At 65.8% G+C, this 55,847-nt stretch carries 55 protein-coding genes and 3 pseudogenes (1 of these 58 running past the window's edge); 33 read left to right on the top strand and 25 right to left on the bottom strand.

Translation table 11 applies throughout. From position 1 onward, the window contains the following. The 11 genes from AB4Z37_RS11305 to qatD form a co-directional block, all read left to right on the top strand. On the top strand, positions 1 to 544 hold the 3' portion of the coding sequence (locus AB4Z37_RS11305; RefSeq protein ID WP_441516830.1) for a type IV toxin-antitoxin system AbiEi family antitoxin domain-containing protein. Its footprint begins 269 nt before the window's first position; only the last 544 of its 813 coding nucleotides appear in the window; the start codon falls outside the window, past its left edge; it ends in the stop codon at positions 542 to 544. Then, positions 544 to 1,572 carry a nucleotidyl transferase AbiEii/AbiGii toxin family protein gene (locus AB4Z37_RS11300; protein ID WP_441516829.1) on the top strand — a complete coding sequence of 343 codons (1,029 nt, stop codon included), beginning with the start codon at positions 544 to 546 and terminating at the stop codon, positions 1,570 to 1,572. Before AB4Z37_RS11305 ends, AB4Z37_RS11300 begins: the two co-directional genes overlap by 1 nt. Further along, a complete protein-coding gene (hsdR, locus tag AB4Z37_RS11295; RefSeq protein ID WP_441516828.1) occupies positions 1,569 to 3,941 on the top strand; it encodes an EcoAI/FtnUII family type I restriction enzme subunit R in 2,373 nt (790 codons plus the stop codon). The genes AB4Z37_RS11300 and hsdR overlap by 4 nt, the downstream gene beginning before the upstream one ends. A 13-nt stretch (positions 3,942 to 3,954) precedes the next feature. Next, on the top strand, positions 3,955 to 5,511 hold the full coding sequence (locus tag AB4Z37_RS11290; RefSeq protein ID WP_441516827.1) for an N-6 DNA methylase: 1,557 nt from the start codon (positions 3,955 to 3,957) through the stop codon (positions 5,509 to 5,511). 3 nt (positions 5,512 to 5,514) lie between these two features. Further along, positions 5,515 to 6,657, top strand: coding sequence for a hypothetical protein (locus AB4Z37_RS11285; RefSeq protein ID WP_441516826.1), 1,143 nt, complete (start codon positions 5,515 to 5,517; stop codon positions 6,655 to 6,657). A gap of 343 nt (positions 6,658 to 7,000) precedes the next feature. Then, positions 7,001 to 8,617, top strand: a complete 1,617-nt coding sequence (locus AB4Z37_RS11280) for a DUF2130 domain-containing protein (RefSeq protein WP_441516825.1) — start codon at positions 7,001 to 7,003, stop codon at positions 8,615 to 8,617. Next, positions 8,614 to 9,561 carry a ParB/RepB/Spo0J family partition protein gene (locus AB4Z37_RS11275; protein ID WP_441516824.1) on the top strand — a complete coding sequence of 316 codons (948 nt, stop codon included), beginning with the start codon at positions 8,614 to 8,616 and terminating at the stop codon, positions 9,559 to 9,561. The genes AB4Z37_RS11280 and AB4Z37_RS11275 overlap by 4 nt, the downstream gene beginning before the upstream one ends. Positions 9,562 to 9,729: 168 nt before the next feature. Further along, complete coding sequence (gene qatA, locus AB4Z37_RS11270) at positions 9,730 to 11,682, top strand: Qat anti-phage system ATPase QatA (RefSeq protein ID WP_441516823.1); 1,953 nt, start codon at positions 9,730 to 9,732, stop codon at positions 11,680 to 11,682. Beyond that, entirely contained in the window at positions 11,682 to 12,569 is an 888-nt protein-coding gene (qatB, locus tag AB4Z37_RS11265; RefSeq protein ID WP_441516822.1) for a Qat anti-phage system associated protein QatB, read from the top strand. The genes qatA and qatB overlap by 1 nt, the downstream gene beginning before the upstream one ends. Further along, entirely contained in the window at positions 12,566 to 13,915 is a 1,350-nt protein-coding gene (gene qatC / locus AB4Z37_RS11260; RefSeq protein WP_441516821.1) for a Qat anti-phage system QueC-like protein QatC, read from the top strand. Before qatB ends, qatC begins: the two co-directional genes overlap by 4 nt. After that, complete coding sequence (gene qatD, locus AB4Z37_RS11255) at positions 13,912 to 14,676, top strand: Qat anti-phage system TatD family nuclease QatD (protein ID WP_441516820.1); 765 nt, start codon at positions 13,912 to 13,914, stop codon at positions 14,674 to 14,676. The genes qatC and qatD overlap by 4 nt, the downstream gene beginning before the upstream one ends. 673 nt (positions 14,677 to 15,349) lie before the next feature. On the opposite strand, the pseudogene AB4Z37_RS11250 reads toward qatD, so the two are convergent. Both AB4Z37_RS11250 and AB4Z37_RS11245 read right to left on the bottom strand, forming a co-directional pair. Next, positions 15,350 to 15,553 (bottom strand): annotated as a pseudogene (locus tag AB4Z37_RS11250) (cupin domain-containing protein); the annotation flags it as partial. A 25-nt stretch (positions 15,554 to 15,578) separates the two neighbouring features. After that, positions 15,579 to 16,529 (bottom strand): LysR family transcriptional regulator, encoded by a 951-nt coding sequence (locus tag AB4Z37_RS11245; RefSeq protein WP_441516819.1) that lies wholly within the window; start codon positions 16,527 to 16,529, stop codon positions 15,579 to 15,581. A gap of 260 nt (positions 16,530 to 16,789) precedes the next feature. Between AB4Z37_RS11245 and AB4Z37_RS11240 the strand changes: the two genes are divergently transcribed. The 7 genes and pseudogenes from AB4Z37_RS11240 (at position 16,790) to AB4Z37_RS11210 (ending at position 22,776) form a co-directional block, all read left to right on the top strand. Beyond that, positions 16,790 to 17,998 (top strand): ABC transporter substrate-binding protein, encoded by a 1,209-nt coding sequence (locus AB4Z37_RS11240; RefSeq protein ID WP_441517042.1) that lies wholly within the window; start codon positions 16,790 to 16,792, stop codon positions 17,996 to 17,998. After that, complete coding sequence (locus tag AB4Z37_RS11235) at positions 17,974 to 18,699, top strand: nitroreductase (RefSeq protein ID WP_441516818.1); 726 nt, start codon at positions 17,974 to 17,976, stop codon at positions 18,697 to 18,699. Before AB4Z37_RS11240 ends, AB4Z37_RS11235 begins: the two co-directional genes overlap by 25 nt. Positions 18,700 to 18,726: 27 nt before the next feature. Further along, on the top strand, positions 18,727 to 19,266 hold the full coding sequence (locus AB4Z37_RS11230; RefSeq protein WP_441516817.1) for a 4-hydroxylaminobenzoate lyase: 540 nt from the start codon (positions 18,727 to 18,729) through the stop codon (positions 19,264 to 19,266). Positions 19,267 to 19,492: 226 nt separating this feature from the next. Continuing rightward, on the top strand, positions 19,493 to 19,648 hold the full coding sequence (locus tag AB4Z37_RS11225) for a hypothetical protein (protein WP_441516816.1): 156 nt from the start codon (positions 19,493 to 19,495) through the stop codon (positions 19,646 to 19,648). Between the two features lie 451 nt (positions 19,649 to 20,099). Beyond that, positions 20,100 to 20,609, top strand: a complete 510-nt coding sequence (locus tag AB4Z37_RS11220) for a YdeI/OmpD-associated family protein (protein ID WP_441516815.1) — start codon at positions 20,100 to 20,102, stop codon at positions 20,607 to 20,609. Positions 20,610 to 20,613: 4 nt separating this feature from the next. Further along, positions 20,614 to 21,002, top strand: a pseudogene (locus AB4Z37_RS11215) (HNH endonuclease); the annotation flags it as partial. A gap of 265 nt (positions 21,003 to 21,267) precedes the next feature. Further along, positions 21,268 to 22,776, top strand: a complete 1,509-nt coding sequence (locus AB4Z37_RS11210) for an FAD-dependent monooxygenase (RefSeq protein ID WP_441516814.1) — start codon at positions 21,268 to 21,270, stop codon at positions 22,774 to 22,776. A gap of 27 nt (positions 22,777 to 22,803) precedes the next feature. Here the strand turns inward: AB4Z37_RS11210 and AB4Z37_RS11205 are convergent, their stop codons facing one another. The 4 genes from AB4Z37_RS11205 to AB4Z37_RS11190 all read right to left on the bottom strand — a co-directional run bounded on the left by AB4Z37_RS11205 (position 22,804) and on the right by AB4Z37_RS11190 (position 25,155). Further along, a complete protein-coding gene (locus AB4Z37_RS11205) occupies positions 22,804 to 23,151 on the bottom strand; it encodes a hypothetical protein (protein ID WP_441516813.1) in 348 nt (115 codons plus the stop codon). Further along, positions 23,148 to 23,750, bottom strand: a complete 603-nt coding sequence (locus AB4Z37_RS11200) for a TetR/AcrR family transcriptional regulator (RefSeq protein ID WP_441516812.1) — start codon at positions 23,748 to 23,750, stop codon at positions 23,148 to 23,150. The genes AB4Z37_RS11205 and AB4Z37_RS11200 overlap by 4 nt, the downstream gene beginning before the upstream one ends. Before the next feature lie 158 nt (positions 23,751 to 23,908). Next, positions 23,909 to 24,289: a nuclear transport factor 2 family protein gene (locus AB4Z37_RS11195; protein WP_441516811.1), complete on the bottom strand. Its 381-nt coding sequence runs from the start codon at positions 24,287 to 24,289 to the stop codon at positions 23,909 to 23,911. 128 nt (positions 24,290 to 24,417) lie between these two features. Then, a complete protein-coding gene (locus AB4Z37_RS11190) occupies positions 24,418 to 25,155 on the bottom strand; it encodes a TetR/AcrR family transcriptional regulator (RefSeq protein ID WP_441516810.1) in 738 nt (245 codons plus the stop codon). Here AB4Z37_RS11190 and AB4Z37_RS11185 point away from each other — a divergent pair. Then, a complete protein-coding gene (locus tag AB4Z37_RS11185) occupies positions 25,155 to 26,540 on the top strand; it encodes an MFS transporter (protein ID WP_441516809.1) in 1,386 nt (461 codons plus the stop codon). The two genes, AB4Z37_RS11190 and AB4Z37_RS11185, sit on opposite strands and share 1 nt — an antisense overlap. Before the next feature lie 112 nt (positions 26,541 to 26,652). Here AB4Z37_RS11185 and AB4Z37_RS11180 read toward each other — a convergent pair whose 3' ends face one another. The 6 genes from AB4Z37_RS11180 to AB4Z37_RS11155 form a co-directional block, all read right to left on the bottom strand. Then, on the bottom strand, positions 26,653 to 27,219 hold the full coding sequence (locus AB4Z37_RS11180) for a BBE domain-containing protein (RefSeq protein ID WP_441516808.1): 567 nt from the start codon (positions 27,217 to 27,219) through the stop codon (positions 26,653 to 26,655). A gap of 75 nt (positions 27,220 to 27,294) precedes the next feature. After that, positions 27,295 to 28,467: an FAD-binding protein gene (locus tag AB4Z37_RS11175; RefSeq protein WP_441516807.1), complete on the bottom strand. Its 1,173-nt coding sequence runs from the start codon at positions 28,465 to 28,467 to the stop codon at positions 27,295 to 27,297. Between the two features lie 170 nt (positions 28,468 to 28,637). Then, the gene (locus tag AB4Z37_RS11170) at positions 28,638 to 29,699 is read right to left on the bottom strand and encodes a helix-turn-helix domain-containing protein (protein ID WP_441516806.1); all 1,062 of its coding nucleotides are present in this window, start codon (positions 29,697 to 29,699) and stop codon (positions 28,638 to 28,640) included. A gap of 130 nt (positions 29,700 to 29,829) precedes the next feature. Continuing rightward, entirely contained in the window at positions 29,830 to 30,252 is a 423-nt protein-coding gene (locus AB4Z37_RS11165; protein WP_441516805.1) for a cupin domain-containing protein, read from the bottom strand. A 104-nt stretch (positions 30,253 to 30,356) separates the two neighbouring features. Further along, positions 30,357 to 30,758, bottom strand: a complete 402-nt coding sequence (locus AB4Z37_RS11160; protein WP_441516804.1) for an Ohr family peroxiredoxin — start codon at positions 30,756 to 30,758, stop codon at positions 30,357 to 30,359. Positions 30,759 to 31,075: 317 nt separating this feature from the next. Further along, entirely contained in the window at positions 31,076 to 32,500 is a 1,425-nt protein-coding gene (locus AB4Z37_RS11155; protein WP_441516803.1) for an MFS transporter, read from the bottom strand. A 238-nt stretch (positions 32,501 to 32,738) separates the two neighbouring features. Here AB4Z37_RS11155 and AB4Z37_RS11150 point away from each other — a divergent pair, with 238 nt between their 5' ends. Then, the gene (locus AB4Z37_RS11150) at positions 32,739 to 33,668 is read left to right on the top strand and encodes a LysR family transcriptional regulator (RefSeq protein ID WP_441516802.1); all 930 of its coding nucleotides are present in this window, start codon (positions 32,739 to 32,741) and stop codon (positions 33,666 to 33,668) included. Between the two features lie 37 nt (positions 33,669 to 33,705). On the opposite strand, the gene AB4Z37_RS11145 is transcribed toward AB4Z37_RS11150, so the two are convergent. Further along, positions 33,706 to 34,371: a DapH/DapD/GlmU-related protein gene (locus AB4Z37_RS11145; protein WP_441516801.1), complete on the bottom strand. Its 666-nt coding sequence runs from the start codon at positions 34,369 to 34,371 to the stop codon at positions 33,706 to 33,708. A gap of 222 nt (positions 34,372 to 34,593) precedes the next feature. Between AB4Z37_RS11145 and AB4Z37_RS11140 the strand changes: the two genes are divergently transcribed. Continuing rightward, the gene (locus AB4Z37_RS11140; protein ID WP_441516800.1) at positions 34,594 to 35,394 is read left to right on the top strand and encodes a DUF899 domain-containing protein; all 801 of its coding nucleotides are present in this window, start codon (positions 34,594 to 34,596) and stop codon (positions 35,392 to 35,394) included. Between the two features lie 146 nt (positions 35,395 to 35,540). Here AB4Z37_RS11140 and AB4Z37_RS11135 read toward each other — a convergent pair whose 3' ends face one another. Both AB4Z37_RS11135 and AB4Z37_RS11130 read right to left on the bottom strand, forming a co-directional pair. Continuing rightward, a complete protein-coding gene (locus tag AB4Z37_RS11135; protein WP_441516799.1) occupies positions 35,541 to 36,179 on the bottom strand; it encodes a Vgb family protein in 639 nt (212 codons plus the stop codon). Between the two features lie 29 nt (positions 36,180 to 36,208). After that, complete coding sequence (locus tag AB4Z37_RS11130) at positions 36,209 to 37,429, bottom strand: helix-turn-helix domain-containing protein (RefSeq protein WP_441516798.1); 1,221 nt, start codon at positions 37,427 to 37,429, stop codon at positions 36,209 to 36,211. A gap of 132 nt (positions 37,430 to 37,561) precedes the next feature. Between AB4Z37_RS11130 and AB4Z37_RS11125 the strand changes: the two genes are divergently transcribed. Then, on the top strand, positions 37,562 to 38,344 hold the full coding sequence (locus AB4Z37_RS11125; protein ID WP_441516797.1) for a copper chaperone: 783 nt from the start codon (positions 37,562 to 37,564) through the stop codon (positions 38,342 to 38,344). A gap of 25 nt (positions 38,345 to 38,369) precedes the next feature. Here AB4Z37_RS11125 and AB4Z37_RS11120 read toward each other — a convergent pair whose 3' ends face one another. Together AB4Z37_RS11120 and AB4Z37_RS11115 are read right to left on the bottom strand one after the other, a co-directional pair. Then, positions 38,370 to 38,870 carry a peptide deformylase gene (locus AB4Z37_RS11120; RefSeq protein ID WP_441516796.1) on the bottom strand — a complete coding sequence of 167 codons (501 nt, stop codon included), beginning with the start codon at positions 38,868 to 38,870 and terminating at the stop codon, positions 38,370 to 38,372. Positions 38,871 to 38,983: 113 nt separating this feature from the next. After that, a complete protein-coding gene (locus tag AB4Z37_RS11115) occupies positions 38,984 to 39,874 on the bottom strand; it encodes a LysR family transcriptional regulator (RefSeq protein WP_441516795.1) in 891 nt (296 codons plus the stop codon). Between the two features lie 134 nt (positions 39,875 to 40,008). On the opposite strand from AB4Z37_RS11115, the gene AB4Z37_RS11110 reads away from it, so the two are divergent. Next, positions 40,009 to 40,440, top strand: coding sequence for a YybH family protein (locus AB4Z37_RS11110; RefSeq protein WP_441516794.1), 432 nt, complete (start codon positions 40,009 to 40,011; stop codon positions 40,438 to 40,440). Between the two features lie 36 nt (positions 40,441 to 40,476). Next, positions 40,477 to 41,466: a Bug family tripartite tricarboxylate transporter substrate binding protein gene (locus AB4Z37_RS11105; protein WP_441516793.1), complete on the top strand. Its 990-nt coding sequence runs from the start codon at positions 40,477 to 40,479 to the stop codon at positions 41,464 to 41,466. 15 nt (positions 41,467 to 41,481) lie between these two features. Here AB4Z37_RS11105 and AB4Z37_RS11100 read toward each other — a convergent pair whose 3' ends face one another. Then, entirely contained in the window at positions 41,482 to 41,961 is a 480-nt protein-coding gene (locus tag AB4Z37_RS11100) for a PaaI family thioesterase (protein ID WP_441516792.1), read from the bottom strand. Between the two features lie 691 nt (positions 41,962 to 42,652). Between AB4Z37_RS11100 and AB4Z37_RS11095 the strand changes: the two genes are divergently transcribed. From AB4Z37_RS11095 to AB4Z37_RS11085, 3 genes are all read left to right on the top strand, one after another. Further along, positions 42,653 to 43,870, top strand: a complete 1,218-nt coding sequence (locus AB4Z37_RS11095) for an MFS transporter (RefSeq protein WP_441516791.1) — start codon at positions 42,653 to 42,655, stop codon at positions 43,868 to 43,870. A gap of 265 nt (positions 43,871 to 44,135) precedes the next feature. Beyond that, on the top strand, positions 44,136 to 45,089 hold the full coding sequence (locus AB4Z37_RS11090) for an MFS transporter (RefSeq protein WP_441516790.1): 954 nt from the start codon (positions 44,136 to 44,138) through the stop codon (positions 45,087 to 45,089). After that, positions 45,053 to 45,343 (top strand): MFS transporter, encoded by a 291-nt coding sequence (locus tag AB4Z37_RS11085; protein WP_441516789.1) that lies wholly within the window; start codon positions 45,053 to 45,055, stop codon positions 45,341 to 45,343. Before AB4Z37_RS11090 ends, AB4Z37_RS11085 begins: the two co-directional genes overlap by 37 nt. A gap of 31 nt (positions 45,344 to 45,374) precedes the next feature. Here the strand turns inward: AB4Z37_RS11085 and AB4Z37_RS11080 are convergent, their stop codons facing one another. From AB4Z37_RS11080 to AB4Z37_RS11055, 6 genes are read right to left on the bottom strand one after another with little or no spacing between them, the layout of a single operon-like run. Beyond that, a complete protein-coding gene (locus tag AB4Z37_RS11080) occupies positions 45,375 to 46,106 on the bottom strand; it encodes an ABC transporter ATP-binding protein (RefSeq protein WP_441516788.1) in 732 nt (243 codons plus the stop codon). After that, positions 46,099 to 46,875 carry an ABC transporter ATP-binding protein gene (locus AB4Z37_RS11075; protein ID WP_441516787.1) on the bottom strand — a complete coding sequence of 259 codons (777 nt, stop codon included), beginning with the start codon at positions 46,873 to 46,875 and terminating at the stop codon, positions 46,099 to 46,101. Before AB4Z37_RS11075 ends, AB4Z37_RS11080 begins: the two co-directional genes overlap by 8 nt. Continuing rightward, entirely contained in the window at positions 46,868 to 47,794 is a 927-nt protein-coding gene (locus tag AB4Z37_RS11070; protein ID WP_441516786.1) for a branched-chain amino acid ABC transporter permease, read from the bottom strand. Before AB4Z37_RS11070 ends, AB4Z37_RS11075 begins: the two co-directional genes overlap by 8 nt. A 1-nt stretch (position 47,795) precedes the next feature. Continuing rightward, positions 47,796 to 48,698: a branched-chain amino acid ABC transporter permease gene (locus AB4Z37_RS11065; protein ID WP_441516785.1), complete on the bottom strand. Its 903-nt coding sequence runs from the start codon at positions 48,696 to 48,698 to the stop codon at positions 47,796 to 47,798. A 56-nt stretch (positions 48,699 to 48,754) separates the two neighbouring features. Next, positions 48,755 to 49,978, bottom strand: a complete 1,224-nt coding sequence (locus tag AB4Z37_RS11060; protein WP_441516784.1) for an ABC transporter substrate-binding protein — start codon at positions 49,976 to 49,978, stop codon at positions 48,755 to 48,757. Positions 49,979 to 50,024: 46 nt separating this feature from the next. Then, positions 50,025 to 50,792 (bottom strand): SDR family NAD(P)-dependent oxidoreductase, encoded by a 768-nt coding sequence (locus AB4Z37_RS11055; protein ID WP_441516783.1) that lies wholly within the window; start codon positions 50,790 to 50,792, stop codon positions 50,025 to 50,027. A 129-nt stretch (positions 50,793 to 50,921) separates the two neighbouring features. Here AB4Z37_RS11055 and AB4Z37_RS11050 point away from each other — a divergent pair, with 129 nt between their 5' ends. Then, positions 50,922 to 51,620 (top strand): GntR family transcriptional regulator, encoded by a 699-nt coding sequence (locus tag AB4Z37_RS11050; RefSeq protein WP_441516782.1) that lies wholly within the window; start codon positions 50,922 to 50,924, stop codon positions 51,618 to 51,620. On the opposite strand, the gene AB4Z37_RS11045 is transcribed toward AB4Z37_RS11050, so the two are convergent. Beyond that, positions 51,617 to 51,796, bottom strand: a complete 180-nt coding sequence (locus AB4Z37_RS11045; protein ID WP_441516781.1) for a hypothetical protein — start codon at positions 51,794 to 51,796, stop codon at positions 51,617 to 51,619. The two genes, AB4Z37_RS11050 and AB4Z37_RS11045, sit on opposite strands and share 4 nt — an antisense overlap. A 152-nt stretch (positions 51,797 to 51,948) precedes the next feature. Between AB4Z37_RS11045 and AB4Z37_RS11040 the strand changes: the two genes are divergently transcribed. From AB4Z37_RS11040 to AB4Z37_RS11020, 5 genes and pseudogenes are all read left to right on the top strand, one after another. Then, on the top strand, positions 51,949 to 53,016 hold the full coding sequence (locus AB4Z37_RS11040) for a hypothetical protein (protein ID WP_441516780.1): 1,068 nt from the start codon (positions 51,949 to 51,951) through the stop codon (positions 53,014 to 53,016). Positions 53,017 to 53,189: 173 nt separating this feature from the next. Continuing rightward, positions 53,190 to 53,867, top strand: coding sequence for a hypothetical protein (locus AB4Z37_RS11035; RefSeq protein WP_441516779.1), 678 nt, complete (start codon positions 53,190 to 53,192; stop codon positions 53,865 to 53,867). Then, on the top strand, positions 53,864 to 54,466 hold the full coding sequence (locus AB4Z37_RS11030; protein WP_441516778.1) for an RNA polymerase sigma factor: 603 nt from the start codon (positions 53,864 to 53,866) through the stop codon (positions 54,464 to 54,466). The genes AB4Z37_RS11035 and AB4Z37_RS11030 overlap by 4 nt, the downstream gene beginning before the upstream one ends. Continuing rightward, the gene (locus tag AB4Z37_RS11025; protein ID WP_441516777.1) at positions 54,466 to 55,440 is read left to right on the top strand and encodes a FecR family protein; all 975 of its coding nucleotides are present in this window, start codon (positions 54,466 to 54,468) and stop codon (positions 55,438 to 55,440) included. Before AB4Z37_RS11030 ends, AB4Z37_RS11025 begins: the two co-directional genes overlap by 1 nt. Before the next feature lie 137 nt (positions 55,441 to 55,577). Continuing rightward, positions 55,578 to 55,847: pseudogene (locus AB4Z37_RS11020) on the top strand (hypothetical protein); the annotation flags it as partial.

Below are 55,847 nucleotides of genomic sequence, written 5' to 3'. Positions count from 1 at the left end.
AGCCCTTGAGCTGCATGGCATAGCCTATTCCGAGTTCAACGAGGTTCAGCTCATCAGCGCCGGGCGAACCGAACGCGTGGATTTGCCATTTGGCGCTTGCCGTTTCGTCACGCCGCCGAAGGCTTTGGTTGCGGCCGGCAAGGCCGACTACCTGACCATGACTATGGATCGGCAGGGCGTGGCAGTCCGTGTGACGGCTGTTGAACGCACGGTTGTTGATGCCTTGCACCGGCCGGAACTCGCTGGCGGCGTCGAGGAGGTTCTGCAGTCGCTAGACCTGGTGCGCTATCTCGATCCGGTGAAAGTCGCTGACTATGTCGAACTGCTGGACAACCGGTCGCTCGCTTCCGTTTCCGGTTGGTGGCTTGAGAGGCGACGTTCGGCGCTCGGTGTCACCGACGACGTCCTGACGCGCTTGCAGCGCCGTCTTCCACGATCAAAGCATTACGCGCTGGGCGCCGAACCTGGTCACGCAGTGCTCGTCGAGGCGTGGCGTGTGCTTCTGCCGCGGCAGGCTGTCGACGCTGCTTTTGAGGGCGTGTGATGGTCGCGTCGCGGGAAACGCTTCACGATCTTGCGGCCGAGCGGCAGCTTCAACCCGCGACGCTCGAACGGGTGATCCGGCTGATTGACATTCTCGATGCGTTCGGTGCCGACACGCTGATCGGGCCGCGGATCGCTTTGAAGGGTGGCACGGCGCTCAACGTCTTCCACTCCGATCTGGACCGCCTCTCGGTCGATATCGACGTCAACTATGTCGGGGCGCTCAAGAAGGAGCAGATGGATGCGGATCGGCCGGGATTGGAAGACCGGATCGAGCGCTTGATGGAATCGAAAGGCTATGCCGCGCGGCGTGAGCCGTCCGAACATGCCGGCGGCAAATGGATCTACCGTTATGCCTCCGCGCTAGGTGGGGCGGGGACCATCGAGATCGATATCAACTATCTCTACCGCGGCCCTCTCTACGGTGTGGACCGCATGTCCTCGGCGACAATCGGATCCTACCGAGCCACGAACGTGCCGGTTCTCGACATCCATGAAATCGTCGCCGGCAAGATGGTCGCGCTGGTCACGCGACGCACGGCGCGTGATCTGTTCGATGCGCACCGGATCGTCGCCATGCCGGGTCTCGACTGGGTGAAGATCAAGGCGGGCACCTTGATGATCGGCGCGAGCGCCAAGAGCTTCGACTGGCGCACGGCCTCGCCAAACGAGATCGGATGCGAGGTCGGCGACATCACCGGCAAGCTGACCATGTGCCTGCACGACCGGTATTTCGACGCCTTCGGTGGTCCCGCAGCCTGGATCGAGAGCGTCACGGCCGAGTGCCGGGACAAGCTCGCGTCGCTGTTTCGGTTCACGGCGGGGGAGAGGGCATTTCTCGATGCCGTGCTGGACCGGGGCGAGATCGACGCGTCGGCTCTGGAGGCGCCGGAGAACGTGCGCGCCTCGATAGAAGCCAGTCCGGCTCTGCGGTGGAAAGCACAGAACGTCAAAGCATGGAAATCTGGCGACAAGTCGCTGGCCCCACGCACGCGACGAGCAAGGCGGCCACGTGGAGAGACCATGTGAATACTGAAGCGGATACCTGTCGGAAATCCGTTGTTCCGCGCCTGCAGACGGCAGGTTGGGAAGGCGCGCCTCACTCTATCAACGAACAACGGACCTTCACCGATGGCCGGGTGATCTTCATCGGTGGTAAGGCGAAGCGCGGCCGGCAAAAACGTGCCGACTACATCCTGCGCTACCGCGCCGACTACCCGATCGCGGTCGTCGAGGCGAAGGCTGCCTACAAATCTGCCGCCGACGGTCTGCAGCAAGCCAAGGACTACGCCGAGATTCTTGGATTGAAATTCGCGTACGCGACCAACGGCGCGGAGATTCTCGAATTCGACTTTCTCACCGGACGCGAAGCCCTACGGCACGATTTTCCGACACCCGCTGAGCTGTGGGGGCGCCAACGGGTCGGTGTCGGTCTGACTGATGACACGGCCGCCGAGCGCCTGCTCGCGCCCGGGTTTCCCGATCCCGCCAAGCCGCTGCGCTACTATCAAGAGATCGCCGTCAATCGCGCGCTTCAGGCGGTTCTCACCGGCCAGCGGCGCGCGCTGCTCACGCTGTGCACCGGCGCCGGCAAGACCGCGGTGGCATTCCAGATCGCCTGGCGGCTGTGGACCGCCGGTTGGAACAAGCGCGGGGACTTCCGCAAACCCAAAATCCTGTTCCTCGCCGATCGCAACATTCTCGTCGACGACCCGATGGCCAAGACCTTTGCGCCCTTCGGCGACGCGCGTTTCAAGATCGAGAATGGCGAGATCAGCCATGGTCGCGACATCTATTTCGCGATCTACCAAGCCATCGCCAGCGACGAACGACGGCCGGGTCTGTATCGGGAATATGCGCCGGATTTCTTCGACCTGATCATCATCGATGAGTGCCATCGCGGCAGCGCGCGCGACGACAGCAGCTGGCGCGAAATCCTGGAGTATTTCGAACCGGCCTATCAACTCGGCATGACGGCGACACCACTAAGGGAAGACAACCGGGACACCTACGCCTATTTCGGTGCGCCGCTTTATACCTACTCTCTGGCGCAAGGTATCGCGGACGGCTTCCTGGCACCCTATCGCGTACATCGTGTCGTCACGGACTATGATGCCGCGGGATGGAGACCAACCAAGGGCGAACTGGACCGCTTCGGGCGCGAGATTCCCGACGATGAGTACCACACGAGGGATTTCGAGCGCGTCGTCGCGCTGCGCGCTCGCACCGAGGCGATCGCGCGCCACCTCACGCATTTCCTCGCGCAGACCGATCGTTTCGCGAAGACGATCGTTTTCTGCGTGGACCAAGAGCATGCAAGCGAGATGCGTCGCGCCCTTGCCAATCTCAGTGCCGATCTCGTTGCGGATTATCCGGACTATGCCTGCCGCGTGACGGCCGATGAGGGTGATATCGGCAAGGGCAAACTCAGCCGTTTCCAGGACGTCGAGACGAAGGTTCCGGTGATCCTGACGACATCTCAGCTTCTCACCACGGGTGTCGACGCGCCGACCTGCAAGAACGTCGTGCTGGCGCGCGTGGTCGGCTCAATGACGGAGTTCAAGCAGATTATCGGCCGCGGGACCCGGCTGCGTGAAGACTACGGCAAGCTGTTCTTCAACATCCTCGACTACACCGGCACCGCGACTGAAAAATTCGCTGATCCGGACTTCGATGGTGAGCCGACCGTAGAGACGATCACGGAAATCGACGCCGAGGGCGAGATCGTCACCACCCAAGAAGAGGAAAATCCAGCGCCGGAGGCGCCGGACGAGATCGAGACGGAAACCGAGGGTGGTCTTCCCCCCGACGAGGAGCCCGGAGAACCGCGTAAACTCTACGTCGATGGCGGCACGGTCGAAGTGGTGGCGCATCTGGTCTACGAACTTGATACGGACGGCAAACGACTGACCTGCAAGAAGCTGACGGACTGGACCGGTGAGAAGGTCCGCACGCTCTATCCGACCGCTGCAAGCTTCCGCGCCGACTGGGTGCGAGCGGACAAGCGCCACGCGATCGTCGAGGCGCTCGCTGAACGGGGCATCGACCTGGAGAGCCTGGCCGAAGAAGCCGGGCGGCCGGAGGACGATCCGTTCGATCTCCTTTGCCATCTCGCCTGGAACGCGCCGCTCCGCACGCGACGTGAACGCGCCGAACGTCTCAAGCGAGATCGAACGGATTTCTTCGACCGGTATGGCGGCGATGCCCGGACCGTGCTGGAGGCGCTACTCGAGAAATACGCCGAGCACGGCGCCGCACAGTTCGTCCTGCCGGGTATCTTGAAGGTGCCGCCGCTGGCCGGGTTCGGCAATCCGAGCGAGATCGCTCGCCGCTTCGGCGGCCCGGACAAGCTTCGCGACGCCGTCAACGAAATGTCCGGCCTGTTGTACGCCGCTTAGGAAAGACCTGTGAATGCCCCGTGAGAAGAAGATCAATACGCCGAAAACCACGGCGCAGAGGCTCGACAGCCTCATCAAGTCCGCACGCAACAAGATGCGCAAGGACCGGGAGCTAAAGACGGACCTCACGCGGCTGCCCACCCTTACCTGGCTGATGTTCCTGAAATTCGTCGACGACATGGAGCGCGTCCACGAGGACGAGGCTGTGCTCGCCGTCGAACCGTATCGTCTTCTGATCGATGCGCCTTACCGCTGGCGAGACTGGGCGGCCGATCCGGCGGGCATCACCGGGCCGGACCTGCTTTCGTTCATCAACGGCGAGCAGTCCGTTCGTGCGGACGGCACGCAGGGTCCGGGCCTGTTCGCTTTCCTACGAGGTCTGCGCGGCAATGGCGCCGGCCGCCAGCGTCGCGATGTGGTCTCCGCAGTGTTTCGCGATCTCCGGAATTACGCGACCAGCGGGTATGTGCTGCGGGACGTCATCAACTTGATCAACGGCATCCATTTCGACAGCACCGAGGACATCCAGACCCTCGGCCGGATGTATGAGACTCTGTTACGCGAGATGCGCGATGCCGCGGGTCAGAACGGAGAGTTCTATACGCCGCGTCCCGTCGTGCGTTTCATGGTCGAGGCGATCGATCCCAAGCTCGGCGAAGTCGTGCTCGATCCTGCCTGCGGCACGGGCGGGTTTCTGGCCGCTGCCTTTGACCATATGAAGCCGCAAGCCAGCACGGTCGAAAAACGCGAAATCCTTCAGCGCAAGACCTTGCGCGGCGGCGAGGATTCCTCGCTTCCGTTCCTGCTAGCGCAGATGAACCTGCTGCTGCACGGGATCGAAGCGCCCGACATCGAATTCGGCAACGCGCTGCGATTCAAGCTGACCGAGATCGGCGAGCGGGATCGGGTCGAAGTCATTCTGACCAATCCGCCGTTCGGCGGTGAGGAAGAAGCCGGCATCCTCACGAATTTTCCGGATGATCGCCGCACTGCTGAGACCGCACTGCTGTTTCTGCAGCTCATCATGCGGCGGCTCAAGCGCGGCGGACTCGGGCGCGCCGGCGTAGTCGTGCCGCACGGAATCCTCTTCGGCGACGGCATTGCCGCGCGGATCAAGGCCGACCTTCTGGAACAGTTCAATGTTCACACCGTCGTCCGGTTGCCCGACGGCACGTTTGCGCCATACACGGACATCCCGATCAACATCATCTTCTTCGATACGTCCGGTCCGACGCGCGACATCTGGTACTGGGAGCAACCGCTTCCGGAAGGCCGGCGGAAATACTCCAAGACGCAGCCGCTGCAGTATGAGGAGCTCGCCGATTGCCGAGCCTGGTGGTCTGACCGAAAGGAAGGATCGCAGGCTTGGAAGGTCTTCGGTCCCGATTTGATCAAGCGCGATGAACAGGGGCGCGTCGTCACGGTTGATTTAGATCTGAGAAATCCGCGTGCGAAGGCAGCGATCGATCACCGACTGCCGGAGGAGATCGTCGAGAGCGCCATCGTCAAAGAGCAACACGTGCTGGCCGTCTTGAACGAGATCAAGGCGCTTGTGGCGGAGCGCGAGTAGTTCATGCCGAGCTTTCCTCTTATCCCACTGGGTGAACTCCTCACCTACGCGCCGGAGCCTCACGGGGTGGAGCCCGACGGCGAGTATCCGATCGCGGGCATCTATGGATTCGGTCGCGGGATGATTCAGCGCGCGGCGGTCGCTGGACGCGAGATGGCCGCCACGCAGTTGTTTCGAATCCGGGCGGGCCAGTTCATCTATAGCCGGTTGAAGTCTTTTGAAGGCGCTTATGCGATCGTTTCTTCAGAGGTGGACGGGTATTTCGTCTCGAACGAATTCCCGACCTTCGACCTGCATTATGAACAACTCGAGCCCGGATTCCTTGGCTGGTACTTCAAACAGGACCGAGTCTGGCAGCAATTAGCCTCAGACGGGAAGGGAATCGGCGCCCGCCGAGAGAGGCTGCATCCCAGGCGCCTCCTCGATCACGCCATCCCCCTTCCTCCGATCGAGCAGCAACGGCGGATCATTGCGAAGCTCGACGGCGCGGCGTCGCAACTGAAGACGATGCGTCGGGCCGCCGATGCCGCGCGCGCGGAGCTCAACGCAACAATTGAGGCAGCTTTTCGGAAGGTGATCGCAGGCGCTCCGCGCGTCGCGATGATGGACATTGCGCCGCTCGTGCGGCGACCGATCGCAGTTGATCCAGACGGAAGTTACCCGGAACTTGGCGTGCGGTCGTTCGGCAAAGGGACATTCCGAAAACCATCACTCTCGGGCATTGAGGTCGGCAGCAAACGGCTTTTCGAAATTCACGAGGGCGATCTACTCTTTAATATTGTCTTTGCTTGGGAGGGGGCGGTCGCGGTGGCGAGCGCGGCCGATCATGGCCGCTTAGGATCCCATAGGTTCCTGACCTGCGTTCCCGACCCTCGGCGCGCAACGTCCAATTTCCTTCTCTATTATTTTCTCACATTGGAGGGGACGGAGCGTCTCGGTGCTGCTTCGCCAGGCGGCGCAGGGCGCAACCGCACGCTCGGACTCAAGGGTTTAGAGTCGATCGTCGTGCCCGCGCCGTCTCTGGACGCGCAACTCTGGTTCGATGAACTCCAACAGAAGGCCGTCGGTGTCCATGTCGGTCAATCAGATGTCGCGGGCGAGCTGGCTCGTCTGATTCCGGCTCTGCTACACCAAGCATTCTATTAAGCGCGGCAGCTAATCGGCCCTGAAGATGCTAAGCGCGCATCGCTCAGCACTTCCGGCGAGCGAACTCCTACTGAGACAATCCTGCGCCAGCGGTTGGAACTCCCGAGCAATGCTGAAGGGCGATTAAGGCGACGCCCTGAACGCCGACGGCTCTCACGTCGGCTCGCCTGGTTGCGCCGCCCCGAGGGCCCCCACGACGCCGAACTCGTCCGAGATCGATGCCAGCCGCCCCGCTTGTCTCCAATGCCGGCCCGCGGCCCATCCGCTCCGCCACGAGGCTGAAGGGGATTGACTCCAGGATCAATTAGGAGAAAATAGGACCTAGAAAAATCTGGAGGCAATGATGGCGAATCCGCAGACTTCAGTAGCGTCGACCGTGCGTTCCAGTCCGATCCACCACCTTCATCCGGTCGGCGACGTCTGTCCGGTTTGCGAGCAGGCCATCCCACACGACCGCGCCGACGAGGTCGCTGAGCGGCTGCAGGCGCGTGAGAAGGCTCAGTCTGCCACTATCACCGCGCGGCTGCAGGAGAAGTTCGACACCGAGAAGGCAGAGGCTCTCGAGCGTGCACGGTTAGAAGCTGACCAAAAAATCATTGAGGCCAGAGAACAGGCCCGCCTGGCGGCTGAACTCCAGTCGAAGGCGCAGGTGGACGCGGCGGAAGCCGCGCGTGTTGCAGCCCAGGATGCGCTTCAGGCCAAGACTGTCGAGGCTGCGACCGAGAAGACCAACGCTGAGGCGGCGAAGGTTGCGCTTCAGGGCCAACTCGAACAGGTGCAGCGTGAAGCCGTCACCGCGATCGAGAAGGTGAAGGCGGACGCGGCGGCGCAGGAAGACGCGATCCGCTCAGAGGCGGCGCGCGTCGCAACGGAAGCGGCTGCGAGCCGGCTGGCGGAAGTCGAGGCTCAGAAAGTGACCGCCGAAAATGCCGGCGAGGCACTGAAGGCCGAACTGACGCAAGCCAGGCTGACCAGCGATCAAGCCCTGGCGGACGCCCAGGCAAAAGCGGCCGCCCGTGAAGTGGAAGTCCGTGCTGAAGTCGGCGCGGCCGCTGAGGCCGCGGCACTGCTGCAGATTGGCGCCGCCGAACAGGCCAAGGCCGACGCCGAAGCTAAGGCGGCCGCCGCGGAGGCGACAGCGAAAAGCCTCCAAGAATCCCATGAAGCTCAACTCAATGAGCGGCTGCAAGAACAGCGTGAGGCCCTCGAGGCCGACAAGGTAGCGGCCGTCAACGCCGAGAAGTCGGCCACGTTTGAAGACCGCCAGAAGTTGGCCAACAAGGTGGAAGAACTGCAACGCGCCCTCGAGAAGAAGACCGCCGAAGAGCTCGGCGAAGGCGCCGAAATCAATCTGTTTGAAGCGCTGAAGGCTGAGTTCGATGGTGATCGCATCGTGCGCGTGACAAAGGGCCAACAAGGCGCAGACATCCTGCACACCGTTATTCACAACGGACAGGAGTGCGGCACGATCATCTACGATTCGAAGAACCACAACGCGTGGCGGAATGATTTCGTGACCAAACTGCGGTCGGACCAGTTAAGTGCGCAGGCCGACCATGCCGTCTTGTCGTCCAGCAAGTTCCCGTCCGGCGCCCGGCAGTTGCATATTCAGGACGGCGTCGTGATCGCTTGCCCGGCGCGGGTAGTTGCTCTCATCCAGCTCGTTCGCGCCCATCTGGTTCAATCTCACACCCTGCGCATGAGCAACGCCGAACGGACCCAGAAAACTGCGGCCCTGTACAGCTTCATTACTTCCCAGCAGTGCGCCGACTCATTCGCGCGGCTGGATGAGCTAGCGGAGTCGCTGCTGGAGATTCAGACGAAGGAGGTCAAAGCCCACGAAAACGTCTGGAAGCAGCAGGGCCTAGCCATCCGCGCGGCCATGAAAGTGCAGGCTGAATTGCGCAACCAGATCGACTCCATCATCGGCACAGCATCCGCGCCGGAGAGCCCTCAATGAAGAGCGCGCAGGTCATTCCGGACCGCAACAATGTCATCAATCTTCAGGAGCGTCGGCTCGATCGTACCGTCCTGCGCACATACCGGACAAAGGCCGATATCGACGACATCGTGCCGAACGAAAAGCAGCCCCGCATGGGTCCGAAGATCGATGAAGAGCTGCAGCGGCAGATCGAAGCGAATGGCGGCCTCTTCGAACCCCTACTTGTCGAGCCACACCCTGACTTACCGGGAAAGTTTCGGATTATTGACGGCGACCGCCGGTGGACCAATTCGCAGGTTCTGGTGGAACAGGGGAAGGAAGATTATCGGCAGATCCCAATCGAGGTTACCGACCGAACCTTGAGCGAGGAGGACCGACTTCGGGTCTGGATTTATATCCATCGCCAGCGGAAGGAATGGGACGCCAAGGAAAAGGAAATGGTGGCCTATCGCCTAGTCGACATGATGGGCCGGTCGAGCGCTGCCAACATCCTCGGCATCACAGTGCGTGAGCTGGACAAGCTAGTCGATGTGTTCGAGCTCTCAGAAAAATTCACCAGTCTTCGTGACCCCAGCGCCGCGATCACCTGGTCACGTGAGCTGATGGGCGTTAGCAAGAAACTACTTACGCCGACTGTCATCGAAGCGGTGGTCAAGAAGGTCAACCAGAAGCGCATTACCAATTCGAAAGACCTTCGGAAGCTCCGGACGATCTTGCCCGATCCAGTCGCGCGTTCGCAGTTTCTGAGCGATGCGGGAGATTTGGAGTCGGCAATGCTGCGCCTGGGGCCCGCGCCTAAGCCAGTCAAGGGCGGCCTATCCGGCGATCTTGAAGCTGCGGTAGACGCGATGAAACAGATTCCTTTCTCGACCCTGCAGGAACTCAAAGGGGATGCGGATATCTTGAAGAAGATCGACGAAGCGGAGGTGTTATTGAAATCGCTCCGCGGCGCGCTTTCGTAGTTCGGAGATTGGCGGCGTGACGTCAATAAAAGCTGGGCCGCGGGATTATTCAGAACAGGTAGCATGGCGAGCACATGCGTATCGGAAAGTCCTGCGTTACGGCAATGTCGGTCGTGAAGAAATATTGGTCGTCGCGAGAGTGCGAGAACGTCGGCTGGGGGAAACAGAGTGATATTGACCGACAACGAGACGAAGGTCGATCTCCTTAACAACGAAGCGATCGCCAAGACGATCATCGCGTTGCTGCGGGAGAAACCGGAGCGGCCGGTGACGATTGGCGTTCACGGTGATTGGGGCGCGGGGAAGTCCAGCATCCTCGAGATGATCGAGGGTGGCCTCGCGGACCAGGACGGCGTCCTCTGTCTCAAGTTCAACGGATGGCGGTTTCAGGGTTTCGAAGACGCCAAGATCGCGCTGATCGAGGGCATCGTCACCGGTTTGATCGAGAAGCGTCCGTTGCTGTCGAAGGCCGGGGCAGCGGTCACAGATATCTTCCGCCGGATCGATTGGCTCAAGATCGCGCGCCACGGCGGCGGTCTGGCGTTCACCGCCATGACGGGCATTCCAACAGCCGACCAAATCGGCGCGGTCGTCGACACCGTGAAGGGCGCCTTCGCCGATCCCGCCAAACTCGCGACCAAGGAGAACTACGACAAGGCCGTTGATGGCGTGCAGGGGCTGTTGAAGCCGGCCGAGTCGAAGAACGTTCCGGAAGAGATCGAGGCCTTCCGGAAGGCTTTCACGGGCCTCCTGAAGGCGGCCGGTGTCGACCAGTTGATCGTATTGATCGACGATCTCGATCGCTGCCTTCCCGACACTGCCATCGAGACGCTCGAAGCGGTCCGCCTGTTTGTATTTACCGACCGCACCGCCTTCGTCGTGGCCGCCGATGAGGCGATGATCGAGTATTCGGTGCGCAAGCATTTCCCCGAGCTGCCGGACACGACCGGTCCCCGCGACTACGCTCGGAACTACCTCGAGAAGCTGATCCAGATACCATTCCGCATACCGGCGTTGGGGGAGACCGAGACCCGCATCTACGTGACGCTGCTCCTGATTGGCGCGGAACTCGCCGACGACGACGCAGACTATGCGAAACTGATCGACGCGGCGCGCAGCCTTCTCAAGCGGCCGTGGACGACGGCTGGCCTGGATGCGCAGACCGTCAGGACCGCGCTCGGCGACAAGGCCAGTGACGTTCAGAACGCGCTCACACTGAGCGATCAAATCGGCCCCATCCTCGCCAGCGGCACTCAGGGTAATCCGCGACAGATCAAGAGATTCTTGAACACGCTCATGCTGCGGCACCAGACGGCGCTGGCGCGTGGGTTCGGCGAGGAGGTTAAGCTCCCGGTCCTGGCCAAGCTCATGTTGGCCGAGCGCTTCATGTCGCGGTTGTTCGACCAGATCGCGAGTGCCGCTGCCCGCAGTTCCGATGGACGTTGCGCGGACCTATCGGCCCTCGAAGGGGCCGCCACCGACATGGCGGATACGTCGAAACCCAAACGCAGCCGTTCGAAGACAGCGGTCGACGACGAGGTCAAATCGGACGCCGAGGCGAAGGACAGCGCTGTATTGGCGGAATGGAAGGCGGCGGAAGCAATCCGGGCCTGGGCGCGCCTCACGCCGTCCTTGGCCGAGGTCGATCTTCGCCCGTACCTCTTCGTCACCAAAGACCGGAAGGACTATTTTGGGGCGGCCTCAGTCCTGGGTCGGCTGGCCGCTGTGGTCGAAAAGCTGCTCGGGTCAAAGCTTGCCGTACAGGCCTTCGAAGGGGAGCTGAAGCAGCTCGTGCCCGCGGAAGCGGCCCAGGTGTTCGAAGAACTGCGCGGCCGCGTCATGGGCAGCGACGCCTTCGAGACAGCGCCGCCCGGCATCGATGGTGTCGCCGTGCTGGTGCGCGCCCATCCGACCTTGCAGCCGAATCTCCTCGATCTCCTGGAGGCTCTTCCGGCGGATCGCTGCGGTCCCTGGCCGGCGTCCGGCTGGGAGGGCGTGATCAAGGATGGGGAATCGGTGGCCCGCTTCGAGCGGCTCTTGCAGACTTGGTCCACATCCAAGGGCTCGTTCCTGAAGACGACGGCAGCGGCGGCGCTGCGCACGCGCGGGAATCGACGCTGATGGGAACCTCGAACGCATATGGCGGCGCCGGCGGCGGGACCCCCTTGATCCCGAGTTGGTTAGAGAGCGATGGCGGCGGCGCAGGAAGTGGCGCGGCACCGCCGGGCGATGGCGCGCGCTTTCCCCCTGCGGACGGCGCGACGCCCGCGGTCCCTCCCGCGCCGGCGCCGAGACCAATCGCGCCGGCGGCAGCGGATTCTGACCGCTTCAGAGCCGCGCGTAACAGCTTCTCGCGTTTCGCCGGTTCAGGGGGTAGCGATAGCCGTAACTTGGGACGCGCGGTCTCTCGCTACGTCTCGACCTCGGCCGGCGGGGCTCGTCGCGCCGCTCAACGGATGGGTTCGTCCCGTGGGGCAGGAGCGGGGCTTGTCCGCTTCCTGAACGACGCGAGCGCCAACGGCGCCCGCGAAGCGCTCCGGGCGTTGAACCTCGAAAGCCTAGCGGGACGCCCGATCGAAGAGGTGTTCGCCGGGCTCGCGGACTATATTTGTCCGGAAGGCGGATCGATTGATGAGGGCATCGCGCGCGACGCGTTCATCGAGACGATCGCAGACCTCGCGGGTGCCGGTATCACCGACATCGACTCTCTGACCCCCACACAGATCCAGACGGTGTTTGAACTCTACGCAACCCACGCGATCGAGGCTCGCTTGTGCAACGACATCGGGACCAAAGTCGTCACGTTGCCGGCGGACCCTCGCGCGGCGGCGCGCGTCGAAGCGCAGCTTCGGGACTTCATTCAACGCGGTGTCAGCGACGCCATTAACGCGGCCGGCGTCAACATCCAGGCCCTGTCGTCGGACGCGGTCACAGGCTTCGTCACGACGGTCTACCAGTCCGCGTTCGAGGTCCTACAGACAATGGGCGATGCGGAGGCGGGCGAATGAGGCGGCACGTCCTGATCGGGCGCTTCGGCGCCGACGATAAAACCCGCGTGCCCAAAGCGCGTGATGAGGTCGCTTCAACCCTTCAACTCGTCGCCGGCAAGCGCTTAGACCATGGGATTGGGCGGGCCTTGGACGACTTGAAGGCGCTGTTTCTGTCGCCAAGCGAAATCGGCGCGGACCTGCTTGTCGTCGCGGCGCATGTCCATGCGGCAGACACTCGGCTGTCCCGTTCCAGCGAGTCGCAGGACGCTTGGACACGTGAGATTCGATTGGTCGTCCCGGTCAGTGATCCGGTTCGATGGGCAGCGGCCGCTCCGATCCTGGTGCGGGCCCTCAACTTCCTTACCGGCGACCGATGGGTAGTCGGCTTCAGGAAACGGCCGAAGGCGTTCAAGACGATCGTGCCTGCCGCGCCGCCGAGTTTGCTGCTGCCCCCGTTTGACGGCGTCAGCCTATTTTCAGGCGGCCTCGACAGCCTGATCGGCGCGATCGATGCCCTTGAAGGTAAGGAGACGCCGCTGCTCGTGAGCCATGCAGGCGAAGGGTTAGTGAGCAAATCGCAAGAGCGCTGCTTCGACGGCCTTAAGGCCGCATATCCCGGGTCCGCATTCAATCGGCTCCGAGTCTGGATGAGCTTCGATGCGGGTCTATTTGATGATGTGGCGTCGGAGGATACGACACGCGGCCGATCCTTCCTATTTTTCTCTCTTGGGGTGACGGCCGGAACATCCTTGGCGAGGCCGTTCGTGCTGAAGGTGCCGGAGAATGGTCTGATCGCGCTCAATGTGCCGCTCGATCGCCTGAGGCTCGGGGCGCTCAGCACGCGGACGACACACCCATTTTATATCGCGCGCTGGAACGAGATGCTTACTGCACTCGGGATCGGAGGTCGCATCGACAATCCGTACTGGGACAAGACCAAGGGCGAGATGGTCACCGCCTGTGCGAGCCCGGCCGTGCTGTCGAAGCTCGTGCTGTCGTCCTTGTCGTGTTCGTCGCCCAGCAAGGGACGGTGGACAAAGCAGCCGCAAGGTCATTGCGGATTCTGTTTGCCCTGTTTGATCCGGCGCGCCGCTCTCCAGCCGAACGACCCGACGGTGTATACGCTTGCGAATCTCCGCGCCGGTCCCCTCGACACGAAACAGGCCGCAGGTCAGCAGGTGCGCTCGTTTCAGATTGCGATCGCGCGTCTGGCTGACCGTCCTGAACTCGCCAAGGTGCTGATCCATAAGCCCGGGCCGCTCTACGACGATCCCGCCCGACACGATGCGCTGGCAGGCGTCTACCGTAGGGGGCTAGAGGAGGTCGGCCGACTTTTGACCGGTGTTCAGACGGCTCCAACGTGACTTCGGATAAAGTGCGCCCGCTCGTAGACTTCCATTGCCATCTCGACCTCTATCCCGACCATGCCGAAGCGGTGGCGCGGTGTGAGCGCGAAGGTGTCTTCACCCTCGCCGTGACAACGACGCCGAAGGCTTGGCCACGCAATCACGAACTCGCGGCAGCGACGCGCCACGTCCGAGCTGCTTTGGGACTTCATCCGCAGCTCGTCGCCGAGCGTGGCCACGAAATTGCGCTCTGGAAGGAATTGCTGCCGCGGACGCGCTACGTCGGAGAGGTCGGTCTCGACGCAGGGCCGAGATTCTACCGCTCGTTCGACCGGCAGAAGGAGGTTTTCGCAGAGGTCCTTACCTCGTGCGCCACAGCATCCGAGAAGATCTTGACCGTCCACAGTGTTCGCGCGACGAAGATCGTGCTCGACATGATCGAGAAGCATCTTCCGCCGCCGCGCGGCCGAGTGGTGTTGCATTGGTTCACTGGGACGGCGTCCGAAATCCGCCGCGCCGTAGATCTCGGTTGTTATTTCTCAATCAACGCTGAAATGCTCGCGAATGAAAGTCGAACCGTCGCGAACCGCGCGTTCCCGTTAGGGCGCGTCCTTACAGAGACCGATGGCCCATTCACACGAACCGGCGCTCGCCCATCCGAGCCCAGTGATGTTTGGCGCGCGGTCGAAGGCTTGGCGAGCCTGCATGATTTGGAAGCAGCCGATGTCGGTCGCCGGATCGGCACCAACCTCAAAGCACTTTTGGATGAAGTGTCATAGCGACTTGTGTTAGCTGCACGCTTGATCATCGATCGAGAATGACGGTGCGAGATCGACCACGCAGAGGGAAAGACGAATAGCTGTCATGATCCACGGGCTTCCGCCAACATCAGGCGATGACCCGGACACGCTGCCGGCGTAAAGAAAGTCGGCATGCGGGCTGACTTCTGGGGCTAGTGCCGCGCGGCACCAGTATCGCGATTGTGACAAAGCGGTCGAGCTGGTCTATAAGCAGTGACGGTCTTTTCTCAGGCCCCTTGGCCATACGCTGCTCCCCGGAGTCTTCGAGGAAATCGACCGATCGATAGCGATAGTTGTCGAAGCCGCGCAAAATTTGAATCGCGCAAATTTCCCTTTGAAATCAAAAGCGAAAAAATTTGACGGACTGACAGTCGGGTTTAGACCGTCAGCAGAAAATTTTGCGTATAAAAATCAGCGCGTTACCATGCGTTGAGAGAATCGAGTGGGAGTAGTGTGATCGGGTGCTGTTGCGCGGCTTGGCGTAGTTTTGGTGAGGTTGTTTCCTTCTAGGAGGCTGACAGAGAGTTGTGGCGGCCACTTAAGCTCGATTAAGGTGGGCATTCCACCTCTTTTCACTAGCCGAGTATTGTAGCGCATTTCGTCGCGCAGAAGGGCGGCTGGGCTGGCCCAAAGCCCCGGTTTGGAAGCATTGTTATTGGCGCAAAGAGGCCTGCTCTAGGAAGGTAGCCAATTCCGCTCCCTCGTCGGCCTCGAAAATGGCGTTCAGTTCGGCCGGCTTCGCGTTGCTTGCATTGGCGGAAACCAGATCGTCGCGCCTAGCGGTTCAAAAAAACGATTCCCCAACCGCGAATGTTTCCACCGGGCCGTTCTTGAGCCGCGAGCAGACCTCGCCCTTGGGTTCGGGTACGATGGCGTCTCGACTAGCGCCCGTGCCGGAGGTCCTCGGCCGCGCGTCGGAGGATCTCATGAAGCCAGTCGTGCGAGGGTTCGCCCTCGACACGCTCATGCCACAACAGCCGGACTTCGACGGGGGTTGTGGTGTAGGGCAGCTCGTAGGTCGCAATCGCATGATTTTGCTCGAGCGTCCTTGCCAGCGGACGCGGGACAATGGCTGCCAGTTCGGAATCCTGGAGCAGCGCAGGGAGCGCAAGAAAATGCGGCAATGAGACCGCGATCCGCGGCGGGCGGTCGCTTTCCGAGAGCGCCCGCTCGAGCGCCGCGCGGTCATACATCTCAGAGCGCCGGGCGAGACCTCGCTCCGAGATGAAGCCGCCGATGGCGCCCTCCTGCTCGCCGCCAAAGGAGACGACGACCAGCGACAGGCGCGCAAGTTTTGCTTTGTCAAGCCGGCCGAGTTTACGCTTTCCGCCGACAATGAGCACGTCGTCATATTCGAATAACAGCGACGTGCGGAAGCGGCTCGGAGGGACCGAGAAGACGCCGATAGCCACGTCGATGCGACCGAGATCGATCTGCTCGGCAAGGTCGATTCGGGTCACGGGCTTGATGGTCAGGTCAATGGACGGCGCCTCTCGGCCGAGTAGTTTCAGGAGCGGAGATGCCAGGACCATCGTCGTGAAGTCGTTGGCGGCGAGCGTGAACTGCTTGGTGGACGTTGCCGGGACGAAGGTCGGCAGCTCGACCGCGGCCTCAAGGGTTCGCAGAGCCTCACGAACCTGCGGCGCCATCGTCAGCGCGCGCGCCGTGGGTTGCATGCCCGTGGCCGTGCGCACGAACAGTTCGTCCTCCAGCATCTCGCGAAGTCGGGCAAGCGAATGACTCACGGCGGACTGGGTCAGCGCAACCTTCTGGCTGGCGCGCAGCACGCTGCGTTCCTCCATAACGGCGTCGAACACCTTGAGCAGATTCAAGTCCAATGTCTTGAAAGAAACGGGCACGACGAGGATCCTGTTGGCAGCCAGCCGCGTGCGCACATGCGGCGGTGGAATCCAGTTAAAGCCAGGCACACGCTGGACGCAACCGCGGAGCTAACGGAGACATGCTGTCGCCGGCGCGACCAATCTGAAGGCGGTTCAGGACTGATCTGCGAAGGTTTCACTTCCGTCGCTGTCCGATCCCGTCATTATTCCCGTCGCCTGTCTGGAGGAGGATCGCAATGAGATCCAGCGAGATGTCGGGTGTCAAACGTAAGATGGTCGTTGCGATGGTGGCGTCGGCGCTACTTGGGACATCGGCAGTTGCGCAGCATGCTCCTGTCAAGCTCGGTGTCCTGACCGACATGTCCTCCCTTTACTCCGACAACGGGGGCCCGGGGTCAGTGGTCGCGGCGCAGATGGCTGTTGACGATTTTGGGGGCAAGGTGCTTGGGCGATCGATCCAGATCGTCGCCAGCGACCACCAGAACAAGGCGGACGTCGGTGCGGCGATCGCACGGCGCTGGCTCGACAACGAGGGCGTCGAGGCGATCCTTGACGTGCCGAATTCCGCTGTTGCGCTCGCCGTCCAAGGCATTGCGCGTGACAAGAAGAAGCTGTTTCTCGCCACAGGCGCGGCAACGTCGCGCCTGACAGGTGACGAATGCTCGCTGACGGGTATTCACTGGACCTACGATACCTATGCTCTGTCGCAGGGCACGGCCAGGGCGATCTCACGTCTTGGCGCAAAGAGCTGGTTCTTTCTCTCGGCCGACTATTCGCTCGGGGCGCAACTCGAGGCCGACAGCCGCAAAGTCATCGAGGCGACCGGCGGCAAGGTCGTCGGCGCAGTCAAGCATCCGGTCAACACGCCCGATTTCTCTTCCTTCCTGCTGCAGGCGCAGTCGTCAAACGCGGACGTGATCGCACTCGCTGATGCTGGGGGTGATTTCATCAATGCGGTCAAGCAGGCTGCAGAGTTCGGAATCACGCGTCAACAAAAGCTTGCCGGCCTGATCGTGTTCATTGCCGACATCCATAGTCTTGGATTGCAGAATGCCAAGGGCCTGATGCTCAGTTCGGCATTCTATTGGGATATCAACGATGGGACGCGGGCGTGGTCGAAGCGTTTCATCGAGAAGACGCAGAAGGTCCCGACCATGATCCACGCCGGCACCTATGGTGCGGTGATGCACTATCTGCGGGCAATCGAAGCGGCAGACACGCTGGATGGACCGACGGTGGCCGCCAAGATGCGCGAAATGCCGGTCAACGATTTCATGACGAGGAGCGGCCGCATTCGCGAGGACGGACGGCTGATCCGCGATATGTATCTTTTCCGCGTCAAGTCGCCGGAAGAATCGAAATACAGGTTCGATTACTACGAGTTACTCGCGACCATTCCTTGTGAAGAAGCGTTCAGGCCGATGGAGGAGGGAGGGTGTCCGCTCCTGAAGAAGCCGTGATCGGCGAAACCGTAGTGCCTCTTGCCCATAGAAGCATCGACGAGATCATGATGGGCCGAACCGCGTGCCGCGAATTCTGCGACGATCCAGTCCCGCGGCGGACCGTCGAGCAGATTCTCAGCGCAGCCCGGTTCGCACCAAGTGGAGCGAACATCCAGCCCTGGCACGTCTATGTGCTCACGGGCGCGGTCAAGGACAAGGTGTCGGCGGCGCTGTTGGAGGCGCACCAGACGTCGCGCGACGAGCACGTGTCGGAATACAAATATTACGCCAGCGACTTGCCCGAGCCGTACCTCAGGCGGCGACAGCAGTTCGGTCAATTGTTCTACGGCGCACTCGGGATCGCGCAGGCCGATTCCGTGGCCCGGGCACGGCAGACCGCGAAAAACTATACCTTCTTTGGCGCGCCGGTGGGTCTGATCGTAACCATCGACCGCCGTCTGGAAGTCGGAAGCTGGCTCGACCTCGGAATGTTCGTGCAGAACGTGATGCTGTCGGCGGCAGGGCGCGGACTTCAGTCTTGTCCGCAGGAGACGTTCGCGAAATATCACCGGATCCTCCGTCCGCTGCTGTCGATCCCGGCGGAGCAAATGGTGGTGTGCGGCGTTTCGATCGGCCGTGCCAGGGTTGTGGGGGCGGAAAGATTGATGCCGCGAGCGGACGTCGACGAGTTCGCCACGTTTGCGGGATTTGAAGCGTGAGATCCAATCGAGAAGAAGGACTGGACCATGGGAAGCCGGGAAGAGCTAATTCAGCGCAGTATTCCGTTCTTGCGGGAGGTCAAGGATATGACGCCCGGCGCCGAGATGGAGCGTTGGCTCAACGAGAAATATGGCGAGCAAAGCTCGCTCTACCAGGATCTGAGCCGCCTTATCAAAATCGGAGTTGAGGAAGGTTGGGCGGCAAACCAGGAGGTCGAGGGCCCGAATTACCGGCGCAGCCGTATCCTGGAGCCGACTCCCGAGACGTTCCAGTTCAGCATCACCGCCGTGTACATGAATAGCGCCGATCCGCGTCGCTTCAAGGACGAGGATGATAGCGACGTGCTCCGCGGCCAGTATCACGGCCACCCCTATGGCGAGCTCAACCTCGTCGTGCCCCTGAACAAAGGCGCGGAGTTGAAGGGACTGCAGGGTTGGCAAGGGCCAGGCTGGACGGCGCCCGACCCTGGCAGCCGGCACTATCCGGAGGTGAGAGGTGGCGCTGTCATCGCTCTGTTCTATCTGCCAGCCGGACGCATCTCGTACAATTTCAAGGCTCCGGCCTGACGGCCGAGCCATCGTGCGCTGCCACCTGTCCGACAAGGATCGCCGCGGTGCCGAACACGCTCGTCTAAATCTGCCAGGCGAATGTACATGGATGCTACGTTAATGCCTGGGCCAGCATCCGGCGCCCGCTCGATCCGAATTTTGGCCAGCCGGCCGCCAGAAAGCGGCCGGGGGTTTCACGCAGTCGCTTGCCCTGAGTCGTCGCCAGGGCGCGCGAGCTTGGGAGTTGCGAGCTGCAACCGATCTCGCGTCGCTATGGGTCAAGTGGGCGCGCTCTAAAGAGGCGCGCAAACTGTTGGTGCCGATCTTCGAGAAATTTACCGAGGGCTTCGATACGGCCGACCTAAAGACGGCCGACTATCTGCTGAAGGCGCTCGGCTAACCTCTAGCCCCCCGCGCTCTTCTCAGAGGTTGAATTCGGGTGTGCGAGTTGAGGTTCGCCGTCGGGGAAACTGCGACTTGGCGGCAAGGGCAGCTCATGGCGCAATGCGGACTACTCTGGTTGGCACGGTGGCCAAGCGATCGCGAGGTCTAGTGAACTCTTGACGGTATTTGTAAGCATGCTGCGCTGGAGCGAGTATCGCAGCCTTTGTCTAGGCAGGCCACCTGATCAGTCGATTGATTCCGATAGGTATAGGAGGCGCCAGTATTGCGAGTGGCTCGAATTTTCTTGTGAATTCGAGACCGAAAAATTGCGGCGGGTATACCGTCGGCATCTGTCCGTCAGATTTGAAGATTTGTGCTTGCAAATCAACGGCGAAACGTTGTTAGAAATGATTGAGTGGAAGTGATTTTCGCCCCTCCGGACTGAGCGGCCTCGGCATGATCGAAGGATGAATCCGTTGCGGCTTGAACTAAAGATCGAACAACGCGGCATCAACCCCTACGTATTCGTCGGAGCCGAGTACGCATCACAGCTCAAGCCGGGATGGCGACAGCCGATGCCGGTGCGCGTGCAAGTCAACGGCAAACCCGATGAACCCTGGCGGGTCAACATGATGCCGAAAGGGGACGGGGGATATTTCCTTTATCTTGCTGGCCCCGTTCGTCGTTCCTCCCGTACGCAGGTCGGCGATACAGCGGTTTTCAGCATTGAATTCGACGACGACTACCAGCCTGGCCCCATACATTCGATGCCTGCCTGGTTCAGTGTCGGGCTTAACGAAACGCCTCTTGCCAAGGCGGGCTGGGACCGGCTGCCACCCAGCCTAAAGAAGGAACTTCTGCGTTACTTCTCGAGATTGAAGTCTGACGAGGCGATCGCAAGGAATCTACAGCAATCGCTCGCTGTTCTTTCTGGCAAGCCGGGGCGCTTCATGGCCAGAGACTGGAACAATGAGTGAGGGTTCCGCAGCGCGCGTTGGACAAGTCGTCCCCGATCCTGGCGTCTCCGGGGTGTATGTGGCGTTGATCGAGCCGGGAAGCTCTCTCGAATTTGCCAATCCGGTGCCGTTCAACGGCCCCGAGGGGCCGATCGAACAGGGCGTGGAAGCGAGCGGGCCCAATATTGTCAGCAATGGCATCGCGCTATCGGGCACGGCGCACTCGATGTTCGATCGCGGCTGATCAGCCTGGCCGACGATCTGGAGATCCTGGTCTCGCGGCAGACGAATAATCCGGACGAAATCTGGTCGATCATCAACAATTCCGGTCGCTCGCTGCCGCCGCGGCGTGCGTCGGAACGTCCGCATCCGCATTTCCTGAAATGGCATCGCGAGCATTGTTTCAAACAATGATGCACGGCGATCGTTTGTCGGGGAATTGGCCTCGGAGATCCGGAGCAAGCGGCGCATTCTTCCGCAACTGCTCCCTCCCAGCTTGATATATGGCGCCCGGGGGACTTGCTTCAAGCCGGTGACCCTCGCGTAGAACCGCCAGCCCAGGCAGTCAGCGAGGGAGGCGGATCATGCGCGGGTTAGGATCGGGACATGAAAGAGGTGCAGTGGGCATAGCGGCTGTTCGCTGCGACATCGTCGCCACGCAAACGACAGGAGCGCGGTGATGAGCGGGCCTGCGGTGGTGATCGCCGGCGGCGGCCCGACGGGGCTGATGCTGGCGGGCGAGCTGGCGCTGGCGGGCGTCGATGTCGCTGTGGTCGAGCGGCGCGTGAGCCAGGATCTGATCGGCTCTCGAGCGGGCGGGCTGCATGCGCGCACCCTCGAGATGTTCGACCAGCGCGGCATTGTCGGGCGCTTCCTGGCGGAAGGGCAGAAGGCGCAGACGGCCTATTTTGCCGGGGTGTCGCTGGACCTCGGCGATTGTCCGACGCGGCACCCGTACGGGCTCGGGCTGTGGCAGAACCACATCGAGCGCATCCTCGCCGGCTGGGTCGGCGAGCTGCCGGTGACGATGCTGCGCGGCCGCGAGGTCACGGGCTTCGTCCAGGATGCGGATGGCGTCGACGTCGCGCTGTCCGATGGCGGGGGCTTACGGGCGCAATACCTCGTCGGCTGCGATGGCGGGCGCAGCCTCGTCCGCAAGGTCGCCGGCATCGATTTCCCGGGCTGGGACCCGACGACCAGCGCGCTGCTCGCGGAGGCGGCGCTGACGCAGCAGCCGGAGCTGGGCATTCATCGCAACGCTCACGGCATCCATGCCTTCGGCCGCGAGAAATACGAGATCCGCGACGGCAAGGTCGTGTTCGCCGCCGACGGGCCGATCCGCATCATGGTGACGGAGGCCGAGGTCGGCGCCAAGATCGGAGCCAGGACGGAGCCGACGCTCGCCGATCTCAGCGCCGCGCTGGTCGCCGCCTGCGGCACCGACTATGGCGTCCACAGCCCGGCGTGGATCTCGCGCTTCACCGACACGACGCGGCAGGCGGCCGCCTATCGCGACCGGCGGGTGCTGCTGGCCGGCGATGCCGCCCATGTCCATGCGCCCGACGGCGGGCAGGGCCTCAACACCGGCGTGCAGGATGCGGTGAACCTCGGCTGGAAGCTCGTGCAGGTGGTGAAGTGCATCTCGCCCGACAGCCTGCTCGACAGCTACCACACTGAGCGCCATGGCGTCGGCGCGCGGGTGCTGCGCACCACCATGGCGCTGGTCGCGTTGCGCCGGTCCGACCCGCGCACCGACGCGCTGCGCGACATCGTCGCCGACCTCGCTGGCATGGACGGGCCGCGCCGGCGTCTCGCGGCGCAGATGTCCGGCCTCGATATCCGCTACGATCTCGGCGAGGGGCATCCGTTGCTGGGACGCCGCATGCCCGATCTCGATCTGGTGGCGGAAGATGGCCCGCTGCGGCTGTTCAGCCTGTTGCACGCCGCGCGGCCGCTGCTGCTCGCGTTCGGGGAGGGCTGTGACGTCGATATCACGCCATGGGCGGATCGGGTGAGGTCGGTGGTGGCCCGGTATGACGGCGCGTGGGAGCTCCCGGTCATCGGCACAGTGCCGGCGCCTGCAGCCGTGCTGATCCGGCCCGATGGTTACGTCGCCTGGGTGGGCGAGGGCACGGACGCGGGCCTGACAGACGCGCTGACGAAGTGGTTCGGGCCGGCCGTGAGGTGACGCCCCCTCGCGCCAAGCACAACGGGATCACGCTGGACCCGTGCGATCCATCGGCTCATGCGATGGCGCGGCGACCAGCCGGTTGCGCACCCGGCCGAAATGGCGCGACAGATGGATGCCGAGCGCAAGGGCGCCGGCGCCGATGGCGAGGCAGTCGAGATTGGCGCCGAGGGGCACCGGATGGACGCCGAGGATGGTGGTGGCGGCTGCGAGATTGAACGCGCCCCACAGGACGTTGACCAGCGGCGACGATGGTCCGATCCCTCTCGGCTTGGCGAACGGCGTTGGAAAGGGCTCCCCCTGCAGCCCCGCCGTGAGGTGTGGCACGCAGTTGCACAGCAGGGCTCCGGCGAAGACGAGAAGCGGGTAGATCATCGGTGGTCCTTGTCCGGTGTTGATCCCTGCGCCATGGTGTCGAGCGCGGCAAGAAAGGCGTCGATCAGCCAGGTGAAACTCTCGTCCCGGCTGACAGGATTCTTCAGCGCGCCGGTCGCTTCGAGCGACGCAAATCCATGGGCGAGGCTGCGCAGGCCACGCAGCGCATGGACGACGTCCTGTCCGCCGAAGCCATAGCCCTGGAGCGCCGCCCTGCAGGTTTCGTTGAGGCGGTCGGCCGCCGCCCGCCACTCCTTGTCGTCGCGCGGTGGCGTCGGGATGGTCGCGGCATATACCCCGGGGTTCTTTCCGGCGAATGCGCGATAGCCGATCAGCAGCGCCCGAACCGCGTCCCGGCCTGACTTGCCGATGGTGACGCGGGTCGCGGTGCGATCGAGTTCTTCCAATCCCTGAATGGCCAGAAGGCGCTTCACCTCGCCGATTCCCGAGACATGCGCGTACAGCGAGGGTGCGCGGATGCTCAGCGCCTCCGCGAGCGCGTTCATCGACAGGCCGTCGATGCCGAAGCGATTGGCGAGACCGGAGGCTTCCTGACGGATCCTGGCAAGGTCGACTCTTGCAGATGCTGATTGTCGCACGCCGGCAGCTCCCGCGGGCCGTCGCGGCCCGCCGATGTCGAATAATGAGATTATGATTTTGCCTAATTGAATTAGGAAATCAAGCGTTCGTGACCGGCCGTCTCCAGGGCCCGCCACGGCGGCGGCGGCGTGCCGCGGCAGGTCCGCGTCGCCGCCCGTCAGGACATTCGCTCGACCCATTGCGCGCGCGAGGCGCCCGGCGCGAACGGATCGCTGAAATACTGGGTCTCGCGGGCGACCTTGCCGCCGACGAACTCCATGATGCTCACGGTGAAGGACGGCCGCCCGTCATAGGTCAGGACGTATTCGGTGATCCAGACGTCGCCTGCGCCGACGATCCGCCGCACGTCGAAGCGCTTGCTGTTCGGCTGCGCGGCGCGCGACAGCTGAATGTGCGCCCGGCCGCGAATGCGCTCGCCCGACTGGGGATATTCGAGAACGGCATCGTCGCGGTAGATCGCGTGCTCGCCGTCGAAGTCGTTGGCGTCGGACGCGGCCCAGTGATGATCCAGAGCCGCCCGGATGTCCTGGTCTCCCATGTCGGCCTCCTTCAGCCTTCGCAGTCGATATTCAAGCTCCCCGGACGTGAGCGCCGCGCGCCGACTCTCCTTCTCATACCCCTTCGCAAGTGCCCGGCCTCGCCTCCGGTTCTGGCTCGCACCAAGGCTTAGCGAGCGGCGGGTTTTCGGCTCTGCCGGTGTGGCGAGGGGGAAAGCCCAAAGGCGGCAAGGAAGGTATCGACGCCAGCTTCGACCAGTCGCCGGGCGTTATTATCAGGTAACATGCGGGCACCATGACCGCTCTGAATGAGAGCCTCCGAGGTGACCAGCGCGAAGAATTGCCGTGCGGCCATCTGAGGGTCGAGCGGCCTTAGAGCGCCGAGACCGGTCAACTGAGCAAGCTTGCCGGCCAGCGCATCGATGTGCCGTTCCCGATGGTTCATGCCGTCGATCTCGGGGAATTGCGCCTGCTCGGCGATTTGCAGGCGGATCACCGCGGCGCCTTCGTCCGTTGCAACGCAATGGACCAATGCGAGACCGAGTTGCATGAGTGATGTTCGCAGGTCCGATGGCCGTGGATCGAGCCCAAGGATCGCGTTGAGCACGCGCTCATTCGCCCGCGCCATCCCGAACCGCATGGCCTCCGTGAAGAGCCGGCGCTTGTCGCCGAAGCGGTTGTAGAGCGTCGGTTTGGCCACGCCGGCATGACGGGCGATGTCGTCGACATTCGCAGCGGCGAAGCCGTCACGTCCGAACACGGTCAGCGCGGCGCCAAGCACGGAGGCCTCGGGATCACGGGAAGAAGGCGCGGAACTTTTCATTCGCTGATTATACCACGGGGTTGCGGAATTTGAACTGTCGAGTAAAATACTGGCGAGTTCAATATTTAGAACGATCCGGTTCAATGCGCCACGATCACGTTTCCATCTCCCGCCTCTTTGCCATCCTGGTGCCAGGCGGCCTGCTGGCACTGCTGAGCAGCACGGTCACCGGCGTCGCGCTCCCGCATATTCTCGCTGATCTCGGCGACGACATCGCCAGCGGCCAATGGATCACCACGGCCTATTTGCTGGCCGCAGGGCTGGCGATTCCCGTGGCGAGTTGGGCCGGCACCCGGTTCGGGCTGCGCTCCACCTGGTTGACAGCGATGCTGCTGTTCGCCCTGGGGGCGCTCGCAGGCCTGTTCGCACGGGATATCTGGAGTCTGACGGCAGCCAGGGCGCTCCAGGGATTTGGGGGCGGCGCGCTGGAGCCCTTGATGGTGACGACGCTCGCGGCTGCAACCCCGCCGGAGCGGATGGGGCGCACCATGGGGGCGATGGCGGTGGTCATGGAGATCGGCCCGCTGCTGGGGCCGACCCTCGGCGGAGCAGCGGTGGATGTGGCCGGCTGGCGGTCGATCTATGTCGGTTTCGCGCTTGCGTCGGCGGTGATGTTGACAGCCGGAGCGTTCGTGCTGCGCAGGGGCGAACGCCATGCGGCGCCTCTCGATGGGATCGGCCTCGCTATCGTTTCGATGGCGCTGATCGCGGGACTTTGGGGTTTGGCGCGCGCGGCCACCCCCGCCGGTTTCGATATGCCGACACTTGCCGCGCTCATTTTTGCCGGCGCAGCCTTCCTTGGCTTTGTGCAGCACAGCCGTCGCCTTGGTGCCCGCTCAATCCTGAATTTGGAGACCTTCGCCCGGCCTGGTTTTACTGTCGGCATTGCGATCATGGCGCTGCTCGGCGCGACGATCTTTCCTCTGTTCTTCAGCCTTCCTCAATTCTATCAGGGCGTCTGCCGCCTCTCGCCACTCGCCGCAGGGATGCTGATGATCCCCTACGGTGTGGGCACTCTCGCAACGATGCCTCTGATGGGCCATCTCAGTGATCGGGTCGCGACCCAGCGCATCGTCGGTTCGGGAGCTGCGTTGTCCCTTCTGGCCTTCACAGCGCTATTCCTCGCTGGCTCAACGCTTTCGGTCGCCGGCCTTGGAGTGCTTTCGCTCGTCACTGGTATCGGGCTTGGCGCCATCGCGAGCCCAACGGTTTCGGCGGTGTACCGGGTGCTGCCGCCCGCGCTGACCGCCTCCGGCAGCACGATTTTATTCATCGTACTGCAACTCGGCGGGGCCTTCGGCGTGGCTCTGCTGGTGTTGCTGATCGGCCATGGAGCATGGACCGCAGCCGTTGGCACCTGGCCGTTCCTGCTGCCGATCGCCACCGCCTTGGTGATCGCCATCATGAGTGTTCGGCTGCCGTCGACAAACGCCATGATGCTGACGGTGCAGGACGCCCGCCCGTCGTAGATCAGGACGTATTCGGTGATCCAGACATCGCCCGCGCCGACGATCCGCCGCACGTCGAAGCGCTTGCTGTTCGGCTGCGCGGCGCGCGATAGCGCGATCACCGGCCGGGCGGCTATTGTGCGGCCAGCCTTTCGAAGCCATCGGCGCTCCAGGCTTCGCTCCCTACGCCATGATGGACAAAGAACAGGCCGTCGGGATCGTAGTGCCGCTTCACGGCGAGGAGTCTCGGATAGTTCGCTCCCCAATAGGCCTCCTGCCAGTTGGGTTCGAAAAAGTCGCTCTCGGCGAAATAGCTGCCGCCTTTGGGAGCCAGCGCGGTGAGCCGCGCCATCGCCTTGCTGACCTCCGCCGCGGATGCACGGGCCGCGCCGAGGTCCGGTTCATGGCCAGCAAGCCCTGGATACGCCGGCGCTGCTTCCGCGCCGACGATCGCCAGCACGAAGGCATCGAGCACCTTCGGATTGATCGGCGTGTCGCGGGTGGCGGTGATGGCCTCCGCCGAACCGCCGGCCAGCCCCTTCTGGAAATGCAGCTCGACCGGCGCATGCCGGCTCGCGGCGCAAAGCGCGTCGGTCAGCACGTCGCGGCGCTCCCTGTCGAGAAGGCGGGCCGGCAGCCACAGCGACTGATAGGCGCAGATGAAGTGCCCGGCCTCCGCCAGGTTGCCGGCCCAGAACACATTGTCCGCGGGCGCGCCCGGGCGGTCGTCGGTGCGCAGCGCACCGGGTACCGCGGCCTTGAGGAAACGCGGATCTCAGGCGTGTCGCGCCGGTCCGCTGCGAATGCTCGGCGCCGACACAAACGCAAAATCGTCCGGCATTCCGGCGAGAGCCTCATCGAAAAACGGCCGCCAGATGTCGCCTGCCGTGCGCTGGTCGAGGCCGTGGAAGGACATGCGGATGTCCAGCCGGCGGCCCGGGCGCAAGGTGACGATTTCCCCCCACTGCGGATTGCACAGACGCTCGGCATACAGCGCGATGAACTGGCCGACGAGCCGGCGAAACGCCGGATCGGAGGTCGCCTGGATCGTCGCATGGACGCCGCCGACGACCGCGGGCAGGTCATGGGTCTTCAGGGTGAGCCGGGTGACGACGCCGAGGCTGCCGCCGCCGCCGCCCTTCAATCCCCAGAACAGGTCCGGGTTGGTGCAGGCATTGGCGATCCGCACGGCGCCGTCGGCCGTCACGATTTCGGCCTCGAGCAGATGGCACGCCGCCGTGCCGAATTGCTTGGAGAAGCTGCCAAAGCCGCCGGCCTGCACCAGCCCGGCGACGCCCACCGTCAGGCAGCCGCCGCCCTGGACGTAGCGTCCGCCACCGGTCGTGACCTTGTCGTAGGTGTGGCCCCAGATCGCCCCGGGCCCGACGCTGACCGCGTGGTGCGGCTGTTGTTGGCCGGCACAGCCCTCGGGGATGAACGCGTCGTGCAGAACGATCGCGTTCATGCGGCGCGTCCAGATCAGCAGCGAGTCCGGCGCGTTCGAACGGCCGAGGTAGCTGTGGCCGCCCCCTTTGACGACCAGCCGCAGGTTGTGCGCGCGCGCAAAATTCACTGCGGCGACGACATCCGCTGTCGTCGCCGCGGCCACGGCATAAACGCTTGGCCGGAATGTCCAGGCGTCGGCCCAGCCGGTCGTCTGCGTCAAGCCGAGGTCGTCGCCGATGAAGTAAGGGTTCTTCAACTCCCTGAAGACGTCGTGGCACGCGGCGCCGTCCGCCGCGTCCCGGCAGGCGTCGAGCGGTGAATGGACCTCGCTCAGCCGCCCGCCGGTTTGATGGCGCAACTCGTCCCATTGCGCTGCCGAAGGCCATCCGGGCTCGCCGGGACGGGCGCGGCGTTTCGGACGTTCGGACACCGGGCCCGCGGTGGCCGCTGGCGCGCGCGTTATCGATCGGGCGAGCAACGGAGCTGCGAGCAGCCCCTGCAAGACCTCGCGACGTTTCATGATGGTGGTCTCCGCATGCCGATGAAACAGGCGGAGGTCATGCTAGGCGGCCGTGCCGCGACGGGTCTCGCCGATCTTCCGTTCGCGCTGGCCGAAACCTGAAAACCCTCGCTGATTTCTAAAAAAGCCGATTTCTCAAAGGAAGCGCCCGTTCAGGCCGGCGTCCGAGACAGGGTGAGTTTCAGGCGGTCGCGCCGAAACTCCGTGGGCGTGAGGCCGGTGTGGGCCTTGAAGGCGCGATTGAACGGCCCGATCGACTGGAAGCCGGCGTCGAGCGCGATGGTCAGGACCGGCACCTGTTCCTGTGTCGGATCGGCGAGCGCCCACATCGTGTCCGCGAGGCGGTAGGAGTTCACAAAGCTCGTAAAGTTGCGGTGGCCGAGGTGCTCGTTGATCAGCCGCCGCAGCCGGTACTGCGGAATCGCAAGGCGCGCGGCGAGGGCGGCGATCCCCAGCCTTGCCTCGCGGTAGGCGCGCTCGCTCTCCATCACGCGCCGCAGGCGCTCCAGCAGGGCGCGATCCTGATCCGGCAGCGTGACCGGCGGTTCGCGCGCGGGCTGGAAAGGCCGGGCTTTTGCGGCCGCGTCGGACGGCGGCGCCGGCACGGGCGCCCGCAGGCGCAGCAGTGCCGCTGCAAGAACGAGTGCAAGGACGCAACCCGCGCAGATCACGCTGCCGGTCGCACGGGTGGCCTGCGTTGTCGCGGTGCCGAGCACGGTCAATCCGAGGATGGCAAGGCCGGCAACGACCGCCAGCACGACGCGCAACTGCCGACGCCGCTCGATCAGGTCGCCTCCCCGTCCGGCGAGTGTCTGCCACATGCCGAGCGCCGTGAGGAGGAGGGCTGCAGCCTGCGTCACGCGCCAGGCGGGAGGCCAGTCGCTGATCAGCGCGCCGAGGGCCAGCACGAGCATTCCCGCAACCGGTAGCCATCGCCACCATCGCGGTGTGAAGCCGTCGTCGAAATTTGCTGCCGCCCAGAGCTGAAATACCGCAGGCGTAGCCATGCCCAGCGCCCGGATGGGAACGATCCACCAGGGACGGATCGCCGCCACCCAGGGCATGGTCTCGATCAGGTAGGCGATGACGCAGAGATCGAGGAGCGCATTGTCGCGTACTGCCGGCACCTGCCGGCCGTCGCGCCAGGCCGTCACGGCCAGCACCAACAGAACGGCGATCCCGCCGCCGCGCAAGCTCACATCGATGAAGCTCATTGTCAGGTTCGGTGCCATGCGGGCCGCACGCGTCAGGGAGCCGGGCCGATGGTAGCGTCGTGTGGCAGGGTGGCGCCAGCGCCGGCTCGTGGCGCCAGGCCATCGCGCCCGGGGAGCCGGCGCTTCGCCGTCACTTCTCCAGCGCGACCAGCGGCTTGCCCTTCTCGACGATGTAGGTCGCAAGCTCGCTGCCGGTGACGTCGCCGACATTGCGCGCGGCATGGACCGCGCCGGCCGGGATGAACAGCACATCGCCGGCCTTGAGCGTCACCGGCGGCCGGCCGTCGATCCGGTATTCGAGCGCACCGGCGAGCACGTAGATGATCTCTTCCCCGGGATGGGTGTGGCGGCCGAACGCCTTGCCCGGCGCGATGTCGACACGCACCTGTACCGCCTCGCGGCCCGGCGTGCCGAGATCATGGCGTTGCAGGTCGGTGCGGGTGATGCCGGCCAGCGGGGCTGTGGCCGCCTGCGCCGGCGGAAGGGCGAGGCCGGTGGCGGCGACCAGCGCCGCCGCGGCAAGGCCAATGTTTTTCACAACAGAGTTGCTCATGAGCGCTGTCCTTGTTGAGAGGGGTTTTGCACGGGAGGCCGCTGCCCCGGGAGGCGGGGGCAGCGGTTTCCGCTGAGCGACGGCATCCGCAGGATGCGGCGTCGTCACAGCAGGGTCGTCGTCACCTCGATGTTGCCGTGCACCGCCTTGGAGTACGGGCAGATGCCGTGCGCCGCGTCGACCAGCGCCTGGGCGGTGTCGCGGTCGACCCCGGGGAGGCTGACGTTGAGCCGCGCCCTGAGGAAGAACGAACTGCCGGCCTGGTTGAGGTCGATCTCGGCGTCGACGGCCGGCTCGGCCGGCAGCGTCACCTTGCGCTGGGCGGCGGCGAGCTGGATGGCGCCGAGATAGCAGGCCGACCAGGCGGCGCCGAACAACTGCTCGGCGGCCGGGTGGGGCTGCGGCAGCTTGATGTCGAGGAAGCCGTCGCTGCTGCGGGCGGCGCCATTGGCGCCGGCGGTGATGTGGGTCTTGCCGGTGACGAGAACCTTGGCGGTGGCGGTCATGGGAAGCGTCCTTCTGCTGGGGTGAATTCAATCGCATGCGATTGATTGGGTGCGTCTGATTTAGGCCGGCTGCCTCGCCTCGTCAAGCGCGTTCGATTTAATCGCATCCGATATTGTTAAGCAGGCGAGCGCGGCGACAGAAGTCTGCAAATTCAGGAGGTTAGGTCAGGGCGAGGAGGTGGCGTCCGCCGCCGCGGATGCGGTTTTCGGCTCCCGGCCGATTGACACGATACCGTGATCAGTCCGCGCCGCGACGCTGCGCTGCCGCCGGCGATGCCAGCGGCAGAGACCGCGCGATCGTCTGGCGATGCGCCCGCTCAGCGCATCGGTGCAGCCGTCGGCGCGCGCATGACGCTGACGAGGCCGGAGGCGAGCGCCAGCACGGCGGCGACGCCGAGGCCGATGCGCGGCGCAAGGTCGAGGCCCATCACGCTGAACAGCAGCGTCATGATCACCGCGCCAGCGGTCTGGCCGGTCAGCCGCGCCGTGCCCTGCATGCCGCCGGCCGCGCCGCTGCGCTCATGCGGGGCGGACAGGTACATGTTGTGGTTGTTGGGCACGTTGAACAGCCCGAAGCCGAGGCCGCACAGCACGGCGCACAGCGCGATCGGCCAGGCCTCGTCATGCAGCGGCAGGATCGCCGCGACGAACAGCCCGGCGGCCAGCAGTGTGCCGCCGATGACGCACAGCCACGCGCCGGGCACGCGGCCGACGAGACGGCCGGCGAGGGGGCCGGCGAACGCCACCGTCAGCGGCCACGGCGTCAGGTAGAGGCCGGTGGTCAGCGTGTCCTTGCCGAGGGTGTGCTGCAGGTAGAACGGCAGCGCGACAAAGGCGCAGACCTGGGCGGAGAAGCTCAGCACCGAGGCGATCACCGAGACGCGGAACGAGGGGGCGCGCAGCAGGTCGAGCGGAAACAGCGGCGCGGCCTTGGGCGCCTCGCGGCGCACCAGCATCACCATCGCCAGCGCGCCGCCGCCGAGCAGGGCGATGGCGGCGATCGGCTCGCGCGGCAGGATCTCGGTGCCGATCACCACCAGCGCGAAGGCGGCGACGTTCAGCACCACGCTGAGGCCATCGAGGCGGCGGCCGGTGCCGACATGCCGCGGCAGCGCGCGGGCGGCGGCAAGCGCCGCGATGCCGAGCGGCAGGTTGACGGCGAACAGCCACGGCCAGTGCGCGACCGACAGGATCGCGGCGCCGAGGCTGGGACCCGTGGCGGAGGTCAGCGCGACCACCAGCGCGTTCCAGCCGATGGCGGCGGGCAGCCGGCGCGGCGGCACGACAAGGCGCAGCATCGCGATGCCGAGCGCCATGATGCCGGCGCCGCCGAGCCCCTGCAGCGCGCGGGCGGCGACGAGCCATGGCAGCGACGGCGCCGCGGCGCACAGCGCGGAGGCTGCGGTGAACAGCGCGACGCCGCCGAGATAGACGCGGCGGAAGCCATAGCTCTCGCCGAGCGCGGCGCAGGGCAGCAGCGCCATCACCAGGGCGGTCTGATAGGCGGTGATCACCAGCACGGATGCCGCCGGCGTCACGTCCAGCGCGTGGGCGATGGTCGGCAGCGCGACATTGGCGATGGCGGAATCGAGCACCACCAGCGCCAGCGTGGTGAGGAGGGCGGCGATGGCGAGCCGCGGCCGCGCCACGCCATGATCGCCGCCGGCCATGCCCGCCGCGGGCGGCGGCGGAACGGGCTGCGCGGGCGCGCCGTGGTCGGCGGGGCGGACGTGACGCGTCATGCATTTGCTCCGGCGGTCCAGGCGCCGTCGCGGGCGACACAGCGGGTCATGCGATGGCCGTCGCGATCGTCCGGCGTTTTGTCCGTCATGTCGGTCTCCTGCGGTCGGCGCGAGCCGTTCGGCCCGGATGCTGACCGAACTCTAGCGCAGCGGGTGGCATGGCGGAACGCGCAGCATTTGCACTCTACTCGTGCGTTTGACGCCACATGTCGCCGCGCGACATGCTATAGGGTGCGCCATGGCGATCCCCGATCTCAACCTTCTCGTGACCCTCGACGTGCTGCTGGCCGAAGGCAGCGTCGCGCGCGCGGCGCGCCGGCTGCGGCTCAGCCCCTCGGCGATGAGCCGCTCGCTCGCCCGGCTGCGCGACACCATGGGCGATCCGCTGCTGGTGCGCGCCGGGCGCGGCCTCGTGCCGACGCCGCGCGCGCTCGAACTGCGCCAGCGCATCGGCCCGCTGGTGCAGGAGGCGGCGGGCGTGCTGCGGCCGGGCGAAGCGCTCGACCCGGCGCGGCTGGCGCGGACCTTCACGCTGCGCACCAGCGACGGCTTTGTCGAGAGTTTCGGCCCCGACCTGATGGTGCGGGTCGGCGCGGAGGCGCCGGGGGTGCGGCTGCGCTTTCTCGCCAAGGCCAACAAGGACAGCACGCTGCTGCGCGACGGCACGGTCGATCTCGAGACCGGCGTCGTCGACGACCGCATCGGGCCCGAGATCCGCACGCTGGCGCTGTTCGACGATCGCTATGTCGGCGTCGTGCGCGCCGGCCATCCGCTGAGCCGCGGCAAGATCACGCCGGCGCGCTATGCGGCGCCGCGCCACGTGGTGTTCTCGCATTCCGGCGACGCGCGCGGCCTCGTCGACGAACGGCTCAGCGCGCTCGGCCTGCAGCGCGAGATCGCGGCGATCGTTGGCGGCTTCACCACGGCGCTGGCGCTCGCGCGCCGGTCCGATCTCGTCGCCACGGTGCCGTTGCGGCACACCGAGACGCTGCGCGAGGACATGTTCAGCTTCGCGCTGCCATTCCAGCCGCCGGAAATCACGGTGTCGATGCTGTGGCATCCGCGGATGGACGCCGATGCCGGCCATCGCTGGCTGCGCGGCTGCGTGCGCGATGTTTGTGCCGACAAGGGCCGCGCGCGGAAGGCGGCGAAAGCGCGCGGCGGCTGAGGGCCGCGCGCCGGCGGGCCTGCGGCCGGTGCGCGGGTCAGGACGCCCCGGCGTTCGCCAGCGAGGGCGCGGCGTCGGAGACATCATAACGCTCGCAGAACGCCTCGATGTCGTCGGCCTGGAAATCCTTGAGGCGGGCGAAGATCACATCGTCCGGCCAGGTCCACCAGGCGATGCGCTGCAGCCGCTCGGCGACATGCTCCGGAAAGCGCCGGCGCAGCGGGCGGGCCGGCACGCCGCCGACAATGGTGTAGGCCGGCACGTTGCGGCTGACGACCGCGCCGGCCGCGATCACCGCGCCGTCGCCGACGATGACGCCGGGCAGGATGATGGCGGCGTGGCCGATCCAGCAGTCGTTGCCGATCTCGACCCGGGCGTCGCGGCGGTCGGCGAAGAAATGATGGTCGCGCGTCGCGGACGCCTCGTAGTATTCGGGGCAGTAGGTGAAGCGGTGCTGCGAGGCGCGTTCCATCGGATGGTTGGGCGCGCCGATGCGCACGGAATTGGCGATCGCGGTGAATTTGCCGATGACCGCATCCGCCACCTCGCAATTCTCGCCCAGATAAGAGTAGTCGCCGAGCGCGGCGTACTCGATGCGGGTGTTGCGCAGGATCTCGCAGCGCCGACCGATCGCCGCCTCGCGCAGCCGCACGGTCTCGTGAACGATGGTCTCGGCGATCTTCGGGCGTTTGGCGGCGTCCATGGACATGCTCCGGAAAAAGATTCCCGCTCGATAGACCAGCGGGATGACAGTTCCGTGAAATGACGGGTCCGGCGCCGCAGAGCCCCTCGATGGCAATCCCGTCACATTTGTCACTCCCACGGTCCGGTGTTCTGGCGCCATGCTCGCCTCCGACCAACGACGAGCGGTCATCATCGCGCTTCGGCCGACGGCGCTCGTCCAACCCGGAGGTTGAGACCCACCATGAGCCCATCACGCGAGAGCACTTCGACCGGCGGGCAGCCCGCCATGCACACGCCACCTGTCGTATCGTCGCAGGCCTGGGAGGAGGCGCGCCTGGAGATGCTGGTCAAGGAAAAGGCCCACACCCGCGCCCGCGATGCGCTCGCGGCCGAACGCCGGCGGATGCCGTGGATGGCCGTCGAGAAGACCTACGCCTTCGACGGACCGAATGGCCGGGCGAGCCTGCTCGACCTGTTCGAGGGCCGCCGGCAGCTCGTCGTCTACCGGGCGTTCTTCGAGCCCGGCGTGTTCGGCTGGCCCGACCATGCCTGCCGCGGCTGCTCGCTCGGGGCAGACCAGGTCGGCCACCTTGCGCATCTCAACGCCCGCGACACCACGCTGGCTTACGTCTCGCGCGCGCCGCAGGCCGATATCGCGCGGCTGAAGGCGCGAATGGGCTGGGAGATGCCGTGGTACAGCATCACCGACAGCTTCGATGCGGATTTCGGCGTCGACGAGTGGCACGGCCACAACGTGTTCTTCCGCGACGGCGCGCGCATTTTCCGCACCTATTTCGTCAACAGCCGTGCCGATGAGGCGATCGGCACCGTATGGAGTTATCTCGATCTCACGGCGCTCGGTCGCCAGGAAGTCTGGGAGGATTCGCCCGCGGGCTATCCCCAGAGCCGGCCCTACAAGTGGTGGAACTGGCACGACAACTATGAGGCCGGCGCCAGCCCCGATCAGAAATGGGTCGAGGTCACCGACGCCGGCGAAGCAGCTTTCCGCAACAAGGACGGCGTCGATCCGAAGGCCACGTAAGACGGCCGCGCGACGATGACAGCGGCGCGGGAGATACCAGAGGTGTTGTCTCCCGCGTGTCTGGCGCCGCAAGGCGTGCGATGGAGATCAGAGGATTGGGGCGGTTTGCGGCCGGTCGCCGTTCGTGGTCGCCGCCCAAGGGAGCTTCATGGACGCCGCGGCGGCCGGCGCACCGCGCGCACCTTGCCGCTGCGGCCGCCGCCGCAGAAGAAGCGGTCGCCGCCATCGGACTCGAGGCCGGAGATGCCGGTGCCCGGCGGCATTTCGAGGAGCTCCAGCACTTCGCCTGTGGCCGGATCGATCCGCCGCAGATCGCTGTCGTCGTCCCAGGTGGCGTGCCACAGCTCGCCGTCGACCCAGCTGACGCCGGTGACGAAGCGGTTGGATTCGATGGTGCGCAGCACGGTGCCGTTGTCGGGATCGATCTGGTGGATCTTGCAGGCGCGGTATTCGCCGACCCAGAGCAAGCCTTCTGCCCAGGCGAGCCCGGAATCACCGCCGCCGCCGGGCGCCGGGATGCTCGACAGCACCTTGCCGCTTTCGGGGTCGATCTTCTGGATACGGGCCTCGGCGATCTGGAACAGGTGGCGGCCGTCGAACGCGGTGCCGGCATGCGCGGGCGCCGCGATGCTGCGCCCCGTCTTGCCGCTTTCGGGATCGAGCGAGGCGATCCGGTCGCCGGCGGCGAACCAGACGTTGCGCCCGTCGAAGCTGACGCCCCCCACCTGCTCGACATCGGGGAAGGGGCCATATTCGCGAATGATCTCGGCAGGGGCTTTTTTCATGATGCAATCCTCGTGAGCGCGACGGGACACTAGTCCGCTGGCAACGGTGTGGGGAGTAACAAGGTTGACGTGAAACCCGGCCCGGGCGGCGTCATCCAGCGGCGGGCGCGGCCGTGACCGACCGGTTGCACCTTGCCGGCAGCGGTGAGCGCATCGAGCGAGCGCTGCACCGTGCGCTGGCTTTGCCCCAGCGCGAGGGCGAGGGCCGAGCTCGACCAGCTTTCGCCGTCGGCGAGCAGCGCCAGCACCGCGGCATGGGCGTCGTCGACCGGGCGCGCCAGCACCACGACCTCGCGGGCGCGGCTCGGGGCAAGGGCAAAGCCATCCCTGGTGGCGCCGATGTCGGCATGCGCCCGCAGCAAGGCGCGCAGCCGCCCCATCTCCACCCGCAGCCGGGCACGGTGGGATTCGTCGGCGCGCTTGCCGCGGAAGGCGCGGGCCACCAGCACGTCGCGCGCCACATCCCCGGGCCACGCTTCGCCGAGCGCGCGGGCCAGCGCGAACAGCACTGGACGGCGCGCCAGCGCCACCGCGCCGCGGGTATCGCGCACGAGGTGGCGGTTGGCGTCGATCACCAGCGCTTTCGAGGCGAGCACCGCCTCGACCTCGTCGAGGCGGAGCATACGTTCCCCGCCGCGTGTGACGAGACGCGCGGCAGGCGCGACCAGAGCGTGCGCCGTGGCGTCGACCTCGGCGCTGAGGGCGGGAATGCCGGCGAGGTGGGCGGCTTCGGCGGCACGCTGCAACGCGGCCCGGGCCTCACCGGTGCGGATGTGACGCATCGCAAGGCCGGCGACCACCATCTCATGGACCGCGCGCAGCGCCGGCGGCAGCGGTGCGGGATCGAGCGTGGCGAGCGCACGTTCGGCGTCGTCGATGCGTCCGATCAGCAGCAGGTGGCGCACGGCAAGCCCCTGGGCATGGGCGGCGTTGACGCGGTCGCCGTGTGCATCCAGCGTCGCCTGTGCGGCGGCAAGCGCCTTCGTCGGCCAGGCGAGATCACGCGCGGCGAGCGCGACCTCGGCCTCCGCCACCACGCAGCGCGCATGCGCCACCGCCTCCCGCGGGCCGAAGGCGCGCGTGGCGCGGCGCAGCAGCGTCTTGGCCCGCGCGAGATCGCCGAGCCGCGCCATGGCAATGCCGCGCAACGCCAGCGCGGCGGCATCGTCGCGCAGCGCGATCCTGTTCAGCGCGCCGAGGGGGTCTCCCGCGGCCAGCGCCCGCGCCGCCGCGGTGATCAGCGAGTCCATGCAAATCCCGCCACACTTGTCACTCCCGATCGTCCGGGGGCCGGTCCTAGTCTATCCCGCATCGATCCACCAGTCCGCGTCCATCGACAGGACGCGGACTGGCGGCGCCCCGGAGCATGCGGAGAGACCACCATGCCTGAACAGGTATCCCGGCAGGTGTTCTTTGCCGTCTCGGCACTGCTGTTCGCCGGCAGTCTTGCGGCGACGGTTCTCGGCTGCCGGGCCATGGCGGCGGCGGGCATTGCCATGCGGCCGTGCGGCTGGACCATGGCGCTGGGCTGGACGCCCATGCCCGGGCAGTCCTGGCCCGCCGCCGCGGCGTCTTTCATTGGCATGTGGAGCGTGATGATGATCGCGATGATGTTGCCATCGTTGTTGCCCGCGCTGTGGCACATGCGTGTGGCGATCAGCCGGGCCGGCGGGACGTCTCCCGACCGCGAGGTGCTGCTGGCCGGGCTCGGCTATTTCCTGGTGTGGTGCGCGGTTGGTGTGGTGGTATTGCCGCTCGCCGTCGCAGTGGCCGCGATCGGGGCGGCGCTGCCGGCGCCTGGGCGTGATGGCCCCGTGGTCGTCGGCCTCGTCGTGGTGCTGGCCGGTGTGGTGCAGTTCTCGGTGTGGAAGCTCCGTCATCTCGACCGCTGCCGCGAGGCGGCGGGATGCGATGGCGCCGTGTTGCAGCAGCACGGTGCCGCGTTCCGCAGCGGCCTGCGTCTTGGCCGCCACTGCCTCGTGAGCTGCGCCGGCGCGGTCGCGATCCTTGTCGTCACCGGCGGCATGGACCTCGTCGCGATGGCGTTGGTGACGATGGCGATCGGCATGGAGCGGCTGGCGCCGGGCGGCATGCATGCCGCGCGTATCGTCGGCGCGGTGGCGATCGCCGCCGGCGGCTGGCTGATGATGGCCGGAGCAGGGTGAGTGGCCGCGGCACTTAACGCGGCACTTAAGAGGTGCGCGCCACCCTGGCATAGCGCTTGAGCAGCCTGTCGCGCTTGAGGCGCGACAGGCGCTGGATCCAGAAGACGCCGTCGAGCTGATCGATCTCGTGCTGATGACAGACCGCGCGGAAGCCGTCGGCGTCCTCGGTCTGCTCGTTGCCGTCGAGATCCCGGTAGCTGATGCGGACGCGGGCGTGGCGCTCGACCTCCTCGGTGACGCCGGGCAGCGAGACGCTGCCCTCGGTGTGGCGCAGCCGCTCATCCGATGCCCACACGATGCTCGGATTGACGTAAGCGTGCGGCGTCTCCTCCGGTGTCAGCCGCAGCAGGACGAGGCGCTGCAGGACGCCGACATGCGGCGCGGTGATGCCGATCGCCGGCGCCTCGCGCATGGTATCGGCGAGGTCGGCGGCAAGGGCGCGCAGCGATGCATTGAACACCTCGACCGGCGCGGCCATCGTGTTCAGCCGCGGATCGGGGTAGCGGACGATCGGCAGGGCCGGCATGGTTTCAACAGCTCCGTCTTGCCTGGACACATGCTTGCTCGGATGCATGTTTGTTTGGATGCATGGCTGGGTCTTAGCAGATGGCCGGCAGCCTCGGCCATCCCGCGGTGCTGTCACCGCGTGCGTGAAGCCGACTTGGCCACCGACTGGGCGGCCCGGGCGAACGACCGGACCATCACCGAGCGTGGGCGGTTGGCCGGAAAGAACAGGCCGAATGTCAGCTCGATGGCCGGGCGCAGCGGGCGGACGACGATGCCGGATGCCGCGCGTGCCGTGAACGGGTCGACGATGGCGAGCCCGAGGCCGGCGGCGACGAGCTGGCACGCCGACAGCGCCGACGGCGTGTCGATCGATCCGTCGTAGGGGACACCGACCGATGCCAATGCGGCGGCATAGCGGTCACGATTGCGGTTGCCGGGCGGCGGCAGGATCATCCGCTCGCCGGCAAGATCATGCAGCCGGACATGGGGTTTGCGCGCCAGCCGGTGGTCCCGCGGCAGAGCCAGCAGGCAGCGCAGGGTTGCGAGGCGCTCACAGGTCACGCGCGCATCGTCGAACGGCATCACGGTGATGCCGGCATCGAACGGGCCTGAAGTCACCCAGTCGGCGATCTCGTCCATATGCCTGACCTCCAGCGAGACGCGTGCCTTCGGGTGCTCGCGGGCGAACGCCCTGATCGCCTCCGGCATCAGGCCGAATGCGACGATCATCGGCGCCACCACGCGCAGATGGGCGCCCTGCAGCGTGCGGATGTCGCGGGCGATATCGGCGATCTGGTTGACCGCGGCGAGGGCGCGCTCGGCCTCGCGGAAGAAGGCCCGGCCCTCGCTGGTGACGACGAGGCGCTGCCGCTGCCGCACGAACAGCGCGAGCCCCAGTTCGTGCTCGAGGTCGGCGATCAGGCGGCTGACTGCCGGCTGCGACAGATGCAGCCGGCGGCCGGCCTCGGTGACCGAACCGGTGGAGTATACGGCGTGAAAGGCCTGCAGGCGTTTCAAGTTCATGGCGAGATCATATCAAGAATGCATGATCTGAGAACATTTGGCGATTTGACCGCATCATCGCGGCGGCGCACGATTTTGGCAATCGCAGCCTTGAGAACGAAAGCCCTGAGAACGAAAGCGTTGGGGACGAGCGGATGTCGCCGGATGTTCTGACGGATACGCCGGTCGCATCGGCGATGACAGCGGATTGGGCCGCGGCTTGGAATCGCCATGACAGCGACGCGCTGGCCCGCCTGGTGCACGCGCAGGTCGATTTCGTGACGGTCGCGGGCGTCTGGCTCAAGGGGGTGGAGGCGTTCAGGCAGTTCCATGCCGATATCCACCGCCTGCAGATGCGCGACAGCGTCTGGCGCAACATGCAATGGACCGAGCGGCTGGTCGGTGAGAGGCTCGTGCTGGTCCACCTGCGCTGGGCGATCGATGGCGACCGCGATCCTGACGGGACGCCGCGTCGTCCGCGGCAGGGTCTCTTCAGCTGGCTGGTCGAATGTCCGGTCGCGGGAGGCTGTCACGGCGCGCGGATCCTTGCGGGCCACAACACCAATGTGCGCGCGGACCCATCCTGACACATCCGGCGCTGAACGTCGCAGAGGAGGGCAACCATGACGAAGGGGGTGACGAGGCGGCGGCTGTTGCAACATGCATCGGGGATGGCTGCCTTGACGCTGTGCGGCGCCGGCAGTCGTGCGGAGCCGCTGCCGGCACGGCCTTTTCATCTTGTCGTCGGTGGCGGCCCCGGCAGTGTCCCGGATCTGGTGGCCCGGGTGATCGGCGACAAGCTGTCGATCGTCATGGCGCAGCCGGTCGTGGTCGAGAACAGGCCCGGCGCCGGCGGGATCATCGCGATGCAGGCGCTCATGTCCGGCGGCGCCGATGGTTCGATGCTCGCCATCGCCTCGATGTCGCAGCTCGTCTTCAACAGCTACCTGTTCAGCAAGCTGCCCTATGATCCGCAGCATGACGTCGCGCCGATCGCACCTCTGGTGATCGGTGCGCTCGCAGTCGCCGTCCATCCGTCGGTGCCTGCCACGACATTTGCGGAGTTCGTCGCCTATGCGAAATCCCGTTCCGGTGGAGTGACGGTCGGCACTGCGGGCAACGGTTCGCCGCCCGATGTGGTGACGCGGCTCCTGGTGCGTACCGCCGGGCTCGACGCGACGTTCGTGCCGTTTCGCTCCGGCCCGGAAGGGCTGACCGGCGTGATGCGCGGCGATGTCCAGCTGTTCGTCGATGCACCGCCCCTGATCGTGCCGCAGGTGAAGGTCGGCGCGGTGAGGGCGCTGGCCGTGACCGGTTCCGTGCGCGAACCTGATCTGCCGGAGGTGCAAACCCTTGCGGAGGCCGGTTTCCCGGGCGCCCAAGCGGAGGCCTGGATCGGGCTCGTGGCCCGCGCGGGAACGCCGGAGGATATCCTCGCCGCGCTCAATCGCGCCGCCGGCACGATCATGACAAGGCCTGACGTCCAGGAACAGGTCGCCAAGCTGAGCTTTCGCCCGCTCACCGGCTCGCGCGACGCATTCCGCGCCATGATCGACGAGGGCCACCGGCGCTGGGGCGCGGTGATCCGCGAGGCCGGCCTTCGGCTCGACTAGGATTGTTGTCGCGTCTCAGGCTTCGAACACCAGGCACGTGGTTGTGCCATGGGCGAGCAGGCGGCCATCGCGGTCGGTGAGGCGGCCCTCCGCCGTGCCGATGCGGCGGCCGCGGTTCAGCACCGTCCCTTCGGCGCGAATGACGCCGGTCTCGACCGTGATCGACCGCAGCAACGAGATCTTGAATTCGAGGGTGGTCTGGCCAAGGCCTGCATCGAGCGTCGACCAGATCGCGAGCCCCATGCAGCTGTCGAGCAGTGTCGCGGCGATGCCGCCATGCACGGTGCCCGCCGGATTGAGATGGCCCTCGTCCGGCGTCAGGGTGACGCTGACGCGGCCATGCGCGGCGTCGGTGATGGCATAGCCGAGCGTGCGGGCCAATGTGTTGAGCGGCAATGTGCCGTTGGCGAGGCCCTGCACGAAGGCGAGCCCGCCGAGGCGGCGGCGCGCCTCCGCAGCCACGGTGCCGTAGCTCTCCGCCGGTTCCTTGTCCATCGTCGCCTCCGTGCGCCGGATTGATGTCCGAAGGGTAGCGGCCGTCCCGTAATGGGGCTCGCCGGATTCGGACGCCGTCACCGTGAGATGACCGCGCGCGCAGCCGCGGCGTGCGGCGGAGCGGCAGGCGATGGCGGCGAGATCGCGCAGGTCGTTCCGTCCTGACGCAGGCCGTGACTGATTACGCCCAGGCGTGGACCTGAGATCTGAAAATAATTAGATATCAGATGCTTGGATCTATGATCTCGCGTCTTGATCCATCGCGGGATGTCGCTCAGTTCCAGCATCGGGTTCGCGTCGCAGAGACTTGGTGGTCAACAAGGAAGGTCGCCAGCCTCGACGCCATGTCACATTCACCTCCGCCGTCTCGTCGGGACAGCGAGCACCTCGTCCAGACGTTGGAGATGCCCATGACAGCGGTGCCGATCCCGGAGCCGACGACTGCGCCGGTCTGACGGCGGCGCATCCCGATACTGCCGAGGTCAATGCGGAATGCGCCTGCGGCTGAGCAGCAATGCGCCTCCGGTGAGGTCGTCCGGGATATTCTCGTCCAGGCCGCTGCCGGCCCTACTTCCATCATCAGGCGGAAACTGGCATCTGACCCGCGGCGGAACCGCGAACGCAGCAGGGGTGCGATGATGACGAGTTGCCTGGGGCCTGATGAGGCTGCTCCTCGGCGCGAGGCGGTGCGATGCTGCGCGTGAACGACGGGGGGCCTGTTGTCGGTACGACGCGCTGGAGCGCGGTGGCGGTGGTGGTCGGCTGCGGCATCGTATCATCGCTGCAGATCGGCAAGGCGATGATCGCGGTGCCGATGCTGCATGCCGATCTCGGCCTCGATTTCGGCCAGCTCGGTTGGCTCACGGGCATCTTCGCGCTGCTCGGGCTGGTCGGCGGCATCCCGGCCGGCGCGGTGGTTGCAGGGACCGGCGATCGACGGATTCTGCTGTTTGGCCTGCTGGCCATCGCGTTTGGCGCAGCCATCGGCGCAAGCGCACCATCGTACCGCGTGCTGTTTGCCGCGCGCTTGCTCGAAGGCTTCGGTTACCTGCTGATTACGGTGTCTGCGCCGTCGGTTCTCCAGCGCATCGCCGATCCGGCACGGCGCGACGTGGTGTTTGCGCTGTGGAGCAGCTTCATGCCGACGGGCATGGCCATCGCGATGCTGGCTGGCCCGCTGCTCGGCAACTGGCGGGCGGTCTGGGGCAGTGGCGCCGTGTTCGCGGTGCTCGCTGTGATCGCCGTGTCGGTCGTCGTGCCGCCCGCCACGCGAACCGCGGCGCCTTCCTGGCGGCGACTGGCCGGGGATGTGCTGGCGACGCTGCGCGCGCCCGGGCCGCTGCTGCTCGCGGTGTGCTTTGCGCTCTACGCGCTGATGTTCTTTGCGCTGTTCGGCTTCCTGCCGGTGCTGCTGATGCAGCGCATGCATGTCGGCTACGGCACCGCCGGACTGCTCAGCGCGCTGGCGACCGCCGTGAACATCATCGGCAATCTCGCGGCCGGTATGCTGCTGGCGCGGGGCGTGAACCGCGCCGCGCTGATCGCGGCCGCCGGCTGCATCATGGGCGTGAGCGCGCTCGGCATCTTCCTGCCGGCGCTGCCCGACACGGCCGTCTTTGTGCTGTGCGTCGTGTTCTCCACGGTCGGCGGCGTCATTCCCGCCACATTGCTGTCGTCCGTGCCGCTGCTGGCGCCGACGGCGGCGCTGGTGCCGGTGGTGGCCGGGCTGCTGATGCAAGGCAGCAATCTCGGCCAGATGGCCGGCCCGGTGGTGGTCGGCAGCCTGATCGAGAGCCGCGGCTGGGCGGCGGCCGTCGTTCCCGTCGCTGTCGCGGCCGTGCTGGCGGTCGTTGCGGCACTGCTGCTCGGCCGCGTGCTGAAAGCGCATAACGCAAAAACGGCGATGTGAGTGAGCTCACCGCGGTATTTGCGGGCCTCATGCACGCGGTGACGTGCAGCCGCGCGCTGGCCGCGCAGCATTGGGCATTTTCGTCGGTAACGAACCTCTGAAATAATCCCCGGCGGCGGGGCGCGTGGCGGCGCTGAAGGGCGGCAGGCGCCGGTCGATCGCCGCGCGGCCCATGGTCCTTTAAAAAAACACGAGGGACTGTCGAAGCCGCTCCTTGCCGATCGACAAGATGCTGCGGTGCAGGGGCATCGAGGGAGATTGCGGAATGAAGTGGCAATATGGATGGGTGATCGTCGCGGCCGGTGCGCTGATGAGCTGTGTCGGCATCGGGGCATTGTTCTCGCTAGCGGTGTTCCTGCAGCCGATCGCGGCGGCGACCGGTTGGTCGCGTGCCGGCATCTCCAGCGCGATGACGCTGGATTTTCTCACCATGGGGGTTGCCGCCTTCGGCTGGGGCATGGTCAGCGACCGCTATGGCACGCGGATCGTGGTGCTGTGCGGCTCCGTGCTGCTCGGCCTCGGCCTGGTGCTGGCGAGCCGTGCGAGCAGCCTGATCGAATTCCAGCTCGCCTATGGCGTGGTGCTCGGCATCGCCGCCGGCAGCCTGTTCGCGCCGATGATCGCGCTGACGACGGCGTGGTTCGACAGCCATCGCAGTCTTGCGGTGTCGCTGGTGTCGGCCGGCATGGGCGTCGCGCCCATGACAATCTCGCCGTTCGCGAGCTGGCTGGTCTCGACCACCGACTGGCGCACCGCGCAGCTCATCATCGGCATCGCGGCCTGGGCTCTGCTGCTGCCGGCGACCTTGCTGGTGCGCCAGCCGCTGGCGGTGGTCACGGCGCAGGATATGCCGATCGCAGGCCCGGGCACCGGACCGAGCCCGCGCGACGCGCTGCGCTCGCCGCAGTTCATTGTGCTGGCGGCGACGTTCTTCGCCTGCTGCGCCACCCATTCAGGGCCGATCTTCCACACCGTGAGCTATGCCATCACCTGCGGCCTGCCGCCGCTCGCCGCCGTGACCATCTACAGCGTCGAAGGCCTCGCCGGACTGGGTGGCCGGCTGCTGTTCGGCTTGCTCGGCGACCGCTTCGGCGCCAAGCCGGCGCTGGTCGGCGGGCTGCTGGTGGGGCGTTCGCGGCGGGCGCCTATCTGTTCGCCGGCCATCTCGCCGACTTCTATGCGGTGGCGATCGTGTTCGGCATGGCCTATGGCGGCGTGATGCCGCTCTATGCGGTGCTGGCGCGCGACGCCTTCAGCCCGGCGATCATGGGCACGGTGTTCGGCGCGGCTGCGATGGTGTCGAGCCTCGGCATGGCGCTCGGGCCTGCGGTCGGCGGCTGGATCTTCGACCACTCCGGCAGCTACAGCTGGCTGTATATCGGCTCGTTCGCGGTCGGGCTCGGTGCGGTGGCGATCGCGCTGACTTTCCCGACCGGGCCGGTGCGCCGGCCAGAGCAATTGCAGCCGGCGTGAGGTGGGCCGCGGAGGTGGACGAGGCGCTCCGTCAGCTGCCGAGATAGGTGCGCCGGACGGAATCGTCCTGGCGCAGCGCTTCGGAGGCGCCTTCCAGCACGATCTCGCCGTTCTCCAGGATGTACGCATACTGTGAGGCGGCGAGGGCGACAGCCGCGTTCTGCTCGACCAGCAGGATGCTGAGGCCGTCGGCGTGCAGGCGGGCAATGATGTCGAAGATCTTCTGCACCAGCACCGGCGACAGCCCGAGCGACGGCTCGTCGAGCAGCAGCAGGCGCGGCCGCGCCATCAGCGCGCGGGCGATCAGCAGCATCTGCTGCTCGCCGCCGGACAGCGTGCCGGCTTTCTGCTTCAAACGTTCCTTCAGCACCGGGAAGTAGCCGAAGGCGCGCTCGATGTCGGCGCGCACGCCGCTCGCATCGCTGCGGCCATAGGCGCCCATGTCGAGGTTCTCGCGAACGCTCATGTCGCGGAACACCTCGCGGCCCTCGGGCACCTGGGAGATGCCGGCCTTCACGACCTGGTGCGAGGCGAGGCGGTCGATCGGCTGGCCCTCGAAACGGATGGTTCCGCTGGTCAGCGGCACGAGCCGCGAAATGGTGTTGAGCGTCGTGGTCTTGCCGGCGCCGTTGCCGCCGAGCAGCGCCACGATCGAGCCCGCCGCCATCTTCAGGCTGACGCCGGACAGCGCCTGGATGCGGCCGTAAGCGGCGCAGACGCCATCGAGCTCGAGCAGGAGGCCAGACGTCCGGAGGTCAGACATGGGCGGCCTCCTTGCCGAGATAGGCTTCAATCACCGCCGGGTCGTTGCGGATGTCGTCGGGCGTGCCCTCGGCGATCCTGGTGCCGAAGTTGAGCACGGTGACACGGTCGGAAATCGACATCACCAGTTGCATGACGTGCTCGACGATCAGGATGGTGAGGCCGTCCTGGCGGACGAGGTCGGTGAGCAGGCGGTCGAGGGTGGAGATCTCGCGGTTGCGCAGGCCCGCCGCCGGCTCGTCGAGCAGCAGGAGACGCGGGCGGATCGCCAAGGCGCGCGCCAGCTCCAGCAGCTTCTGATGGCCGAAGTCGAGGTTGCGCGCCTTGTGGTCGCGATAGGGCGCAAGGCCAGTGCGCTCGATGATAGCGCCGATGTCGCGCATCACCGCAGGTGGTTTCGCCTGCAGCCAGCTGCGCAGCGATCGACCGCCATGCACGCCGTCGCCATGGACATGGGCGCCGATCAGGATGTTCTCCTCGACGGTGAGCTCGTTGAACAACTCGAGGTTCTGGAACGAACGGGCAATGCCGCGGCCAGCCATGGTCGAGGCCGGGGCGCGGGTGATGTCCTCGCCGTCGAAGATGACGCGCCCCGACGTCGGCTGGTAGAACCGCGAAATGCAGTTGAAGGTGGTCGACTTGCCGGCGCCGTTAGGGCCGATCAGCGCATGGATGGTACCGGGCGCGACCGACAGGCTGAGGTCGTTAACGGCGACGAGGCCGCCAAACCGCACCGTGACATTCTCGACCTGGAGCAGGGCATCAGGCACGGGCGAACCTCTTCAGATTGTCGCCGAGGAAGGCGAACAGGCCGCGCGGCGCGAACATCATGAACACGATCAGGATCAGCCCGTAGATGATCTCCTGGTAGGACGGCGCCTGGCGCAGCAGCTCCGACATCAGGCCGAACACGATGGCGCCGCCGACCGCGCCACCGAGCGAGCCGAGCCCGCCGACCACCACCATGGTCAATACCAGGATGGTGGTCTGGAAGCCGAGGCTGTCGGGATGGATGTAGGTCGAGTAAACAGCGAACATCGCCCCGGCGACGCCGGCGAAGAACGCCGACAGCGCGAACGCCGCGAGCTTGGTGGCTTTCACCGGCACGCCCATGGCGAGTGCGGCGATCTCCGATTCCCGCACCGCGCGGAAGGCGCGGCCGAGGCGCGAGCGCGCGATCACCAGCGTCAAGGCGATCATCAGCACGGCAATGGCGACCACGATCGGATAGGCCTGCTTGTCGGAGACGATCTCGATACCGAATAAGGTGGCAGGCGGGATGCGCAGGCCGTTGGGGCCGCCGGTCACCGGTGTCCACGACAGGAACACCCACTGCATCGCCTCGCCGAAGGCGAAGGTCGCGAGCGCGAGATAGATGTCGCGCATGCGTAGCGCGATGGTGCCGATGCACAACCCGACGAGGCCGGCGACAAGGCCGGAGGCGAGGATCGACAGCGGAAACGGCCAGCCGAAAATCTGGCCGGCGAGACCGCTGGTGTAGATGCCGATGCCGTAGAACGCGGCCTGCGCCAGCGAGAACTGGCCGGCTTCGCCAACCACGATATGCATGCCGAGGCATAGCACCGTGAACGTCAGGAGCAGGTTGGCGAGATAGATGACATAGCCGGTCGCGACGAATGGCAGGACCACGAGGGCGGTGGCGGCAATGATCAGGCCGAGGGCGCGCATGTCAGACCTTCTTGATGGTGACGCGGCCGCCGAACAGGCCCTGCGGGCGCAGAATCAGCACCAGCATGATGGCGACGAACGGCGCGACCACGATGGCGCGCGAGGAGATGAACAGGCCGACCAGGTTCTCGGCGATGCCGATAAGAAAGCCGCCGACCACGGCGCCGGGCAGGCTGGCGAAGCCGCCGACAATCGCCGCCGCAAAGCCCAGCGTGACGATCGATCCCATGTCGGCCGTCATCAGCAGTTTCGGCGCGATCAGCAGCGCGGCGACCGCGGAAATCGCGCCCGACAGGCCCCAGACGATGACATGGATGCGGTTGAGGTTGACGCCGACGAGCTGCGCCGCCTTCGGGTTCATGCCGACCGCGCGCATGGCGCGGCCGAGCCTGGTGTAGCCGAACATCCAGAAGACCGCTGCCATCACCACGACGGCGGTGCCGAGGATGGCGAGGTCGAGGCGGGTCACGCTGGCCTGGCCGATCATCAGCGAGTCGGTGGACACCAGCGCAGGGAACGACCGCGGCGTGTCGCCAAAGCCAGTCTGGCGGACGAGGCCCTTGAGCACATAGGACAAGCCGAGGGTTGCGATGACGAGGTTGATCGGGCTGCCGCTGGCGCTGGCAACTTTCGTCAGCACGACGCGCCGGAACAGCGCCGCGCCGACGAACGCGAGCACGATGGTCATCGGGATTGCGACGACCGCCGGCATCATCCGGAACACGAACAGGTAGAGTGCCACATAGCCGGCCGCCATCAGGATCTCGCCCTGGGCGAAATTTGGTACTTCCGATGTCTTGAAGATGATGACGATGGCCAGCGCCAGCAGCGCATAGACGCTGCCGACGACGAGGCCGGAGGCCACGCCCTGTTGCAGGAAGAGAAGGACGAGCTCGACATCCATGTGATGCGCTTTCGAGGGAGAAAAGGCCGCGGGGCGAGGGGCCCCGCGGCGGGCGGTCAGCCCTTGTACTGCCAGCGGCTGGTGAAGATGCCGGGCTGCAGCACCTGGCTGGTGCCGTCGAACTTGATGAAGATGGTCGACTTGTTGGCGGCGCGCTCGTTCGGACCGAATGCGATCGGGCCGGCCATCACCCCGGTGTCGAGGTGCTGGGTCTTGAGCGCGGCGAGCACCTTCTCACGGGTCGGCTGGGGGCCGGCATCCTGCAGCGCCTTGACGATGCTCATGGCCGGCGGAATGCCGTAGGGCATGTACGCCTGAGGGTGGTCGGGCTTGGCGGCGAGGTCGGGATAGGCCGCCTTGTACATGTCGTAGACCCACTTGATCTTCGGCCCGCCCGGCAGGTCGGCGAGCACATCCTGCACATAGAGGTTCTTCAACGCGTCCTTGCCGCCGACATTCTCGGCGAGCTGGGACAGATTCGCGGTGCCGTTGACCGACAGGATGATCGGCTTGTTGAAGCCGAGCTCGTAGGCCTTCTTGATCAGCAGTGCCGCGGGACGGGCATAGGCGACGATGGCGATCGCATCCGGATTGGTGGCACGCAGCTTGATGAACGGCGCGGTGACGTCGGTGATCGACGGGCTGATCGATTCCACCGCGAGATCGACCTTGCTGGCGGCGGCATCCGCCCTGGAGCCTTCCAGGTTCCAGGCGCCGTAGGCGTCGTCATGGTTGATGTAGGCGATCTTCTTCGCGCCGAAGGTTTTGGCTGCGAAGTCGACGATCGAGCCGCCGACCGCGTATTGCGAGATCGAGTAGGCGCCGAAGATGTAGTCGGTCGGCGGGTAGAGCGCGCCGTCGCCGGAGGCGTTCAGCATCACCAGCGGCACCTTGGTCCGCACCACATAGTCCTTGGCGGCGACCACCGCGGCCGAGCATGAGCCGCCGTTGAGCATGAACACCTGGTCCTGCTCGACCAGCTTCTTCACCGCGGCGACGAGATCGTTGGCGTTGCAGCGGTCGTCTTCCAGCACGACCTCGATCTTGCGGCCATGGATGCCGCCGTCCTTGTTGATCTTGTCGTAGTACATGCGCGCCGCGTTGGCGACGTCGAAGCCATAGGCCATGTTCGGCCCCGACAGCGGCGCGAACATGCCGATCTTGATGGTGGTGTCGGTCAGGCCGACCTCCTGGGCATGGCTGGCCGCCGGCCAGCCGAGCAGGGCGAGAATTCCGGCGGCAGCCCATCCCCTGAGCACGTCGCGCCTTGCGCTTGTCATCGTCGATCCTCCCGTTGTGTCGTTGTCGTTGTTGTTGTCGCTGTCGTCATTGCATCCGGTAACCGCCATTGACGTCAATGGTGGCGCCGGTGATGTAGGACGCTCCCGGCGAGACCAGGAAGCGCACCGCCGCGGCGACATCCTCGGGGGTGCCGAGGCGGCCGAGCGGGATCTGCGCCGACGCATTGGCGTCATCAGCGGGATCGAGCGACAGCCGCAGCATCGGCGCGTCGATCAGTCCGGGCGCCACCGCGTTCACCGTCACCGCGCGCGGCGCGAGCTCGCGCGCCAGCACCTTGGTGAAGCCGAGCACGGCGGATTTGCTGGCGATGTAGGCGGCGCTCGAGCGATAGCCGCCGAGTTGCGCCGCGACCGACGACAGCGTGACGATGCGCCCGCCATCGAGCCGCTGCGGCAGACGGCTTGCAAATTCGCGGCAGCACAGGAAGGTGCCGGTGGCGTTGACGTCCTGGGTGGTCTGCCATTCGGCGACAGGCGTCTCGGCGACGAGGTGGCGCGAGCCATCCGGCTGCAGCATCAGGATGCCCGCGGCCGTGACCAGCACCGCAATCTCGCCGAGCGCGGCCTGTGCCGCGTCGAACGCCTGGCGGACAGCGGCTTCGCTGGAGATGTCGGCAGCGAGGGCGAGATGACCATGGCCAGGCAACTGGCTGACCAGCGATTCGACCGGTGCTCGGCTGCGATCGAGCACAGCGAGGCGCAAGCCGTCCGCTGCCAGGGTTTTGCAGATTGCGGCCCCGATTCCTCCGCTGCCGCCCGTCACCACGGCGGCACGCCGCTCCGTCCCGTCCACGCGTCTGCTCCCCCAAAAGGCTTGATTGGATAAAATCAAACGGTCAAAGCCGCAAAAAGTCAATATTGTTGCAATGGCGCACCCAATATTTTATCCAATAATGGGATTTGCGAGGGAGCCCCGGGAATCGTGACCAGCGCGTCGGACGTCGCCGAATTGCTGCGCGAGCGTATCCTCTCCGGAGAGGTGTCCCCGGGGGCGCGGCTGCAGCAGACACCGCTGTCGGAGGCGCTCGGGGTCTCGCGCACGCCGCTGCGTGAAGCGCTGGCGCAGCTCGCGAAAGAAGGCCTGCTGATCTACGAGCCTAACCGCGGCTATGCGGTGCGCGGCTTTTCCGCCGCCGAGATCGGCGCCGCGTTCAAGGTCCGGGCGCGGCTGGAGGCGCTGGCCTGCGGCCTTGTCGCGACCGTCGGGGCGCCGCCCGATGTCATCGTCCGGCTGCGGGATTGCATCGCCGAGGGTGACCGCATCCTGTCGAAGCGGACGCTCGATCCCGATGATCTCGCGCCCTACCGGCGCATGAACGTCGATTTCCACGAGACCATTATCGCCACCTGCGGCAACCGTTTCGTCGGCGATTTCGTGCGGCAATGCCATAACGTGCCGATGGCGTCCGACCGCGTCTTCATCTGGGAAGACTACCAGGTCATCGCGCGCTCGCACGACGACCACCACCGCATCCTCGATGCCATCGTCCGGCGCGACGCGCAGCGCGCAGAGGACCTGATGCAGGAGCACATCTACTTCGCCTGGCTGGTGCTGCTCAGGAAGCTCGAAGCATCGCCGGGTGTCGAAGCGGGGACGGTGCAACTGGTGGAGCGGATCTAAGGCTGGAAACGCCGAAGAACGATCATCCCGTCTCGGGCCTGGCGTATCGGCGTCGCCTGATGAAACACCACCAGCCATTGACCGTCCTTGCGCTCGTAGCCACGGGTGCCGATCGCCTTTCCTTCCACGGCGTCGCCGTTGAGCCGTTTGCCCGCGAATGACTCGAGCCCCACCACGACGGCGGTATCACCGTTGACGTGAACCTGCCCCCGTCAGGTCGATGCCGCGGCGTACCGCCGCCGCCGCCACAACGGCACGGCAAACAATGGTTGTCGCGGCCCGACTGCCGCGCTAGCGTCGTGACGGGTGGACGATATGGAGATCGTCCATGGGAACCGGTTCCGATAACGTTGTCGGCGTCAACAAGCTGCGGTTGAAGCTGCGCGAGGCCGGGCTGCCGCTCGAAGGTCTCAAATACAAGGTTGGCAAGCAATTCTGGGAGCCTGAAGGCTTCGAGTTCACATGCCAGGATCCGGATCAGGACAAGCTGCTGACCATGGCGGTGCGCAACCGCAAGTTCGGGGCCAACGATGTCGGGCTGCCGAACCATGATCCCTGGCGCGAGGCGGGGATCACGAGCCTCGGCTTCAGCCAGCGCGGCGTCTACAACTACCTGCATCTCGACATCGCCAGCGATCCGCCCGAGCGGCAGGGCCTCTGCCGCGTCTACATCGCCCCCGAATCCTGGGGCAGATGGCGCGAAGCCATCGAAGGGCCGCCGAGCTACCTGCACAATGAGGTCTACCTCACCATCGCCAGGCGGCTGGCGGCGCTCGGCATCACGATCGGCGATCACATCGACACCATGTTCGAGGTCGGCGCCACCACGCTCGACGGCATTACCTTCAGCCCGCGCGCCTACCGTCGGCTCACTGCGGCGGTGGAGGACGCGCGCCGGGCCAACGGCCAGACCTTCATCGAAGGCAAGAACACCGGTTCGCCCGACGCCATCGATCTGTCGTTCCTGGCAACCAGCGGCCGCGGCTTCCGCGAGATCACCTGGCGCGACGGTGCGTCGGCGACGCTCGACTTCAGTGCGCTGCATCTTGCGCTGTCGCCGCTTCGCTGCAACATCCATATCGACGAGTTCGGTGTCGTGGTCGGCGGGCCCGACGGTCAGATGTCGCTGTCGCCCAACGCGCTGCATCACATCGCCAACGAACTGGTGCTGAAGAGCATCATCAAGGAATTTCTCAACGACAAGCTCGGCATTTCGCCGTGGTATGTCGATCATCTGTTCGTCGAGCTGCCAAACACCAGCAACACTTTCTCGCGTTTCGGCGTCGGCGTGGAAGCGCGGCCGTGGCGCTCGGTCAAGGTGACGGCGTCCTACACCTGCGGCATCGGTGACGGCAGCGATTGCCGCAAGATGTTCTCGCTGGTGAAATCCTTCTGACGGCCGCGGTCCTTCGTCGTTGCTTTCGCTGCGGGACAGGGGCGTTCACATAACTGTCATCCGGCCATCGTATAGGCGCGCCTCGTTGCGTGAATGGGGCTGCTGCTGCGGCGATGGGTGGGACAGTGGACCAGCAGGCCGGCCGGAGACGGTCCTGGCCGGCGGACCGCGCGATGGCGCGGTGGCTGCCCTGTGTCGCCGGTGCGCTGCTGTTGATCGAAGCGGCGGCTGCCGATGACTACCGGCAGGGCGGGCAAGGCCGCCTCCATTTTGATATCCCCTCGCAAACGCTGACCGAGGCGCTCGAGAGTTACAGTGTCGTGACCGGGCGGCAGGTGGTCTACAATGGCCGCCTCGCGAGCGGTCGCAGCTCGATGATGATCCGGGGGTTGCTGACGCCGGAACAGGCGTTGGAAGGATTGCTCCAGGGCACGGGCCTTTCGCCACACTATGTGGCAGCGGATGCCTTCCTGCTGGAGCCGAATCCGTTGGGTGAGGGCTCGCCGGTCAACACTGCGCCGCCAGGCGCCGTCGCCCGGTACTATGGGCAACTGCAGCTCGGCTTGAAGCGGGCGTTCTGCGCCGACCGGCGGCTGCAGCCCGGATCCTACCGTGTCGCCGTCAGCTTCTGGATCGGACCGTCCGGCGCCGTCAGCCGTGCGGATCTGCTCAGCACCACCGGTGACGCCGTGCGCGACGATGCGATCAGCCAGGCGGTCTATGGTCTTGCCGTGGGGGCACCGCCACCCGCCGGCTTCGCTCAGCCGGTCGTCCTGGTCATTGAGCCTCAGGCAGCCGCGCGCGATTGCGCGCCTGATCGTGCGACCGATCCGCCGCGGGGGCTGCGATGACGGAAACGACGCTCGCCGCCCTGCAGCGTCTGCTGCTGTTGCGCTACGACGATCTCAAGGCGCGGCTGGCCCGCCGCCTGGGGTCGGCGGATGCGGCAGGCGATGCATTGCAGGACACCTGGCTGCGGTTGCAGCGCGCTGAAAGCCTCGCCACCGTGCGTAACGAGGATGCGTTCCTGTTTCGCATCGCGTTCAACATCGCGCGCGACCATCAGCGTGCGGACCGGCGGCGGCTGACGACGTCCGAGGTCGATGTGCTGCTCAATGTCGCCGACGATGCGCCCGACGCGATGCGCGCTGTCGAGGCGCGGTCCGACATCACGGTGCTCAGGGACATTATGGCCGATCTGCCGGCCCGCCAGCGCGAGATTTTGCTGGCGGCGCGGCTCGACGGCCTGTCGCGCGTCGAGATCGCCGCGCGTTTCGCCATTTCGGTGCGGCTGGTGCAGCGGGAGTTGCAGGCGGCACAGGATTATTGTGCCGCGCGGCTGAGACACGCAAAAATCGGCTTCACTTCGCCACGCCGGGAAACGTCTTCAGAGCAGGAGGGGACTGCCGGGGGAACGACACCTCCGGTGCGGTCGGGTCACGAGACATGATGCAGGAGCTGGGTACCAATTCCGATCTGCTGGAGCGCGAGGCGCACTGCTGGGTGACCCAGCTCGTCTCGGGGGAGGCGACGGTCGCCGATGCCGAGGCGCTGCGGCGCTGGATCGCGCAGAGCCCTTATCATGCGGAGGCCTATGCGGCGGCGACGGCGCGCTGGAAAGCACTCGGCCCGGCCGGCGCGGCGTTGCGCGCGGCGCAGGCGACGAGCCCGCAGCGGATGACGCGGCCGGTCAGCCGGCGTCTCGTGCTTGGCGGCGCGGGAGCCATCGCGGCGACCGCGGCCGTCGCCTATGTCGGGGTCCGGCCGCCATTGGCTCTGTGGCCGTCGATCGGTGAGCTTGCGGCCGACTATCGTACCGCGACCGGCGAGCAGCGCCGGATCGCGCTCGCCGATCATGTCTCCGTTCAGCTCAACACCCAGAGCAGTATCGCGCTGGGTCCGGCGGTGGACGGCGACAACCAGGTGCGGCTGCTGGCTGGCGAAGCCGCGTTCGCGACCTCGCCGGAGACGGCGCGGCTGCTGGTGGTCGAGGCCGGCGACGGTCGGGCGGTGGCGAGCCGCGCCCGGTTCGACGTGCGCCGGACCGGTGACGCGGTCTGCGTCAACTGTCTCGAAGGCAGCGTCCGGGTCGAGCGCCGCGCGCAGACGGCAACCATCGGTGCGGGGCGTCAGATCCGTTACGATGCCGCGGGGCTTGGTGAGGCACTCCCCATTGATCCGGTGGAAGCGGCGGCGTGGCAGAACGGCGTGCTGATCTTCCGTTTCACGCCGCTGTCGGATGTCGTGGCGGAGATCAACCGCTACCGCCACGGCCGTGTCATCCTGCTCAGTGCCGCGCTCGCGGCGAAGCCGGTCAACGGTCGTTTCCAGATCAGCCGGATCGACGAGGCGCTCGGCTGGATCGGGCAGGCGGTCGGGGCGCGGTCCCGCGCACTGCCGGGCGGGGTCGTGCTGCTGAGCTGACCGCCACGACGGGCGTGACGCAGAACTTTCACAAAAATCTTGTTCAGATTGGCCGCACAGCCGTCGTCTGGGGGTGAGCGCCGCGCATCCCACCGGATGCGACCGGTGCTCAGGCGCGTCCTGACATCGAGAACCCCATGCCGTCCCAGATGAATTTTTGCCTGCCTCGCTCCGCGTGCCTGGTGTCGCGCCACGTTTTGCTCGCCGGTGTGAGTGCATTGGCGCTGCTCGTGGCGCATCCGGCCGGCGCTGCCCAGTTCGGCAGCGCGCCGACGATCGCGGCGCCGAGCTATGCGTCGGATGCCGCGAGCGCGGCGGCTCAGCAGGCGGCGGCCGCGGCGGCCAACGGCTCGAGTGCGCTGATGCGGGCGACCCAGGCGATCCAGGCCATGCAGGCGACGCAGGCC

The organism is Bradyrhizobium sp. 2TAF24, from assembly GCF_052115025.1.
In the GTDB taxonomy this organism is placed as follows: Bacteria; Pseudomonadota; Alphaproteobacteria; order Rhizobiales; family Xanthobacteraceae; genus Bradyrhizobium_A.
Note: the sequence above shows the minus strand (reverse complement) of the source record. Positions and strands in the feature narration are given on the sequence as shown.

Bases quoted from the DNA above. Each gene is read 5' to 3' on its own strand.
- AB4Z37_RS11095 (WP_441516791.1), top strand. From the start codon at position 42,653: ATGCTGCGCGTGAACGACGGGGGGCCTGTTGTCGGTACGACGCGCTGG.
- AB4Z37_RS11040 (WP_441516780.1), top strand. From the start codon at position 51,949: ATGGGAACCGGTTCCGATAACGTTGTCGGCGTCAACAAGCTGCGGTTG.
- AB4Z37_RS11145 (WP_441516801.1), bottom strand. From the start codon at position 34,371: ATGGACGCCGCCAAACGCCCGAAGATCGCCGAGACCATCGTTCACGAG.
- AB4Z37_RS11035 (WP_441516779.1), top strand. From the start codon at position 53,190: ATGGCGCGGTGGCTGCCCTGTGTCGCCGGTGCGCTGCTGTTGATCGAA.
- AB4Z37_RS11060 (WP_441516784.1), bottom strand. From the start codon at position 49,978: ATGACAAGCGCAAGGCGCGACGTGCTCAGGGGATGGGCTGCCGCCGGA.
- AB4Z37_RS11230 (WP_441516817.1), top strand. From the start codon at position 18,727: ATGGGAAGCCGGGAAGAGCTAATTCAGCGCAGTATTCCGTTCTTGCGG.
- AB4Z37_RS11205 (WP_441516813.1), bottom strand. From the start codon at position 23,151: ATGATCTACCCGCTTCTCGTCTTCGCCGGAGCCCTGCTGTGCAACTGC.
- AB4Z37_RS11220 (WP_441516815.1), top strand. From the start codon at position 20,100: ATGAATCCGTTGCGGCTTGAACTAAAGATCGAACAACGCGGCATCAAC.
- qatC (WP_441516821.1), top strand. From the start codon at position 12,566: ATGAGGCGGCACGTCCTGATCGGGCGCTTCGGCGCCGACGATAAAACC.
- AB4Z37_RS11160 (WP_441516804.1), bottom strand. From the start codon at position 30,758: ATGACCGCCACCGCCAAGGTTCTCGTCACCGGCAAGACCCACATCACC.
- AB4Z37_RS11090 (WP_441516790.1), top strand. From the start codon at position 44,136: ATGAAGTGGCAATATGGATGGGTGATCGTCGCGGCCGGTGCGCTGATG.
- AB4Z37_RS11240 (WP_441517042.1), top strand. From the start codon at position 16,790: ATGTCGGGTGTCAAACGTAAGATGGTCGTTGCGATGGTGGCGTCGGCG.
- AB4Z37_RS11105 (WP_441516793.1), top strand. From the start codon at position 40,477: ATGACGAAGGGGGTGACGAGGCGGCGGCTGTTGCAACATGCATCGGGG.
- AB4Z37_RS11120 (WP_441516796.1), bottom strand. From the start codon at position 38,870: ATGCCGGCCCTGCCGATCGTCCGCTACCCCGATCCGCGGCTGAACACG.
- AB4Z37_RS11275 (WP_441516824.1), top strand. From the start codon at position 8,614: ATGAAGAGCGCGCAGGTCATTCCGGACCGCAACAATGTCATCAATCTT.
- AB4Z37_RS11110 (WP_441516794.1), top strand. From the start codon at position 40,009: ATGTCGCCGGATGTTCTGACGGATACGCCGGTCGCATCGGCGATGACA.
- AB4Z37_RS11185 (WP_441516809.1), top strand. From the start codon at position 25,155: ATGCGCCACGATCACGTTTCCATCTCCCGCCTCTTTGCCATCCTGGTG.
- AB4Z37_RS11080 (WP_441516788.1), bottom strand. From the start codon at position 46,106: ATGTCTGACCTCCGGACGTCTGGCCTCCTGCTCGAGCTCGATGGCGTC.
- AB4Z37_RS11130 (WP_441516798.1), bottom strand. From the start codon at position 37,429: ATGGACTCGCTGATCACCGCGGCGGCGCGGGCGCTGGCCGCGGGAGAC.
- AB4Z37_RS11030 (WP_441516778.1), top strand. From the start codon at position 53,864: ATGACGGAAACGACGCTCGCCGCCCTGCAGCGTCTGCTGCTGTTGCGC.
- AB4Z37_RS11065 (WP_441516785.1), bottom strand. From the start codon at position 48,698: ATGGATGTCGAGCTCGTCCTTCTCTTCCTGCAACAGGGCGTGGCCTCC.
- AB4Z37_RS11140 (WP_441516800.1), top strand. From the start codon at position 34,594: ATGAGCCCATCACGCGAGAGCACTTCGACCGGCGGGCAGCCCGCCATG.
- AB4Z37_RS11290 (WP_441516827.1), top strand. From the start codon at position 3,955: ATGCCCCGTGAGAAGAAGATCAATACGCCGAAAACCACGGCGCAGAGG.
- AB4Z37_RS11285 (WP_441516826.1), top strand. From the start codon at position 5,515: ATGCCGAGCTTTCCTCTTATCCCACTGGGTGAACTCCTCACCTACGCG.
- AB4Z37_RS11025 (WP_441516777.1), top strand. From the start codon at position 54,466: ATGCAGGAGCTGGGTACCAATTCCGATCTGCTGGAGCGCGAGGCGCAC.
- AB4Z37_RS11300 (WP_441516829.1), top strand. From the start codon at position 544: ATGGTCGCGTCGCGGGAAACGCTTCACGATCTTGCGGCCGAGCGGCAG.
- AB4Z37_RS11100 (WP_441516792.1), bottom strand. From the start codon at position 41,961: ATGGACAAGGAACCGGCGGAGAGCTACGGCACCGTGGCTGCGGAGGCG.
- AB4Z37_RS11155 (WP_441516803.1), bottom strand. From the start codon at position 32,500: ATGACGCGTCACGTCCGCCCCGCCGACCACGGCGCGCCCGCGCAGCCC.
- AB4Z37_RS11135 (WP_441516799.1), bottom strand. From the start codon at position 36,179: ATGAAAAAAGCCCCTGCCGAGATCATTCGCGAATATGGCCCCTTCCCC.
- qatB (WP_441516822.1), top strand. From the start codon at position 11,682: ATGGGAACCTCGAACGCATATGGCGGCGCCGGCGGCGGGACCCCCTTG.
- AB4Z37_RS11150 (WP_441516802.1), top strand. From the start codon at position 32,739: ATGGCGATCCCCGATCTCAACCTTCTCGTGACCCTCGACGTGCTGCTG.
- AB4Z37_RS11210 (WP_441516814.1), top strand. From the start codon at position 21,268: ATGAGCGGGCCTGCGGTGGTGATCGCCGGCGGCGGCCCGACGGGGCTG.
- AB4Z37_RS11280 (WP_441516825.1), top strand. From the start codon at position 7,001: ATGGCGAATCCGCAGACTTCAGTAGCGTCGACCGTGCGTTCCAGTCCG.
- AB4Z37_RS11165 (WP_441516805.1), bottom strand. From the start codon at position 30,252: ATGAGCAACTCTGTTGTGAAAAACATTGGCCTTGCCGCGGCGGCGCTG.
- AB4Z37_RS11070 (WP_441516786.1), bottom strand. From the start codon at position 47,794: ATGCGCGCCCTCGGCCTGATCATTGCCGCCACCGCCCTCGTGGTCCTG.
- AB4Z37_RS11170 (WP_441516806.1), bottom strand. From the start codon at position 29,699: ATGAGCTTCATCGATGTGAGCTTGCGCGGCGGCGGGATCGCCGTTCTG.
- AB4Z37_RS11195 (WP_441516811.1), bottom strand. From the start codon at position 24,289: ATGGGAGACCAGGACATCCGGGCGGCTCTGGATCATCACTGGGCCGCG.
- AB4Z37_RS11115 (WP_441516795.1), bottom strand. From the start codon at position 39,874: ATGAACTTGAAACGCCTGCAGGCCTTTCACGCCGTATACTCCACCGGT.
- AB4Z37_RS11125 (WP_441516797.1), top strand. From the start codon at position 37,562: ATGCCTGAACAGGTATCCCGGCAGGTGTTCTTTGCCGTCTCGGCACTG.